A 56,395-nucleotide genomic window follows, 5' to 3' on the forward strand; every position below is an offset into this window, starting at 1 on the left:
GCCATGAGAGGACCCTGCAGTATTCAGATATAAAGAAGAGGCACCCTGAATAGGGTGCCCCGAAGTAGATATGCGCGGAGGATGTTGCTGTGGAAGAGTGTTACTGTGGCGGTAGCACCAGGTTCAGGCCATTTGCTTCTGCGATTTTCTTAGCTTGGAGCTCAACGCATCCGGGCACGTCATACTCGTATTTCCACTGTTGATGACGCATGGCATTGATTTTCTCGTAGAGCATTGCTGCTTTACCGGAAGTAATTGAGACCGTTGGGAGCTCTGGATTACCGGTATAAATTGTCAGCCTGTTACCCTCAAGTTCGACTGATTTCCAGTCATACATTCCAAACCCCATTACACGAACGTCGCGTGGGAAAAAGAAGTTCAGAATGGACGTCTCCGGGTGGCTGATGTAGAGAATAGTCCCTTTTTGCGTATCAAGCCCCAGGTAACCCCAGCCAGTGCGATTCATGGCAATATTTTGTGGCGAGGGGTTATTTAATCCTGATTCGCGGAAGAAATTGGAGAACGCTTTGAGATTTTTTCTTTGCTTATATATACAGTAACACGTCAGGCAAATGGCAATAGCTAATGAAATCCATACAAATACTGCCTGCGAATAATCTTGCGGGCGTAAGCCATATCTCGGGCTGTCTAGCATTGAAAACAGCCAGAAGCCATAAGCGAAATGGAAGGGTAAAACAACAAACAGATAGCCAATGGATAAAACTCCAGTCACAGCTACGGGCCAATTTTTGCTGTAAGTGTCAAAGTGTTTAACTGACATATTTATCTTCCTGATATCTATCTGAGCCGTTTGCTGGCCAGATTGTAAACTTGACTATGCTCCCGTTTTCCAACTGCAACGACAGCAATGATTAATTCATCATTGATAACCTGATAAACAAGCCGGAAGCCTGAGGCACGCAATTTTATTTTGTAGCAGTCAGGCATTCCCCTCAGTTTTGCCGAAGGTATATGAGGATTTTCTGCACATGCCTTTAGCTTTTTAGCAAATTGTTGCTGGATAGATTTATCAAGATGATTCCACTCTTTGAGTGCGTCAGTCCTGAACTTAATCTTATAGGTCATAGATACTGATCCAGCTCAACGTCATGCAGGGCTTGATTGCTCCGCTTTTCAACCAGCGCAGCGAGTTCCTGATCGTCGATATATTCCAGCATCTTTTCATAGAGTTCAGCAGGTACACAGTAGAAAGCAGGCTGGTTGTGGTTCATTATCGCCACCGGATAACCCGCGCCGGCTTTGACTGTGGCCATGGGATTTTTCTTCAGTTCGCTGACACTTGCCGTTGTGTCGCTATGAATAGTGTTTGGCATGCTTACCTCAGGTATCAGATGAAGGTGCTGATCTAAATGTAGCACAAAAAAGACCTAAATATAGGTCTTTTTTGCGGCGGTAATCGCATTATTTAAACCCGTTGGCATCATCCCCTGGTTTAACCGAGTCGATTCTTTTCAGGCCTGGTGCTTGTCCAGCTTTACCGCCAAATCCTGCAAACATACTGCGGGTTGATTCAACGGCACCTTTCATCATTTGAGCAGCTTCCCGTCCTCCAAGCCAGGCTATCACGTAATCGGGTAAGTAAACCTGAAGGCTAAATGCTGACGAAACCAACGTGGTACACAGACGAGCATAGATCATCAAAATCCCGATGATACTTGCCAGACCGGTTACTGAATCAGCCTGCACGTTTGCGAGTGCTGGGGTAATTAGCATGTTCAGAAGCGTACCTATGGCGACAACTACGAGGCTTGCAAAGAAGAACCCAAACACCATAAGGGATGGACGAATAGCAGCATCTATGAGGAAGATATAGCCATAATTAGCGCGACTACCTTTATCCTCTTCCGTCCCAATATGGGTCGCGGCCCACAAAGACCCTGCAGTTGTACCGATTAACACGCTACCAAGCCAGGACGTGCAGGCTGTGATCCAATATATCAACGGTATGAATGGCAGAAATATCGAAAGAGAAAACCCGATGCTCAGTAGTATGAAGAGAATGAAGTACACCACCGGGGAAACAGAACTCATTATGCTTTTAGCTATATAACCAACACCAGAAACTGTGTTAATTATCTTCGCAATTCCGTTCCCGTCAGCTGAGGCCCAATCAACTGCCGCTTTTGCTGCAGTAAAGGCGGTGAAGGTGAGTTGAGCAGATACTAAGGTGTAATCGCCTATTGCTTTCATTTTTAGCATAGGATTAATTTGCTCAGAGTTATCACTATTTTTATCAGTCATAACTGAGTTAATAATCCAGCTGGTTAATTTTTGAGAGCTGGGCATTATTTTTAGTATTGCATCATTAGCCGTTTGTACATCCTCAAAATTCTCATTCCCTGCGGCATTAACCGAACCAAGAGGAGGGGTGTAGCTGGAATTTTTCCTTTGTGCGGCTAGGGCTGAACGTATTTCTTGATGAAGCTTTCCTACTCCAACCTCACCTAAATTTGACTGACCGGTTACTACAGGACTTTTGTTGGCAATAGAATTTACTTTCTGATTTGCTGTTGCAAAAGACTGGTACCAGGCACCGAGAGCGATCCAACCGCTTTGCTTGAGGTAGTTTGCAAGTTCATTGCGAATCGTTCCTTCATTATTCACGCTTGCTGCTGCCGCTGTTATGGTGTCTTCATAGCGCCGTGCTGCTTGTTGGATTTCCGCTTCCACATCAGGGAGTCTGGACTGACCTCCCTCCTGGTAACTTTTCCACGCACTAACAAAGTTTTCGGCACTGCTGGAGAGAGTGTTATTGATCTCCGAAAAGGCGCTCATCTGTGCATTTTCAAGTGGCCCGGAGTTTATCGGCACGCTAAAAGAGAACCATGAGTCACTGTCTTTGGTTTGCGGAAGTTCTGCGCTCCCACATATAGCGCTGCCGTTCGTAATACGAATCTCGCGCCCATCGGAGGAGTGCTGCTCAGACATTGCGGGCGTATTGCTGCTCCCAACCTGGTGCATTTCAGCCTGTTCAGTGTTAAGCGCCACTTTGCACAGATACATGTCAAATATTCCGCGTGCAGCAGTGATGGTCTCACCGGCGACGGGTTGCATTATCAGAGACTGACCATCCATGATTGCATCAGCAGCCTTGTCGGTAAGAAGGTTGGCGCTGCCAACACCCATAATCGAGGCCATCCACAAGAATGCCAGATTGGATATGGACCATCCGGAAGGCGTTGGTACTAGGGCCATGAAGCCAGCCAGTGAGGACACCGGCGCCATCATTGTATTCCCCTGTCCAAATACTCTCCCGCGATTGCCGGTCAGTACGGTGGCACGCAGTGTGATCGCCATAAACCAGATAAATGCGAGACCAGCGATAATGGCGTTAAAGACACCATATAACAGGCCTATAAAACTGACGTTTTGCGGTTGCAGAGGATTATTTACAACATCGCCAAACACCATGATAAGCAACTGACGAGACAGGTCAGAGTTGCGTGTCGCGGCGCCGGTAATGGTGTCGTAATTGATACTGTCTGCAAAAGCTGGCAACGACAAACTGACCGCTCCGAGAGCGGCCAGTAACAGAAGCAGTCTTTTCATAGAGTTTTTCCAAAACGAGCAGAATGCGCGTCCGAAGGACGGCATAGATGAAATCAGGCAGGGGAACGCCAGGTGAATACGTCTTTAATCCATGCTTGCGAGGTTCGCCACTGGATAAACGGGCCTAACTCCTTGTTAAGCAGTTGCCATATTCGAAACTGATTTTTCATCGCATTTACGAACAGCATGCCGGCAAACGCGGCCAGCATGAACATCATGCTCAGTAACCGAAACAGGAATACCCCATACACAGGGAGACCGGATGCCAGGGTCACGATCGGGAGTAGCATCAAAATCCCGACCGTCATGAAGAACATCATCAACCAGATCCGTTTAGCCAGCAGGTATCGCCGTATCAACGACTCACGGCTCTGGCCGCTGGCGGCTACGGCCTCATCAAAACTGAGCGTCTCGGTTTCTTTTTTGGTTGCTTCCGGTTTTAGGCGGCGAAATCGCTCTGCATTTTTCTCTGCTGCGTATCGGGCAGCGTGAACCATGCGACCTGCCTCCCATAGCGGGAGGACGAGGTTGGCGGTGAACCATGCTTTTTTTCCAATTTTCTTCATTGACGAGTTGCCCCTGCAGTAGCCTGTTGCAGTTTCTGCGCCAGACGTGGTTCATAGTATTGAGCGCCCTGTAAGCTGAGCTGTTGCCCGATCAGGATAGCGTTCTCATGCAGCTGCTGTTTAATACCCAGAAGAAGAGCGTTCTGAAGACTCTGGACACGGATGGATTCGCGTACCAGGTTATCACCATCCATCCCCTGCAGGTCGGTCTGGTAATCGGTATTGGCATAGCGACGGTTTACTTCGAAGGACTCAAATTCACGCAGAGACATCATGCCGGTACGCTTTGCCTCTTCAGAGGCGTTCGCGTCATACCATGCTTTGCTGGATGGTGTTTGCAGGGTTTCTGCCAGTACATCTTTCGTCGCTTCGTTGGGCTGGCTGGCCGCAACCATGGCCAGCTGAGGCTGTTCAGCAGCACTTTGGATTGAATCGTGTTCTGTCATCATTCCTATGTACTGTCGGCCGCTGTCGGTTTTGACTTCACCTTTTTTCAGCGCTCTTCCCACACTACGGCGCGATGAGTTTTTCAGGTACATCATTGCAGCGTCGGTTTGCTCCTGACTAAATGTGAGCTCCGGGGCTTTATCCTCCGGGCCGGCGCCAGCCAGTAATGAGCGGATTTGTTTATCGCCTCCGGGCAGATCGGATACGCCGTTACAGAGGTCTCCCCAGGCATCAGCGTCCTCTTTGGTGCAGTAGTTACGGTGGATGTCAGCGGTGGCAAACAGGTCCTTCTCTGGCGCATCAGATTTTGATGAAAGGGCTTTTTTGACTGAGGAACTGTTAACGCCCCCACCGCGGGACAAACTTGCCTGTTTAGCCCCGGCCTGACGGGAAATTTGTGTTGCCTGGCCCGACGAAGATTCGCTGCAGATCGAGTCAGGAACGGTGTAACTGCGCCTGGCGTCCTCCAGATTCTTAATCTGTTGGGCATACGTCGCATACTGTTGCATGTTCTCGGTAGATTGCTGAATCATTGCGGCAATCTTGTCATTACCTGAGCTAATCGCCCCTCCTATTTGTTGGTTGGTGGTGAGAATAGTGCCCAACGTCGCGTTAGCCGTTGAGAGTTGAGGCACAACCTGTGTAGTGATCGGTATGCTGCTGTTAACGTTGACCGTATAAGCGGATGCCGTGAAGCTGGATAGCATCAGGCTGCCTGTTACGGCCGCCAAAAGTTTTATCTTCATAGAGTTTCCTGAATCAGATTTGCAGGCTGCGGGCGGCGATCAGCTCGCTGGCCAGTCTGTTAATCACGTTGCCGTGGTCTGTCTCTTTCGCTTCTTTCTGGCGTAATTCGATCAATTTAACCGCGCTACCCGTAGGGAAGGCGTCGGCAAGAATTGAGCGAGCGGTGCGGCCATCAAGCATTTCGTACAGCTGATCGCGTAGCGCAGCATCTTTCGGCGTGGAGTTCAGCGCCCAGAGTTCTTTAGGGCCAAGGGTATTTTTGAGTATCTGTACCACACGCCCTGTTTTGAGCCGGAATACTGCGAGGAAGTGGGTTCCGCTGCCGTCAGGAGATGCACCCGAGCCGATATACCGGAAAGCCTGAGCCGTATGCGCCGGCACACCAAAATGCTCAGTCAGGAGCGGTAAATCTTCATGACTGACCTGCATCAGGTACAGGCTGTTCGCAGACTTCAGTATTTCGTGCGGGAAGTGGTTCAGGTATTGAGAGCTTAAAACGGTGCGGATAAAGAATTTGCGGTTTTCAAGATCCTGAGTAACCAGCTTGTTCATAATGAATGGGATATCCTTCGCATTATGCAGCTCGTCGTAGATTTTGGTTTTTACCTCCTGCGCCAGTTGAACAAGACGTTCGTGATGGAAAGGACGGTATGCTTCAGGCAAATGACTCATGAGCTCGTTGCGGTACTGGGGCAGCTCAAAGTGCCCGGCGGCCAGCTGGCCAGCATAGAGATACATGAGACCAGTTTTAACTTGCCCGGCACGGGTTTTACCACCTACGACATTGTTCAGGTCGATTGCGATAACACGGGTATCCGGATTAAGTTCAAATACCGTTCTGCCGGCAAGCATTTTATAGGAACTTAATGCGTCACCCAGGCAGCGACCAATGTAAGACAGCAGTTTTTCACCACTACCTTGGCGCGTGATCTCTCCATACTGGGATTTGACGTCTTCGTCATTGAGATAAAGCTGCAGGTCGCTCAACTCAGGCATTGCCTGGTAATGTGCTCTCGTCGCAGCTTTGATCTCTCCTTTCTTAAAAAGCAAATCGCGAACTTCGTACCATGTAGCTTTACTCCACCACGTCTCATCGAATTCGTGACGTATCCCCGTCTTATCCAGGGCTTCGTCTACTTCCGGTTCGAGTGTCTGCGCATAAAATACCGGTTGTTTATCAGCATTAAATTCATAGGCTTTATCAATGACCTTACTGAGAATCTGGCGACAATCCTGAGCATTAGGTGGGATACCACTCTCCGGATTGACACAGAGCGTTTCGCAAATATTGACCAGATATTCTTTCTCAGGAGTCAGTGGGTATTTCATTCCCAGCTGGACATCAAAAGGGTTTTTGCAATATTCACGGCTGTTTTCCAGAATCAGACCAACCACTTCATGCTTCCGGTGAGATGGAAGGGCGTCACGAATCAGCCTGACCAGCCCCTGCGCCGAGAACCCTTTATCTATGTAAGATAAAAACGGCAGGCTATTTTGGCCGGAAAACAGTATTGCCTCACTCAACGAACCCAGCGCGACAGATTTACCGGTTCCCGGTTCCCCGGCCACGATCTCAGTAAATTTGGTCTGAAGGTTACTCGCAAGTTTGACCGGGAAAGGTTTGCCGTCAGGTGTGCCAAAAATAATGCTGGCATCATCAGCCCAGGGTGTTGCCGGTCGCTGTAATGGCAGAAGCGCCAGTGCTTCTGAAAGTGGAGGAAACATTAATGATGGAATACTCAGCGCATTGGCACCGACCATCGTTGATACCCAGGCGCGAACAGGATCGCCAAATGTATCTGTAACCTCACAAATACCCCATGACTGAAGACCCTTCTTCAGAAGAGTTCTGTTTCGTTTAACAATCTCTTTTGTGCGCCCCCAGGTTGATGCGCAGATAGTCATTACGCATACAGGCTCTGATTTGCCGGCATTTTCGAGCCACTGAACTGAGTTATAGATCGGTCGAATAGGCGGCAGGAGGGCTGCCATACTCAGCACCAGTTTTTTCCCACCCAGGACGTTGAGGCCATTAGGCATCAAATCCATTCGTATACGCCAGGGAAGGGTGCGACTCATTTTGCTGAAAAGCTGGCTGAACGTTTCAGGCTGCTGCGGTCCGAGCGATACGGCTAAAGTTGAGTGCCATAAACCGTCGAGACGGATGAAATCACCTTCAACTTCAGGCTTACTGTTAAACAGCTGGTAATTAAGATGAGGGGCAAGCAGGGAAGAATGATCATCACCTTTCGGCAATCCGTGAGGCCATTTAATGTCTCCGGGCAGAAAAGGTCGCCATGTCGATGAGGTGCTATTTCTCTCTGCTTCCTCACGTAGATGAAAGCCAAGCTCACGGGCATTCATTAACCGAATACGCGTGCCGAAATCACCCTTACCAAACTGGTTTTCCAGGGTGCTGACGAACGTATCGTGGCGGATTTTTAAACCTTCCAGTTCCTGGAATGCCGGATTTTGGCCATAACGGGCACCCGGAGTGTTTTTAAGTATCGTCTCTCTTCTTTTTTCCTCATCTTTTATTTCCGTCGGGGCTAACGCCTCACGCGCGGTGTATACCACCAAAAATGCGCGCTCACGGGCCACAAACGGCACCATTTTTTCAATTCGCTCGTCAAGTATATCGGTTAAATCAAGCCCCATACGTTTGAGTGAGCGATACTGGTGAGCCAGTAGTTTACGCAACTCTTCTTCGGCTTTATCAGGGTCCTTTTCAAAGACAAAGCTCAGCTTATGGCCAACATTCTTGAATTCACTGTTCAGGAGGTTCTGAAGGCGGTCGATGTAATTACTGAACAGGGAGGGATCTCGCTTTTCTTCCTCTGTTAAAGCCTCCTGCTCATTAAACTGGCAGTAGGTCCCCTCTACCTCAAAGACACTGGCGTAATGCCCTTGCTCAGTCAGGAAGATATAGGGGGCGTTCATCTCCGGCCGGCGTTTTTTGTCATCGTCGGTCAGTCCTATGGTCGTGCGTAAGTCGCAGTAGCGGGTGAAGTCATGTCCCAATGCATATCGAGAGGCGTAGGCCAACGCCTCTTCAACGCATTTAAGCGCAGAGACTAAAGGATTTTTCATGGAGTTACTCTCAGGTGGGCGGTCAGGGATGACTGCGATATTCTTTTAGCAGAGATTGCCATGCTGTTGGCTTAACTGCCGGATTTTCAATGTGATCGTTAAAGATGTCGGGGTTTGGAATAAGAGCGATGTGTCTTAATCGCTGTTGTAGCTCTTCTCTTTTCTCCTCGGGAACCTGTATAAGCGCCTGCCCAAACTCTCCTGGGTGACTCGTACCCCAGAAAGACTCTGCTTCTTTTCGATGCTCGATTAGCCAGTGTAGAACTGCTGTGGCTCCCTTTTTCTGGCGATCATCTCCATGCTTTCGCGCAATGATTACCGTTCTTAACAAGAGACTGAGATCTTCTGGTTTTAGTTCAGGCAGATAAACCATCACACCGTCATTCGCCCCCAAACTGTTAAGACGGCGACTGCACGCACAAATCGGGCAAACAACGCCAAGATTTGCATCATCTTGATTATCCGGATTGCCGTCTCTGAAAAAGAGTGTGTTATGCCTGCTGTGATACTCGCAGATGACACATTTTCCGCCTGCGAGTCGGTGTGCGCGCTGCGTTAAAACAGGTGAGGGGGCCGCAATATCATGGCCCCAGATTTGTTGACCCACATCGAACGTTTCCTGTTTAACCGGGAACGTTAAACGCAGATATTCCAGATCCATACGCAGCCATCGCCGGCAGCGCTTAAGTAAAAGCTCTATAAGCTCGTTATCAGCTGCTGAAGAACGTAGTTCCATCAGCTGTTCGGAAAGGCGATTTATTGGCAGAAGATAAATTTCATTATCGTTACCGTATGCATCGCGCGTGATCCCGCAGAAATGAAATTCCTCACTAATGGGTTCGACGATTGAACAAAACGCCACATTTTCAGGCGGCTTAATAAGCAGGGAATCCGGCTTATTATCTTTTTCTTCGTCTAAACATGCCTCAATTTCAATAGGGAACAGGGGATATAACCTTTCAGAAAGTTTTAGCATTCAGGCTGCTCCGGCAGGAACATTCCTATTTCAACTACGATTTTCCCCTGACTCTGAACCGGGATTTTATAACCTATACCGCCAATTTTACCCATGATGGCTCTGACAACTTGCTCTGTTACGTCTGTCTCTTGTTTTGTTCCTATTTCAGCTGCGTAAATACGGTCATGGGCTTCTGAATAATAAATTTCGATGTTCATGGGTAAGGGTATTCCTCCGGATTAGTGAGTGAAGCTCCGGCGCGCGGCCGGAGCGATAGTTTCAGGATTTAGCCGACGTCTACTGGATTCAGCTTGATAGTCGTTTGGCCTTTTTTGATGAACTGGTCGAGGGCAATCATGACGAAGCCTGCACCCATGAAGGTCAGTACCCATCCCCAACCAATTTGAGGGTTTTTCTTTTTAGCAACCCAGAGACAAATCCCAATTGCCACGCACCCAATCCCACCGAACTTGGCAAGTTTGAGGATACTTTTACCCGAGTTATCCGCGCTGTCCGCCACACCGTCAAACATGCCGAAAATGTCATCGTCTGCATACGCGGGTAAAGTTAGCGGCCCAAGTAATAAAGCAAGGACCGCTCCTAAACGTGCGCGCAGTGAAGAGAGCGCCATCAGGATGCGAACGGAAAGGAACAGTGTGAAATTACGCATTTTTACTACCTCTTTGTTGTTGAATTAATTCCAGGTTAAACCCAGAGTTTTTTGCAGTGCATCAAGCAGTTGGGGATTACACGCCAGCAGGATGCCGACAATTGTGATTACTGCGCCGGTGGACACATCTTCCCGGGCAGACAGACCGGTATGGCCATCAACCAGAGACCTTTTCATGCGTTGAAGACCCATGTAGAAAAACAAGAACCCGACGGCACGGAGCAGTGTTAACACGGCATCGATGGCCAGCTTTGCCTGCCCCATGGATTCCGGTGCATAGGCAATCGCATCCAATGACACATCCCCAAAACTCAGGGTATGTGCCGCTTTATTCATCATTTGCTGTAAGGCGATGAGAGCGCCGCCCAGGCAGAATGACGCCAGGGCTTTCATGCCATTTGCCGGTTTGCCACTGCGGGAGCGTTTGATGACCGATATCAATGTGGCCAGACAGCCCAAAGCACCAAAAAATACCCCCAGCGCCAGAATGAGACGTATGCCGCTGGTCTTCAGGTTGTCAGCTACATGGACCAGGATTTGGATGGCGTCCATCAATCCCCCTGGCGAATCACGCCTTTACTGGTTACGACAATTCGGCGCTCAGCATCAATACTGCGAATTGTCAGGCCATTTACCTTATCCCCGGGTTGGACGGACCATGTACTGCCGTTGTGAGTTATCCAGGCCATGCCCGGATAAACGGTGTTAATGCGCCAGCCTTTGAGGCCGCTACTGCCGGCTGTTGATACGTTTTTCACCCGGTGAGCGGTCGTTGAGGTGGGGGCCTTCTGAGGCGCTAACGCCTGCTTTGTACTGAGGGTATTTAACTTCGCCTCGATATCAGCCAGGCGTTTTTCGCTATCCTTTACCCTGTCATTCAGAAGCGTTATTGCCTGCCGGTTGGCTTCGCCATATTCCTTAAGCTCACTGACCTCCTTGTTATCAACGGAACCTGTCAGACCAATAAGTTCCCGGTCAGGGTCTTCAGCCAGTGACCGGGATGGCATAGGCTCCGGTATGCCATCTGGGCTGGCTGAATTCAGTTCTTCGTCCTGTTTGCCGGATGTGTGCAGGTCTTGCTCTGTTTTCGCCTCCTGCTGAGCAGATGCGGGTGAATCAGGAATAAGCGCCCGGGCTGGCGGTTCATCTGGCCAAAATGCATACGCCAGAAGTGCAATCACGGCAGCGCCGGCAAGCAATAGCGTTTTAAGGTCATAACCCCACAGCCCCCATTTAGCTGCTGCAGGTACTTCCTTTGCCGCCGCCGTGTCTGATGGGGTATCCAGCTCATTTGCGGGTATTGCATTAACTTCAGGTAATGCGGAATCCTCCGGCTCCAGGTCCGGATCAAAATAACTTTCTTTCATGATGGCCCCTTAGGGTTGTGCTGCAGGTAGTAAAGTCCCGGCCGAAGGCTGGCGAGTACCTGTGTTTGTGCTGGTTGGAGTGGAGTTAGTGATTCGGTCGTTTTCTGTCACAGCAGACATGAAGAGAAGCGCTACAGGTTGGCCCCGGTCGACAATCACCTGCTTCACGGGTAACTTCTGAGCATCGTTTGCGATCACCTGGCCTGCCTGTTGAGCTGCACCACCTAAAATGGTACCGGCGACAGCTTCACCATTTGGCATACCAACACGGCCCTCAATCTGATTGTAACCATTACTCAGTATCTGAGTATTGGCACTGGCATAGAGCTGGCCACCAAGCCCTAGGCCGTGAGCGATTGCCGGCAATATAACGCGGCTGCCGTATCGATTATTCACGCTCGAGGCAACGGAAGAGCGAAGCGTATCAGGCATAGCTGCCGAAACATCGACTCGCCATGTGTCTCCATTCCAGGTCATCTGGTTGAAATGGATCTTAACCCCGTCTCCTGCAAGCTGAATTCCTCTGGCCATCAACTGAGCCCCTTGATAAGGACCGGCGGGGATATGAGCCAGTACATCCGAATTGGTATTGTCGGAGTCAATCTCAGTATCAATCACCGCCCCGGGGCGGCTTCCCGCGGGGATTAAAACGCGATTAGCATTCTGGCCAGAGTTATAAGATGCCGGTTGTACAGTTACTGGTGCCAGACTTTCCGTCCATCCTGAATAGGCGTTAACGCTTCTGCTTTCTCCGGCATTTCCTGCCTGTGCTCCGGCGGTTACGGTCATATTGCCGGCGACGCCTGCCAGTTCACCAGTGGGAGCTTCACGATACGCAACAAGTTTTTTTAATAAGTCTTCCAGTGCCTTTTTACGATCAGGGTCCAGGCCTTGCTGGGGCATATGTTGCTGCGGAGCAAGCTGAACTTCCTGAACTTGCTTAGGCGCAGGTGGTGGCGCTGGGGTCGCATCTATTGGGGGAACCTGACGAACGGTGCCGGAGCTTATTGAAGCAATAAAGCTTGAGTTTTCGGCCTGGGCCTGTTTTGCACCAGCTTCATTGTTTTCGCGAAGTATTTTATGGTACTGCGGCGTTTCCGGCGCCGTTTTTCCTGAACCTCCTGCAGCTTTGTCCACATTGATTCTGGATACCGCCTGCGGTGCGCTCATCCAGGAAACCAGTAAAAATCCAACCGCAAGTATCAGAAAAATGACAGTCACGATAATTATGCCGGTTTTTTTGACGTCCCGGCCGACGTCTTTATCTGCTCCCATAGTTACTCCAGAGAAATTGATAAATAGACAGTTTTGCCGGCGCGGGAAAAGGCAACCTCAGGCGTAAGAGGTAATTTATAGAGCCAGGTTCCATCACCGGAGGCCTGTGTCAGCTCAAATTCGTCACGAATTTCGCTGCGCGTGCGGATATAGAGATCGTCACCCATCTGCCATACCTGCGTGTCAGGTAACTCACCCTGTGTTTTTAACCGGCGCGCTTCTTTCGGAGGTACGCCGTCGAGAAATGCCTGAAGTGTTGGGTTATTCAGGCCAATTTTCGTCTGTCCCGTAGGTAGTTTTTTAGCCTGCGGCCCGCGCTGAGGAATACGAAGATCCAGACGGCTGTCAATGACGCGAGATTTCGCCTGGCTACTGGCCTCACCGCTGTTCAGGTCGATAATTATCGGTACCGCCAGTCCTTTCAGATAGACCGTTACATTTCCACGATCATATAAGCGTCTGGCCTGTACGGTCATCACACTACTTTCTGGAATGAAATTGACCGCAAAACCAGTTGAATTCCCGTTGTAAGGCGGGGCAGCCAGTGGCCAGGGCGCGCCAGTGTTGTCAGTGAACATGACTGTACTGGCCTGAAATGTTGTGGTTCTTAACACAGGTAAAGAAGCCCCCGGTGACAGGTTAATGGTCAGTGTGGAGATCCGGGGAACGATATCTGCAGCCTGCCAGGCACGACCACGGCTGGCGCCATCCATGACTTCACCGACCATTTCAATCCCCTGCTGATCCCCTAATGGGTTAGCCTGGCTCATTGCCCAGGCTTGAGCTGAGGTTGGGGGGGCTGGCGGTGCGGATTGTCGAAGAGGTGCTGTGATATCTGTCTGTACGTTTTCTGGCGGTGGCTGGTTGTTGGCCTGGGGTGTTGGCGATGCTGGAGAAGGCGCAGCTGGTAATTCGGTTGTTGGGGTATTTCCTGTTTGTGCTGGAGCCCAGTCAGCGGCAAGCGCAGGCGCAGCTGATAGCGCGATCGCTATAGCCGGGATCATCATATATTTCATTTTTCTACCTGAATAAAGTTAGCCAGCGTCTCGGGTGATAATTGACACTGCTTCAATACCTTCTGGTTTTAGCGTGACATCCGTGCGCTGAATGCGAACGGTGAAGATAAAGTTTTGTGAAGGTAAGCTTCGGGTTTGACCGTCAAGACTCAGAGTAACCGGATACTGAATATCCCAAATATACAGTCCGTTTTTTTCCAGGCCACGCCGGTAAATCATCCCTTTGCGGGTGACGTTTGCTGACATCAGCATTTTTTCAGTCTTCACCTTGGAGAAAAGATTCGAGTTCGTCAGCGCGTTGTAGTAGCTGACAAAACCTTCCTCAGAGAATTTCTGTTGCTGATCGCTTATTTGTGTCCGGTAATTCTTAAAGTCGAGCTGGAACGCTGAACGTATAAGCTTATCGCCGAAGTCTATTACATCGTCATCGGTGTAGGCAGGTTCATTAGTGGGGACCTGCTTCAGAACACTGCCCTTGTTGGTCGCAAAATATTTGGTGGGCGGGTTAGCCACCTTGTAGACCAGCCAGGCGTTAACAGGGAACTGGAGAGCGCTTACTGTACAGGCGATAAGCGCAACCTGGAGCGCTTTCCGGGCGAAGCCTGCGTTAAGCATGTTCTTTTTATGTAATTCCAGCGCATCCATAAATGGAATCATCGGATCATCGGTTTTGCGCGGGGCTTCATCTACCACAGGAGAAGCCTCCTTTGCGGAGGCTGTTTTCTTTTTCATTTCAGCGAGTCTTCCATCAGTTCAGTGATATGAAGGATGATGAGCCTGTCCCGGAATCACCTGCAGCTGGCTGCGGTGTTACCTGCAGCTGAGCTGCTGAACGGGACTGAGTGGCCGGTATGTATGAGCTGTAAGACGACAAGCTTGCTGTTGAAGGCAAATCACCCCATGGGTCGATAGTTGGGGGAACATAGTCATTAATCTTATCGCGCGCTGCAGCACAAATTTTCTGGCCGATCTGGTTTAAGGCATCCGCCAGGTTTGGGAATGTTGGCGCGGTAATCGTCGTTGAAATGTTTCCCAGACAATCACCGAGAGATGCTGAGACATTATTCTGCCGCTGTGACCATGCATCAGCTGCTTCTTTAGCCCGGTTGTAACCTGCCTGACTTCCTGCCTGCGCGGCAGTACCAGCCCTGCAGGACGCTGCATCTGCAAAAGGGATGCACGCCAGACAGAGCAATGTAGTGTAAAGGGTACGACGTATATTGTGCATGATGACCTCACATCGGTTGTGGTTGAATAGCCGGCTTAGCCTGTACATGAGGTGTCTGAACCGGCTCCTCGGATTTAGGTGGCGTATATGCCTGCGAGAAACCCAGTTTGCTGTGCAGTGCCGGCGGGATCTTTTCGGGAGATATCAGGGGAACCGCAAATTTGTGCTCGTCCTTGCCCTTCATCTGAAATGCAAAGGTGTCGTAGTTCACTTCCGCGTTCCTGAGCGTGTTAACTGCTGAAGCGTGGCCAATCAGCTGGAGTTTGCCGTTGTCCTGTACGCTGTTTAAGGCAAGATACGTATTGCCTTTCTCTGTCGTGCAGATACGGGCAAGGACATTTTTCATTTCTCCTTGATGACGAATAACGCCCTGCAGATAATCCCCGTGGCCTTTCACCAGATGCGCCAGCAGTTCACCCTTATCATCCAGCGCCGCCATCACTACAGAACCTGCAGCTTTAGAATGATTCGGAACGGGGGCGTTTACTGGCGGTACCTCAGGCGCAATCTGACCCTTTCCGTCTGGGCCGGTGTAGAGCAACCCGTGTCCGCTGGGTGCGGGAGAGGAAAGTGGCAGATTGTTATTCTGAATAATCTGCTGCTGCAGTTTCCAGAACGCATTGCCGTCGTAAGCCGCCAGTTCCGCCGGTGCCACTGCATGCTTGTCAGCTACCAGCAGCTGGTTGTCGAGAGCAGGGGTTACTGTCCAGTGGTTACGATGCGTATCAAGCCGTTCAAAACCTGTAATATTGCCCTCGGCATCTTTCACCGGCACATTGACGGTGACAGCCTTCTTCCCGAGATACTGTAGTTTGACCATATCGCCAGTCTGATTACCGCTGTCCTTTAACGCCTGCTCCAGCTCGACGCCCCAGTAGGTTTTGTTGCCGCTTTTGGTCCGCAGCTGTACATAAAAGCTTTCGGAGTTTGATTTATCAAACTTGTACGGTGCCTTTCCGGCATCGAGTAGTTTGCCAGTCAGGCCGGTGCGCAGGGTTTCTTTATCCAGGACGCTTAATTCTGGTGTGACTGTCTTCTCCGTTGCTTCTATTGGCCTGGTGGTACTCTCAGATAGTGCTGGTTCCGCTACACCAGGAGCAGGTATCGACGATACCGGGGCCGGGGTTTCAGGGCCTGATTCGGGACCGATATTCAGGCCATTTTGCTGAACGGTATTCTCAGCCCGGGACTTCAGCAGAGCCTCAAATTGCTCACGCTGTTGAGGGTTTTTGAAATGAACATCGATGTTGTGATCGGCAATCAGCACCATGGTTCGCTGAATAAACTCGTCACTACCCGTAATTTCAACTGCACCACGTTGATTCGCTTTAGCTGAAAGCAGCGCCGCCAGGATCATTCGATCATTCTCGCTGGCTTCTGGAGTGGCCATCACAATGCGGTCGCCGTAATCGCGAAACGCATCCTGCCCATCGAGAGAATAAATCCAGGTTCTGCCTTCCTGACGGCTTGTCAGCCCCTGGAGCAGTTCATCAAGATTTACAAGAGGTTTAGGGTCATCGCCCGGGCTGATATCACCCGCATGGCGCCCAAAGGTAAAGCTAAACCCATTTTCGGCTGCAGCTGGTTCACTGTCGCCGGCGGGCGCCATACTCTCAGGTTCAGCGGTACCAGAATTAACAGGCTCGTCAGTTACCGGTGCGTTCGGTTTAATGACTGACTCTTTTTCTGAAGTTTCAACCACACCTGGTGTGGGCACCTCTTCAGGCTGTTCTGGCACAGGCTCCGGATCGACAGGCCGAAGTTTTTCAACAACCTCTTCAGGTTGCACTGGCTTATTAATCGATTCGACTTCTGGTTTGGGCTGTTCGGCATCAGGAACAGGAATATGGCCGTGATGCTCAGAGAGCTGCGCTGTTGATTCTGGCGAGGTCTCTGCTGCCGGTGATACCGTAACAGTATCCGCGGTCAGGCCTGGTTCAATAACTGGTTCTGCGTGGGTGTTACCAGGAATGCTGCCTTCTGGTGCTGGACTGGCAGGCACATGGCTCATGAAGTCTGCATATTCTGAAAGATCTACCTCTTCTTGTGCAGGGCCAGCGTCATGCTCTGCTGGTAGCTCCGGTAAGATTTGATTGTCTGGCATAGAGTTATTCTCGCTAAAGGCCTGACGCCAGTCAGGAAGCAACGGGGCGAGCACTGGCGCAAGTTGATCACGAACGGCATCGATACCGCGGGAGGTGTGAATGTCATTAAAATCACTGAATGAACCTGCGCCGGCAAAAGCAAGAGCACGTTCGCTTTCGGTGAACTGCGGAATGATGTAAGTACCACCGATAGCTTCTGCGGCCTCGCGGGCTTTATTGAGGCCTTTGTTATCATCTTTTGTGAAGTCATCTTCACCTAAAATGATGTGTGCAGAGTCGGGGTACAATTCACTAAGTTTGCGTGACACTGTCACCATGTTGCCGGCGTCAACAGTCATTATTACCGGCATACCGGTGGCCTGATGGAGGCTTGCCGCGGTGGCATATCCTTCAGCGTAAAGAAGAGGCACTTGCGGATTCAGCTCCCCCCCAACGACAAAGAAATTTCCAGTCTTCTCAGCACCCTTCTTCAGGTTTTTGGTGCCGTCCGGTTTGATGTACTGAAGCGACCGCAGCTCGCCATCAGTGTTACGCAGAGGAATGACAAGGTTATCGTACTTATCCAGTTTTACTCCTGCACTGGCGGTAACACCTTTGCGGGCAAGATACGCGTGCGTGTCTGGCGCATCCGGCATTTTCAACCACTGGTTTGAGAGTGTTTTAGCGATGCGGGCATAATCATCATGCGCTTTAATCTCTCTGTCCCAGCGTTTCTGTGCAGCGAGTGCCCGCTGTTTAATGGCTTCTACCGGGTCATACTGGTATGTACCAGTCGAGGTCCAGTTTACCTTCCCCTCACTGGAACGATGATTCTGGTACCAGCCAGCAGGGCGGCCATCCAGAAAACCCTGGTAGACGCCAGATTTGGTCCCGGCTTTATCTCCCTCTGTTGAGACCCTGTGCCGTTTTCCATCCATTTCAGGCAAACCGTTATCCGGAAGAATAAAACCGGCATCCTCCAGTTTCTGGGCAAACTCTTCTACAGGCGATAAATTTTCTCTGGCAGTATTGGATTGGCCTGAAACGATATTTTCAGGTAGCCAGGCCTTAACTTTTTCAAGATCGGCCCCGGCTTTCGCAAACCAGACTTTTTGCGATCTGTCATATTCGAGCGCGTAATCTCCGTCAGGAAGCCGGCCTGCAGCGCGCAGGGCTTCCTTTTTCGCTTCCTTGGTAATGGCCAGGTAAGTGCGTTTTTGCATTGTTTTGTTCCTCGTTACTCAAAGAACTTGCGGTACCACCATGGACGACCCGTCAGTCGCAGGCCCCGCAGCAGGCGGAGAAGGCGTTGCCACAAAATGGTGATGGTGAAACCGAAGAAGGAGAGGATGCGGAAAAAAAGAATGATGCCGGTAACGGTGTAGAACGTTGTTGCTTCTGGCCACTGAAACCAGGCGGCATACAATGTGAAGAGGACGACCGGCACACCCGCGATTTCAAGCCGTCGCCCTGCGTCACGCCATTGGCTTATTTTCACATCGCTGCCCTCCTGTCTAATTCACGCCGTGAAATGACTGTGAGTAACTCTTTTTCGCTGATACGCCCATTCTGAAAAAGAGCCCAGGCTTTATCACTCATTCGCTCACCGCGCTCACTCAGATGGTTGTCGATCCACGTACGCCAATGGGTATGTTTCAGCTTACCGAGTTCGATTTTTACCTCATCATCGAAAACGAGATATTCCCTGATCGACTGGCGTTTGCCATCAGTGGTGCGGAGCAGACGTTGGGTTACGACATATCGCAGATTACTGAGTAAGTTCCATGCCATCGCTTCACGCTGATTTTCAGGTACCAGCATCAGTGCGCGGGGAATGGTCTCGCCAGGGGAGTTAGTGTGCATGGTGGATAAACAGAAGTGCCCGGACTGACCATTCACGATAGCGCCGCTCAGTGTCTCAAGATCACGAATCTCACCTACGCCAATCACGCCAGGCGCGCGGCGCAATGTCAGACGAAGATGTTCCGCAAATGACGCCACGTCGCGACCGATTTGTGACTGCTCAGGCATCAGTATCGCGTTAGGGAAGTTCAACAGGAACTCGATTGGGTCTTCTGCTGTGACTATCTTGCGGTCGGGATCGTTAAGCGCGATATACTGATAAATCGACGCCATAAGGGTGGATTTACCTGACCCGGTTTCGCCGGTGATCAACCCAAGCCCATTGTGAGGCATCAGGCAAGGCAGCAAATCATCCTCAAGCCCCAACGTTTCGAGCTCCGGTATGACCGTTGGGATGGTCCTTAGTGTCAGTGCCGGTACTGTGTCGTAATCGCCGATCGTGGCCTGGACAAAGTTACAGCGAAAGCGCTGGCTTTCACCGCGCCCAAGCCCGTAGCGGTTATACATATCGCCTGTCAGCTGCAGTGCTCTATCTACCCCTTTTCCCGCCTTCAGGTCGCCTTTGATCTGCTCCGAAAAGACGTCATCCATTAACCGGGTTAACTGCGGTGGCTCAATGCGAAACTCGCTGGCGCGAATTTTGCGGCCGTGCAAATCCACAACCAGCGGTCCTCCCCCCTGCAGAAAAATATCTGACACGTTGTTTCTGGCGCAATGGACGAGAAATGATCTCAAACCATCTCCCGTAATGCCGCCATGAGCATGAAAGTCGAATGAAGGGAATGTCATTGTGGTTCCTTACGAACTGAGGGCTTCCAGCGGTTCTTATCAACAACAAAACCAGCCGGGTCCTGAATGCGTTTCACTTTGTCACCGATCATCAACTCATCCCTGGTGCCGGTTACACTTTGCTGGGTTTCTTTGATGTCAGGTGCCTGGATAATCCCTTGCTGCAGAAGCGTGGAGTAACGGAGCATGCCGGTATAATCGCGAGTAAGACGATTAAAATTTGATTCAAGCGCCCGGTCTGCACTTTGACGTCCTTCTTCCCATCCCTTACGAATTGCTTCCTCCCAGACAGCTTTTTCTTTGCTGTTTTTGGGGCGAACAGCAGCATCCGGGGCCTCGATGCGTTTACCTGAAAGACCGAGTAAAAGGTATGAACGCCAGCCCGGAGGGTTGCTAACGAACCGTGCCGGGACAATGATGTTGTAGGTTCTGTAAGCCGTACGGATTTGATCTGCAGTGATATGAGCAAGGTCGGTTGATGTTGCGATGACCGGTGGTAAGTATCCCTGGCGACTTATCAGAGGACGAAAGTCATAAGTTTTGCTCAGGATATCGTCCCTGGTAATAAGCGCCTGCCTGAGTTCATATGAACGCTGTGCCTTTCCCCCCTGGTATCCGATCGTTCGGCCGGCATCATTAAGCATCTGCCATACGGTTTCGCTGAGGCCATTGAAATCTTTTATCTCAGGATTCAAATAAGAGGAAATATCTCCCGGGGGAGTATCCACCTCATCTGCATAAGCCGAGAAAGCACAGAACAGCATGAGGCCTGCCAGTGCGAATTGTTTCATGCGAGGCGGCCCCCTTTATCCGGGAGACTAAAGTAAAGCCGCAACTCAACGCCTTCCTGAACTAATTTCGCTCGCCAGCCAGTCTGGACCCGAACAAGGTCGAGAACCTGTTCAAACGTCATGTTATTCACATGAACATTGACCGGAAGCGGCAGGCGAGTACCGGTATAGACAAATCGATAGCCACGTTGCCTGGCGAGAGTATTTAATAACTCAACTGCATCGCCATCCCATTCAATGCTGATCCTTTGGCTATTGGCCGTAATTCCATTTCCCAGCCGGAAGGCTTTCTGGTTAATGGCGCCAGACTTCAATAATGCTGTCATGCCCGCCTGACTGGCGCTGGCATTGGCTTGTAAATTACTGTTTGAGGTGGCTGGTTTGCAATCAACCTCAGAGGCTGTTTGACAACCAGCAAGCAGCAGGGGCAGCAGCGCCGCGAGTACGTGTCGTTTCATAGGTCATTCTCGAGAAAAGATGAATAGAGCCGAACAAACCGGCCGGGTTGAATTTAAAGGGGCTGAGTTTGGACTGATGTATGAAGAAGCCGGCTAACCAGACGAACGGTCATTTCTAATTGAGGCAAACTGCGTCGCAACGATAGTTGGAGTAATGAGCTGGGGTACTGGTCAGTATCCAGTTACTACCCGACTTTGAAATCTCGCAGCTTGAAGTATCGTCGTCGTATCCAATTTTAATGACCCGAACGTAGCTGAGCGCGCACATAGCATGTTGACCCATGTCGATCTTGTTCTTTGGAAACGTTGAGCTGTAGGTCGTCACTTTCTCATCAGCACCCAGGCTACCCCAAATACCTGATTTACAGAAAAGCGCGCCGCCTAATGAGTCACGGGCCTGAAGCCCGTTTTGCGGACAGGCCGTGCCGGCAACTTCCACTTTTTGGTGTAAGGAATACTCACCGATTGTCAGTCTGCCTTCCGATGTCATTGAACCGCCACGAATCTCCCCTCCGGTGTACACGCTCTTGTTGTTAAGGCTGCGCATCCAGTCGTTATCGGACATATACCATCCCCCGCCATGGGTTGCATTCATCCAGCCTTTGGAGTTCTGCGTTATCACCCAGCCGTCATTAGAACGAATATCTGATCCTGCTGTTACCCCCTGCGAGAACATGCCATTCTTCGCGTTAAGCGTTTCAGTAATGGTTCCGTTCTGGGCTTTAATGTTTTCTGAAAACGTACCATTTTTGGCTGTTACCCCTTCACTGAAACCGCCATTTTTGGCCGTGATGTTTTCAGTGAACGCCCCTGTTTTTGCATTAATCGTGCTCACATTGTTCAGATTATTGCTGTTCATATCTATCGCGGTGTGCATGCGATTCAGTTCGGGCCGGCTTGCTAATGCATAACGGTAAAGACGATCGCTTTCCTGGTCATCTGCGCCGAGAACATCCGATGACAGCCACACGGCCAGGCGTCCTGATTCACCGGATAAGCCGTAACTTGATAAATTCATTTTCCAGGAGCCATAGGCACCTTCGGCCTGATTTGCAGTCTGGATATACCCACCTGCATCTTTAACTGACTGGGCGATATACCTCAGGCCTTTATAAGGAATAGCTTTTCCCCCCTGAGTAAGAACAAAACCAACCAGTTTTGTACTGTCTGAAGGGTTGCGGACTATTGCCACCTGGAAAGTCTGAGCACTGGTATTGGTCAGCGTAAAACCCTGAGGTAAATAGCCTGCCTGCTGCAGCTGTGCGCCGGTAAGTTTTACACTTCCACCCGCGCCAACCTGAGCCAGGAGGGGCTCACGGTTATCGCGAATGTAGCTTTTAGCGGCCGCGGTTACAGCATCCATATGGCGCGCTTCAACGGACCATTCAAGCTCAGTTACATACTGGCTGTACCTGGTCATGCCGTATATACCGGCGAACATGACGATAACCAGGGCAATGGCAACCTCAATGTTCACCATGCCACGGTGAATTTTCTTCTTCATATGATTATGTCCAGTGTGGTGAACGCCGGGATGACGGCGAACAGGCAGAGAAACGGGCCAAATGGCAGGTAGCGCTGCTTGGTCATGGCACCCGTACAAATTGCTGCGGATAATGCGATTAGCGTGACAGCAAGTACATCGAATGCCGGATACCAGCAAACGAGCGCTGTAATTAACCAAACATCTCCCTTACCAAATACCTCATCTTTTTGAATGTAATTTGCCAACAGGCGAACTAACTCAAGGGGAATAAAAATGAAACTGATTTCAGCCAGCAATTGCGCGGGATTACGCTCCGGGAGGACCCAAATCGAATACATAACGCCAGTTATGGCCAGCGATGCGGTAAAACGGAATGGGAGCCAGAAGCGCGCTAAATCCAGGGCGGCAAGAATAAGGCACCATGCCCCCACAAGAAGGCCTCTGATGATTTGTTCCGGTCCCAGAAAACCAACCAGACCTACCGCTATCAGGACAACACACAGTATGAGCCAAACCTTAAACAGCTCATGGTGCATTTGATTTTCCGGCTTTCGTACCGTATCCATACGCTCAATGTAGGATTCGGATATGCGCAGTAATGCTTTTCCCGCGGGGTAAATCATTGGCAGGGTACATAAGTACAATGCTGTCAGGTTCATTCAGGGATGCCCCGCCAGCTGGATGTTATAACGCCGATATATTTTTCTGGCGTAATTTAAACGTTTTGTTTCCTGCACGTCATTCTCAGAAAAGCCAGCATTGTATGAGCCCAGACAGGACCAGTTCACACCGCATTTCTGTAAATGTGTCGCCAGTATCCATGCTCCGATCTGAACGTTCAGGCAGGGATTATTCAGCAGGTCGTCTTTAGATTTTATTATCCCCATTCCCATTAATTTCGGCACATGGTTTGAATTGACCTGCATGACGCCATAATCGTAGCTCACCGCTTTTCCCGACTTATTTCGGTTGGTATTAACAGCTGTTGGGTTCATTCCACTTTCCTGCTGCGCTATGGCCATCAATAAACGCGGGTCAATCTGGTATCGGGCGCCGGCCTCCTTAAAACAAAAGGCCTCCGCCGATAATGAAAAAGCGCCAGCAATCACTAGGGCCAGCAGTCCAGTTATAACTTTCATCGGATGCCTCCTTGAACGGGCAGGTGTGGCCTGCCCGGATTAGGTTGATTAGGTCATGCTGGTAAATTTCAGGATATTGGTGCCTGTGGAACCGTTATCTTTCGTACACTGACTTCCTGCAGTTGCGGAGCTGACGGTTCCTACCGTTTTGCTGCCGTTAATTGACGTTTCACCGTACGAAGAGGACATTTGAGAGGCCATAACAGTGCAGGCTGCCAAAGGTACTTTGTTGTACGTCAAAGTGAACCCTGTTTTGCCTCCGGTGGATGCGGTAGGCTCGATGGTTACCCCGCCCCCCCAGACGTTAATCAGCGTTGCAGTTCCGCTTGAGGCATCACCGACGACCGACATAGCTTTCGGAGCGCCATCAAATTTGATTAACAATCCGGTCATATCTGCGGCACCGTTGAAATTATAAATCCCACCGGTTTTAAGCAACGAACGGGTATTAACGGTAATTTGCTGGGCATTGCCCATTTCGGTAGATGTTTCGTTTTTACTGAAAAGGCCACTGGAATTAAGAAAGATAGTTATGGCTGCGATTGCGAGTACAGCCAGGATAATTACCATCTCAATACCCAGAACACCACGATGTACCTGTGTGGCAGGCGATGTGCATTGTTTACTCATTGATATTTCCTTGTGTAACAGACAGGTCTAGCGACCAGCGATGAACCGGGCGCTCCAGAGGGGCTCCCGAGGGATGTAAAACTCAGTAAAGTAATTTATCTGCCTATATGATCTGCAAGGTCATTTAGCTGCTGTATTACTGCCAGCAACATACCCATATAAGCGCCAATTAGACCGAAGCATGCGAGGGATACACGAATAACTCTGCGCTTCATTGATTTAATAGTGGTTTTGAGCATGTACATTGCGTATCGCTCAATCAGTATCTGACTGTTATCACTATTTTGCCCTGCAGTCAGAAGCACTAATTTGTTAATAGTTTCACGCGACGGGAAATTATATCCGGAATTTCGCATGGCCAGCCCCAGATGATCACCGGCATTCACTCTTCGCCGTATAGCGTTAAGCCTCTCCAGCATGTAGGGTGACGCATGGGTTGCAAGTTTATTTAGGGCATCAAGTGTTTTTACGTTTGCCCCCAGCAGTGCAGCGACATTCAGTAAAAATACGACGCCCTGGAAGTCCCGATACAGTGACCAGGGAATCAGATAGTCCAGAATGCGTCGCGGCCGTCCTCCTACGTTTGGCAGAGACCACACTGTCCAGCCACAGAACAACAGGAAGAAAAGTCCCAGCCAGATCCCCTGTTTGGCTACAACGTCAGCGCTTAACCCGAGCCACCACATTGCGCCGCTCCAGTCTTCCCTAGGAAACATACGGGTCATCGGTGGCATAAAATAATCATGGATCATCTTCAGCAGGCCGATGACGACTGCCAGCTGAAAGAAGGGATACGCCAGAACACTGAAGACACTCGACTTCATTTCGGCTATTCCACGCACAACCGTAGAGGCTCGCTCCAGTGCCTGCGGAAGATTACCGTCCTGCAAACCTGAACTGATTATTGCGCATTCCCCCCGCGGAACCCATTCGGACAATGCCTGATCGAGGGGAAGACCGTTATTAAGGCTTTCGAGAATATCTTCAAGCCAGACCGCAGCGCGTGCAGCTGAGGGGCCACCACTCAATGCAGTTGATAACATATTTTCCAGCGCCACATTCAGACGCTGATTATTACTCAGGAGGAAGGCCAGTTCTTCGTAGAGTTTCAGGCGGTCGGCGGTCGAAAACGTTTTGCTGTAAATCCAGCGGTTGCAGGCTTTACGCCGCGCATTCAAATTACTAATCACCGGGCTTGAAGACAGGTCTGATAAACCGGCCATAAAGGAGTTCAGCCTAGCTTTCATTCTGTGCTCCTTCTGTCAGTAATCGCCGATCTTCATCAAGAGGGCAAATACGCTGCGCTGCCCTTGGGTCTACCAGCCCCTGATTAACCAATTTCAGGACATGGGCATTACGGGTTATGCCACCCATTTTCTTTATCCAGTATTCGCGCGCTGCCAGTTTTCCTCGTTCGCGGAAATTGAGCATAAATTGCGCATCCGGATGTATCACTTCGGCCACGACCTGACGGCCGATAATCCCTTCTTCACAGCAATTGCATCCCGTCTGATTCCTGAAGCGAGTGGTACCGGTATCGCAGGTTTCAGAAATCAGTTGTTGCTGAATATCGCTCAGATCGTTCACCACATCATTCCAGCTCAGCCTGCAATGTTCGCAGAGAACGGGTACCAGCCGCTGGCTGACAAGCCCAATGAACAGTTGCGGGTCAGTTAATAATTCAGGTCTGATATCAAGCGTCATCAGGCGTTCAAGAATGTTGAAAGGATCATTCGCGTGTGTCGTTGACATGACGAGGTGACCTGTCATTGCGTTTGTGACACATGCCTGCGCAGAGAAAGGGTCCCTCATTTCACCCACCAGGATCGCATCTGGATCAATACGAAGGGTATTCGCAAGATACAGGCGCCATGCGCGCAGTACGTCGTCCGGGTTATTTTTGTTGGCAACAATAGGACACTGAATGGCTCCCTTAATACGCCCTTCCGGGGGATCTTCATACGTCACAAGATTCAGAGCGTAATCATGGAAATTCAGATACATGTTGGCCATCGTTCGCAGGGTCGCGCTTTTCCCTGAACCTGTGGGACCGCTTAGTATGACCATTCCTTCTGGAGTGACTAACATCTTCTCGAGCAATTTCTGTTGTTCCGGTAGAAACCCCAGTTTGCTGAGTGTTGGAGGATTTTCACTGTCATCAGGTATTAAGCGCATCACGGCATGAATGCCGTGAACCGTCGGTGTGTGTGAATAGCGAGCTCCAAATAAATTGAGTCCTTCAAGATACTTGGACTCAATTCGTCCGTCCTGAGGACGGCGGCTGTTGAACTGAGACTCCGTCACATCGCACATGGAAAGGATAATTGTCGAGGCAAGAGTGATCCCGTCCTCTTCTGGGATCGTATCAACACGAATAAGGCTGCCGTGTATTCGCAAACTAATAAATGCCAGGCCTTCCTCGCCAATAGCAATATGAATATCAGATGCCTTGCGCTGTACCGCAAGTCTGAATAATTCCACAACCTTTTTCTGCGGTCCAGTAAGCTGCAGATCAGTGACAATCTTGTCACCTTTGTTCAGGGCGTGTATTTCATCAAGCGGGAGGAACTTGATAAAAGCGTCCGGCTTTTTGTCAGTGATAGTTCTTACAAAAGCCTGAATCTGTACATCGTAACGATCGTTTTCAGAAATAAACAGGGATGGTTGCTCTGCTTCTTTATAATGAATGCGATGCGCTATTTTTGAAGGAATTAGAATTTCGTCATGCTGAGCAACCGGAAGAGTAATATCTGTCATGGTTTTACTCCGTAAAAGATGGAGAAACTAATTTCCCATCATCTGTTTTTAACTGAACACCCTGGGAACTTATCTTTGCAACTGTATAAGCAGAACCTGGAAGCCGTTGACCACTCCTTGCCTCAACCACAGTCCCATCCGGCATAAGCATTCTGCAGGTTAGCTGACCTCCACTGCCGGCAATTTCCAGGATTCGTGGAATACTTTCAGAACGATCAATCCTGGCCTGCTCTCTTGCCTTCTCTGCTGAGGCTGTCGCACTCAATTCGGGAACTGGTGCATCAAGCCCATTCCCGTTAGTTTTCCAGTTGAGTATTGCTTTCGCGCGATTTGCTCGAGCCTCATAAAGCACTGTCTCAGCCTGTATTCTTTCAAGTTCACTAATAGTCAGATTCTGAACTGGCGTAGCTGAAGGCGCTGAGATTATTTTCCCGGTATCGTCTTCCGCTGCGCTTGCGCAAAACCCAATGCTCTGAATAATCAGAGCGGTAAGCAAATATTTAGCGAGTCGCATAGAGTGTTCCTTCCAGGGTATAATGCAGCCTGGCGTTGCTTAAAGTCATTGTAATTGTATTTAAACGAATGCCTGATTTATTTATGTCTGAACCAAACAGATTTTCAGGTGGGATGTCTGTGTCGAGCTGAAATGAATAAGTACGCCAGGGTAAATCGACAATGTTTCCATCCACAATTACATTGCTTTTATTGTCCTCCCTCAGTACCAGTTTTGCCTGTATTTGCTGTGCATAATTTGTTAAACGCTGAGTGATTTCATCACCATCTCCAATTTTTTCTTGAGAAGTTGCGCCAATAGCCGCGACTAGCGGTTTTTTAACCCCACCGGTATCGGCTTCTCCGGGTATATTAAAAAATGGCTTCAGATCGGGATAAAAATACGCCAGGCGTTGACGGAATGGTGCCAGTGTGCCGCCTTCGGGTTTTCCCCACGCTAACCTGACGAATAAACCATTTTCATCTTTGCCGCACATCGCAGCCTTAAATGGCCATCCTGCCATACTCAACTGAACGTTCCAGCCCTCACTGCAGGTCTGTATAAAAGCCTTTGCATCAGGTAGGTTTTCCCAGGGCTTTGGGGGATCTTTCTTCACAATGCGCTGAGCGTTCTCTATAGCGATGCGCTTTAACTCCAGGTCTTTCAGCTCCTGGTTATGTTGCCAGGTTGAGTATCCGTACCATCCTGCGATGGCCAGCAACAGAGTGAGTGACCAGACAGCCATTGGCCGCCGTGTGGATATCTGTTTTAGGCGAAAGGCGCGTTCGCGAGTGAGGGATGCCAGTAACTGATGTATATCTCCTTTCGGCGCGCTCAGGCCAGGCATAAACCCTACGGGGCAAAATGCGACGGTGGTTGCTTCAGCGCCGGTATAACTAAGATAACGTTCGACTGCCTTTCTGATTTCTTCGAGGTCGCCAGTAATATCAGACAGGAGGGACAGAGAACCGCCGGTCGTGGCCACAAAATAATAGCCACCATCGTCGAGCTCAAAGACCGCCCACGCATTGTCACCTAATAACGGGAGTAAGCCTGGTGCCAGGGCATATGCATTGCCTGCTTGCCGTGGCGTTAGCCCCGTGAGGCTGAGGTTGGCCGTTCCAATAAGGACACCAGAAGGCTGAACAAATGAAATGAAGTGATCTGCATCTTCTTTTCGTGCCTGTCGGCGGTGATCCAGTTTCCTGGCCACTTCAGCCACTTTCCAGAGCAGTCCAGCGACCCAGACGTTACGGCCAGAATGGATGATTGTATTGTGCTGCATTGTTTACCCCAGCAGAGTCGGCGTAATGACGATCACGAGAATGGTGTCTCCTTTCTCAGCGTTATAGCCGCCGCCAAGTCCAAAGAAGCCTGGAGAACCCACACCCTGCTTATTTGATGCGTTGTTAGCCTGCAGATAACCACTGAGCAGTAATGCCTGACCGGATTTCAGAATGACGTTCTGAGCGAAATTGTGCATTTTCGTCTTTGGCAGCTTTAACGTTACGTCACCGACTTTTTCTGGCTGCATTTCCGGATCGTCGCTCATCGATATGGAATACTGCAGTTCCATACGGTCAGATGCCGGCATGATGTACGGCAGCATGGTCATGTTAAAGCCGGTGGAGATGGTTGCTTTCTCTACAGAAGTGCTGGAGCCCACGTTCGCGGTATTTTCGGTACTGACACGACTGATGTAGTCCTGCTGAGTAATGACCTGTACACGAACAGGGTTAAGGTTCGTTGTCGCACTGGTATTTTGTGTGACAACCGAGACATTGGCCTGCTGAGAAAGGGCATGAATAAAGGCATTTGAGTTAGCAAACTTGCCGTCCAGAATGGATAACCCGCCGGTCATCGCTGTGTTAGCCACACCGGACATCGTATTACCCAGTGACAGGCCCACGCTTCCGGAGCGGAAAACAGCATCCCAGTCGATACCCAGCTGATCCTGCCTTTTCTTGGTTACCGACCACACTTTCACGCTCAGTACAACCTGACGGGTGAGTTCAGTATTACGGCCTTCAATATAACGCTGTACTGCATTAAGAACCCGCGGAGTGTCAGTTACGGTTAGCATTCCACCGGCGATGGACATTCTTCCTGTTTCCGGCGTCAGCATCGACTTAACGGTCGCTTCAAGCTCCTTATAGCGGTTTGTGTTCATATCAGTCGTGGTTGTCTGAGATGTATTACCTTCCCCAGAAGACCCCTCCCCGGAGGATGAGGTCGTACCGTAGACTGATTTGGAGGAGAACGAGTTCTGTGAATCCTGGAACGTGATAGGAAACGAGCGGGTGTCCAGGTAGAAAATCGCGATTCGACCCTGTTCGTAGCGCCAGGAAAGCCCCAAACGGGTGGTAACGTGATCCAGCAGCCCGGATAGTGCGCCCTGCCAGTGAACCCCCTTCAGAACATCCGTACCGGTTACAGCCCTGGGCAGTGTTGTTGCCCCCATCTGATTAAGCGGAATCATTCCCGTTGCATCAGGTGCAGGTACTGGCGCCGGTATTGGTCCTGATATCTTTTCCGTCGCGCCTCCGGACATTGCAGCCGAACGAGCATCCGGAGTAATGACTACCGGAACCCGGCATGTGCGGGTGATAAACGCGCTGACATCAGCAAGGCTGATCTCGCCCGGACGCATGAGCGTGACAGAGCATCCAGGGAGTAACTCCTGCCCGCCTTTTGAATTAAGTGGGACTGGGTTTATCCATTGCGTTGAGATCTCGCTTACCGGCTGTGTTCCCGGAGGAACGGCCATTTTGCGGCTGGCCGTATCGAAATCGGCAGCTGCGGTATTTTGCGTTTCGTCGATTCGCTGAAGGCTGGAGCAACCTGCCAGCAGCCCGAGGGCGGCAACTGCGATTGCCACCCGGGTCATGGAGTGTTGTTTCATGAGAATTTCTCGTCGTGTCGGAAGCCAGGAGAACCTGGAGGTAAAGGGCTTTAGTTGAGGTAAACGATATAGCCGTCTGGAATTTGTGATGGTACAGCGACCTGCATATCGAGACCGCTTAGGTCAACCAGCCGGCGGGATTTCACTGTTCCGATGAAAGCCGACTGAGACGAGGCTGTGGCCAGTGCGCGAAGAAGCCCGTGCTGTCCTGGCTGATAGACCCATAAACGACCACTTTGAATGATATTTTTTACACCAGAGGGAACGAATCCCAGCTGCGCGTCCGGAACCGAGCCATCGCTGATGGGGTGTTTGTAAAGGTAGTCAACAAGGGAGTTCAGGTACCGCATGGTATCTGTGGCTTGCTGGTTAACGGTACCCTGTGTGTAGGTTTCCGCAGAAGAAGTGTTATCACGCTGTAGGGAGCCAGAAGCAAGCAGGAGTATCGATGTGAATAACGCCAATATCAGGTAGCCCATGTGGCCTCCTTAATGCACAGTTTTATCATCCACAACCGGCTTATCATCAACTTTAAGTACGCACTGGGCAGAATTAGTGCCGGCATAAAGAGGCACTGAGGCTTTTAAATAAAGCGTGAATACCTGATTAAGCGCGTCTCGCCATGTACCGTTAAACTGCAGCGGGGCATCGATACGATAGTTTGTGGTCGTTACCCATGCGACGGTCCATTTTTTGTCTGGGTTAGAATCACAGGTGGTTTCTGCCGCCCAGGTAAAGATGGCGTCTTTAAGGGTGGTCCCGGTCTCTGCACGCCAGATTTTTTTGGTCGGTTGAGGTGGTGGTAATGACGCCTTTTGGATACTGCCTTTCTGTGTGGCCATAAGCGAAGGCTTGGATTTATCTGGAGCGGCAGGTTTGGTCGGCATAGTCGGCATAGCCGGCTTGGTCAGTAATTTAGGTTGTGCCCACGGATTTGATTTTACAGTTTTAGTTCCCTGCTGAGTGTCAGCCAGATCAATCAGGACCTGACGCGAAGCCCACTGAATCGTCACCTGGAGTTTATTTTCGCGTGCCAGCTTACTCAACGTATGCGGCCACTGATCGCCTGCGGTCCAGCTAACCAGAGTTTTGAAGCCCGATTTTAAACGGGTCGATTTCACCGTTGTCCAGCCTGACGGGATGATTACTCCCAGAGCATTATCAAGAGATTGTTTGTTCCCTGCTTTTGACACCAGGCCCGGAAGGGGGTCGGCCTCCCCGGTGAAACTGACGTTGGGGATGTTGGCTGGTTGAGGGTTAGCAGTAACCGGTTTAGGTAGCAGGCTTTTTGGCGTCGGCAGGCTTTTAACTGAAGGCGTAAGCTGTGCTTTCTGTACCGTAACTGGCTGACTCGTCTTTAAGGGGTGGAAATTAAGGCCGCTTGCAAGCGCAAGGCTCTTCTGTTCGACCTGAATTTTTACCAGTTGAGCATCCAGCAACTGGTCAACAAGACTCAATGCATCGGGTTGGGTGCTGACGTGGGTGGTTTGACACGCAGTCAGACAAAATGGGATTAAACAGGAAATATGTTTATTCATGGCTTTGTCCCTGTTACACGCCGGCCAGGCGCGGATTTGGGTTTGTCAAAGTTGACCAGGATCTGTTTAGTAAGATCATCGCGATTTACAGCACCCGTTACGCACATATCAATTAGCGCATTAAGAACATCACTGACGGTAATAGGCTGCCGTTCTTTATATCCAAGATCGACAGCAACGCCATTTAATTTATCTTTGCGTTCTGGAGTAACGCGGTGCATTAGATATTTATTTTTCATGATGGGCCTAAAGATGAGCCTTCAAAAGAAGGTCTGTTTAGAAAAAAAAGGGGCGTTGAAATAAAAGAGGCCAGCATAAGCTGGCCAAGAGTAGCAAGGGTACTAAAGGGAATTAGTGAAAGTGTTTTTGTAGTTTTTCAGATGCGGCCTGGCAATAGACGCAAAGTTGAGTTCCGGGAACCAGTTCCCGTCGGGTTTCTGGTATTTCAGCGTCACATCGCTGGCAATGAGTAGCAGATGGTATAACCGGTTTAACGCGACGAGATTCAATTTTAAGATTCAATAAAAACTCTTCTTCATCCTGAAGATGATCAATTATATCCATTAACGGTCCTCCTTTGCTCAGCCAGGCTTTCAGCAAATGCCACGAACATAGCTGTACGTAAAGGTTCCTCGTCGATTTCCACAATCTCTCTGATTTTGCTATAGAGGCTGTTTTGGACCTTCTGAGGATTGTTCATTCGTCGTCTGGTTTTTTTGGGTGGCCTTTTAGGGCGTGTTTTTGCCGGTGAAGACGTAAAGCGATATCTGTCGAGTTCATCGGTACAAAATGGAAGGTCCATCAGACTTTCAATAACATGAGGCGGTAAGCTTTTAATTTCATTTCCATAGCGTACAAATTTACTAACGCCGGGACATTCCGTTTCGATTTTGGCCGGGTGAATTACCTCCGGGTCGAATGCAACAAATATGTATCCATTGAATAGCGGCTCAACGCTCATTCTGAAACTGTTGCAGTCCTTGCGTTCCCGGTAGGTTCGTAACATTGGGCAAAAGAAATTGATGTTTTTTCTGTCGAGGCTTAATTGCGCCTTGTACAAATTTCCCTTGCCCGGTTGGTAGCAAAGCAGATACCACGCTTCCATGATAAGTGTCTCGCATTAGAGGTATGGATAATTTTGCAAGCTCCGCCATTTCTTGACCGTGGGAGAAGTGGTCAAGAAAGTAAGGCGTTCACAGTGAACATTACTGTACTGATATTTATACCTGCAGTTTAATTAGAAGAGGCGTGCTCACTCTTCCCCGAAGGAACAAAGTTCAGTAAGGCCTGACTGGTTGGTTGCCGTATTGGCTCAGTCATATTGTGTTGCTTTATAACCTCAATATTTAACGCTGTAAACATCCTGTAAAACAGTGTAATAACACTGCCCTGTGGATAACATGCAGAGCAATCAGAATAAATGATCGTTGTTTTTGCTCACTTCGATCATATCTCCTGCGTTAGATCCAATGGGCAGAATAAAAGATCGTGATGGTGTTTGTTTTTTGATCAGGTGACGTTTACAAAAAAAGTGATTAAGTGAGTGTTTTTTGAACGTATAAGGGAGCGATTAGGATTAATACGCATTGACAGCATGAGGTGGACAGTAAGCGTTGTGCTAAAAATTGGTGTGAAGGAGATCACATCGCGTTGACAGGAAAACGAGATCTTAGAAGATCTTAGGATTTGCAACTTAGAAAAGATGGGGTAATATCTGCGGCAGAAGAGGTGAACGAAGCCTCTGAAAGTGAAAACCCTCTGTTCTACTGGTGCTTTGACCGGCCGCCGTAGAACGAGAGGGTATCGATAGGTATAACCTAGGAAGAATTATATCTTATGTATTGCCCATTTCAACTCATTTTAACCGCGCCAGTCATAAGTGCAGGGTGCGGTGGCTAACTCTCCAGCTCTGGTCTCGCAATATCTGCAGGTCCGGAACCCTAATCCAGAATTTACGCCCCGTGAAGGCAAAAAAACTTTGCCTTTCTGCCGCAAGCTGATGGAAAAATCTGCAGGCTTCACGTCCAGATTCGATTTTTCCATGCACGTCGCATTTATGCGCTCATTAGGCCTTCGTCGCAGAATGCCGCCATTGCTTCGCCGACGGGCTATTGATGCCTTACTCCAGGCCCTATGTTTCCACTATGATCCGCTGGCCAACCGTGTACAGAGGTCAATTACAAACCTTGCTATCGAGTGCGGTCTGGCCACTGAATCTAAAAACGGTAATCTCTCCATCACCAGGGCTACCCGGGCGCTGCGCTTCATGGCAGAACTGGGGCTTATCACGTATCAGACTGAATATGATCCGCAGATCGGTTGCAATATTCCAACGGATATCACGTTCACCCCGGCGCTGTTCTCTGCTCTTGATGTCTCCGACGTTGCTGTTGCAGCTGCGCGGCGCAGTCGCGTTGAATGGGAAAATAAGCAGCGTGAAAAACAGAATGAGCCGCGCCTGGAAATGGATGAGTTAATAGCAAGAGCCTGGCGTTATGTACGCGAACGTTTCCGCAGTTACCAGTCGGAACGTAAGCTACACGGCCTGAAACGTGCGCGTGCTCGCAAGGACGTTACCCGCACCCGCCGTGATATTGAATCGATCGTGAAGCAACAGCTGACGCGTGAAATCGCCGAGGGACGGTTCACCGGTAATCATGAAGCAGTGCGCAGAGAAGTATCGCGACGTGTCAAAGAGCGAATGCTAATGTCCCGCGGTAATAATTACACCCGGCTGGCCACCGGCACCACTTAAGCCTTACCTGTATATAATCCGGCTGGCGCCGGAGGATTACTCACGTCAGTCAAAAACCATCGTACATTTAATGTACATTCCGATATGCAAGGCGCCGGAACCAGGCCATTCCTTATCATCAAAACCGACAAATTTTGCACCCAGGATGACGTCACAGCACGGCAAAATGAATTGTCCCCACATAACTGCAAGGGACCGTTCTGTTAAGTTAAACTCGATATGGTTATAAAGCGCTAAACGTTACTGTTTTAAAGTGCGTGGATCCTTTTAAACCCCTGCTCTGTACTCTCTGTTAAAGACATATAAATACTTCATATAAAAACATAACCTGTTCGTCGTCTGCCCTGTGGTCAGACTCAAGAATGACTTCACTTGCAGCGACCTACGGTCGCGCCGCTCAGATTTCAAAGCTACCTCCCACCGCAAGCGGCGGGCCCCGGACTACCCAGTTACAACATACTATTTGTATTTTTGAACTGCGTGGGTGCAAATCTGTAATTTCCGAGCCGGGACCCACCACTGAAAAGCGAGGCCGCCCCGGGCCGAAGGCCCGGAACAACGTCGCTTTTAATAATGGATGTTGTAACTAGTCATCAGCGCCGCTGGAGGTTATATATCGCGAGAGGTAAAAAAGTAGTGCGCTCGTAAGCGCCTAACGGCGCTAACGCGGAGATACAGCCCGTCAGCGGGTAAACCCTTGACGTGCTCACTCCGACCGCTTACAGCAGCTTCTGCGTAGCTTTTAGCGGGTATGGCTTTGCAGGGTGAAGGGACAGATTGGCGGAATCTATCAAAACAGTAGCCGGCTGCGCCGGGTATCGGCGCCTCTGACTGTTGTTTATTATGAAACTCTTCCTGGCGCCTTACATGCGCTAACGCGCATCATAGAGTCCGCTCCCCTTCTTGAAGATTTCGTACTTCCTCCATGAGGCAGGTAATAAACAGGTAACTGTCGATTGCCAGCTTGCGTGCGCATTCTATATTCTGAATCAACCTGAAGGTCACCAGCTGGCGACACTTTGAGAGTTCCAGGGTAGGAGGGGTCGGCCCGCGCCAGTCATGCTGGTTTATCAGTTTTTTCAGCTGCTTTTCTGCGTATGCGGTTATGCATGGCCCGAACAGTGGGTGGCAAACGACTTCATGATTTTTATGTTCAAGATGTTCCCAAGAACATACGACATCAAATCTTCTGTAACTTACTGAACGCCATATGGTAATGCTGGGCACATTATTGCTGCGACAATAGAAGTTATAATCATCAATGTCTTCTTTGAGCAACGTGGTCACTTCCAGATAGTACCGAGTTTCGTGATTCAGGAGCGTCATTTTCCGGTTCTTATGTTGGCTGATGCACAGAATTTTTGCCGCCGTTTCCGGCACTGCGCAAAAGAATATTCCTAATATTGTAAACCCTCGAGCAACCTTTTAAGTAGCTGATATTGCTAATAAAATGTGAGCATATTTTTGCTTGATTTTCAGCCCAGGGCATAGTTAACCCTTTGAAAATAGACTATAATTTGAGTAGTTGTTGTCTTTTAACCGGTACTTAATCCTTCTGTACTTGCCCGTGCAGAATTATCCCAGCAGAGGTAAAGCCATGGCCGATACCACCATCATCATTAAAAAACGTCGGCGCATTATTATTGAGCCGAAAGAGCTTAAGGTTAAAGCTCCGGCCGAACCTGTTGAGGTAGGAAAAGTGGACGTTCAAAAACTACATTGTCCCCCAGGAATGCGCGAGGATATTCCGGCAAAATTGCGCGGCAGCGCAAGGCGGAATTACAAGAAAAATACCAGGACCCAGGAAAGGCTCAGCCAATTCTGGCCATTGTTGTTTTCTGAGTACAAGCCGCTGGCCCTCAAGATATCCGAAGCAATGGTGAACGATGCCAGAGAACGTGATTTGCCCATCTCAGAGGTGCAGATTAAGCAATATCTGGTCAGATATACCCAGAGTGCGCGCTATGTCATGTCGGTTGTGGAAGGAACTCACCGTTTCAACCTTAACGGTGAGCCGGTGGATCTTATCAGCGATGAGCACAGGGAGCGCGCCAGGGAAAAGATACTAAAGCTGAGAAAAGCAATGAACTCGAAGTAACATTTCGCTCTAGTTTATGGCCGCTTAGCTCGAGTTTCTTCCCCTGCCCTGACGTATTTCATTAAGTTTAAATCTGTGCTGAAACATGGATATGCCGAATGAACAGCTGATGAATGGCTGGTAACTAACCGTAGCGGTCTAGTTTACAGTGAGGTTCTCGGGTGGATTGATTTCGGTAACGCCAGAGGGGAAGACATATTACTCTTCTGGTCGATAAATGTTATTTCGTCCTGATGACAGATAAGGAATGTGTAATGGATATCGCGCTTTTTCCCGGGCAGAGCCGGCGTCAGTGGGCTGATACAATGATCAATCTGGAAGCCCGTAAGCTTGTGAATACCGCAAATACCGTCGCGGCCATGCACCTCAGTGATTCACTGACCCGTCTGAAATTCGTGGATGAAATAAGACAGGTTGTCATGCAACAGTTTGACGCGGCGAGAAGAGCAAGGAGCGATGAAGAATGCATTGCCTGCCTGAAGAACCTCAGGGCTGAGAATGAGTTCCTGCTTGAACAGTCGCGCATGCTGAAAACCGGTTATGCCCGAATCTACGCTGAAATTCAGTATGTAACAGAGCAGAATAAAATTATCGGATACTTCATATCCGGGATTAAGGTCGTTCTCGCCGGCGTTCAGGCTGTGTTTGGCGGTGTGATGATCGCAACGATGACGCCTGCTGGTATGCTTGCCGGTGCCGTTCTGGTCGGTGATGCCCTTAATACGGTATCACGGGAGGCTGCCCGTCAGTTCCTGAATGAACCTGCTTCAGAGGGGATCCTTGCGGACGGTGCCATGTCCGTAGCGGAGTTTATGGGCTTCAGCCGCGATGTAGGCCTGGGGATCTTTAATGCAACCACGCTTGCAGCCAGCGTTTATGGTGTGTTTGGTCTGACCGGGAAAGCTGAGGCCTGGCGTCTTTTCCGTTATCTTCCCGGAGACTATTACCGCAAGGTGGAAACCATGTCTCCGGGCAAACTGACGATGAAGGTTCTGGGATGGGGGGTCAGTGCAAAGGTGGTACTGGAACTCCTTACCCGTGATGACCGGAATCGCTGATATGTGATCTCATCAGCTTCCATGATTTATAGCCAAGTCTGACCGGCATCACCAGAAGCAGCACAATCAGCAGAAAGACGACGGCAACCACACAGGAGATAAGATGGCTGGCGCTGCCAAAGAACGCGGTGAGCAGGGTTATGATGGCCATCCCGCCGGTGATCCAGGCTACCGACAGGAAATAACCGGCCAGATCCTTCAGAACCTTTTCCTGCGAGTCCCCCGTCGCCTGGTGACGTTTGATTCGCTCGATATCCTTACTGGTGAATCCTGCCGCGATAAGTTCCTGGTTTTTCACTGTCATTCACGTCTCCTTTAACCTGATAAAAAGAATACACTATTTAGACGTCCCGTACCTTCCTGCTTTTGCCCCCTGTCCGGATCGTTGTGCCGTTGCCGTTAAACAATCCATGCTTCCCATTTTTCCTATACTTACCCTTTAACGGCAGGAAACGCTTATGTGTGGACGTTTTTCTCAGTCACAGACCCGCGCTAAATACCTGGCTTATCTGGCCGGTGAGGTTGATGCCGGGTTTTCAGCAGTACCGGAGCCTATCGGACGCTACAACGTGGCGCCGGGGACCCGGGTGCTGTTGATCAGTGAAAGCAATGACCAGCTGCAGCTCGATCCTGTTCTGTGGGGATATTCCCCGCCGTGGTGGCACAAAGCGCCACTGATTAATGCCCGTGCTGAAACAGCAGCTGAGGGACGTATGTTTCGTCCGCTGTGGGAACGCGGCCGCGCCGTTGTGTTTGCTGACGGGTGGTACGAGTGGGAGCGCCAGGGGAACACAAAACAGCCGTATTTTATTTACCGCAGGGACGGTCAGCCCGTGTTCATGGCTGCCATTGGTGCGCGGCCGTTTGGGCTGAGGGATGAAGGGGAAGGGTTTGTTATTGTCACGGCAGCTGCGAACAAAGGGCTTCTCGATATCCACGATCGTCGTCCTCTGGTGCTGACGCCGGATGCCGCCCGGGACTGGCTGCGCGAGAGTCTCAGTGGTGACGAGGCGGGCAGGACAGCCAAACAGGGGGCGGTGCCTGCTGAGGCATTCACCTGGCATCCGGTTTCCCCGGCGGTCGGCAACGTGCGGAATCAGGGAGCGTCTCTGACAGAACCTCTCTCCTGATGCTGGCTCCGCCAGCGCCAGGGTTCTGTCTGACCCGGAACTGACCTGAGCCCGATACCCTGCCGGCGGGCTTCGGCTTCCAGCTGAGCGTAGTCAGTCCGGGCTGGTTTTTCGTGGTACCGGTATACCCAGGCCAGCCCTTTGCGGATCTGCGCGGCATTCACATCCATCGCGCCAAGCCACACGGTGCCCAGCCGCCGCCCGTAGCGATCCGTTTCTTCACCCGTGATGGTTACGTTACGCTGCGCCACCATTGATGTGAGTTCCTGCCTGGACCGCTGGCCAAAGGGCTGGTTCTTTTCCGGCGCATCGATGCCGGCAAGACGAACGCGCGTCAGGCGGTTCCCCGTTTCGCTTCCAGATATGTGGAAGGTCGTCAAAATTGGTCAAAAACCAGGTTAGACCACGGTATGCGACAACGATTGTCCAGATGAAGTGGCCGATGCCGATTAGGGTAAAGATTACAGCAAATACTGCAACTAAAAATGTAGACATAATGTTCTCCTTAATGTCTTGGTTGATGTGCAGGTATTTACTGTTCGCGGGGCGGCCTTTAAGGCCGGTTAGTGAAAAAATAACCGAAAAAAATTCCCTTTCGCCAATTATTGCCATTACAAGCAAGCTCTGTCGTAAATTTTGCCTCTCACGCAATAATCTATTCACCGCAACAATCCGTCGCTTTTTGTGCCATTCATACAATAATCCCTCTTCTCTCTTTATGAGATCCGAAAACTCATTAAACTGGATCTCTCAAAACGAATCGGTTGAGGCCGTAAAGAAATATTGGATACGTGTACGGGGGGAAACTGATACACAGGGTCAACTGGATACTTAGAATTCCTTTATGCCCGGAAGGCTTAATCTGACTGCATAAAGTTGTTTGAACAACCCGTATGGGGCGCTGTGCATTGATTGTGCTGTATTTTCGTTTATAGTAATAAGACTCTGTACCATGCAGAGTATGTGGTCAGCACTAAATATCACGCTGGCTTATTCTGTTCACTAAGGGCTGAGTGCCTGATTTCGAGGATTTACCTGCTGACCATGCGCATTACGCCACCCTGAGTTTTTCCTTCCTCCGCCGTACTGAGCGAGCCTCAGCACGCACGCAATAACATCCCGTCTGCGGATGTGTTTTATCGTATTTAAAACTTATGTCCTCCGGGGCTAACTACATCTGAAAACTGAGAAATTACTATGTTGCTGTCCTCGACGCGTAAGGACTGGCTGGGTAACGTCCGTGGTGACGTGCTGGCTGGTATCGTTGTCGCGCTCGCACTCATTCCAGAAGCGATCGCCTTTTCCATCATTGCCGGTGTTGACCCTCAGGTGGGGCTTTACTCCGCCTTCTGTATCCCGCTGGTTATGGCCTTCTTTGGTGGTCGCCCGGCGATGATATCTTCCTCAACGGGGGCAATGGCGCTCCTGATGGTGACCCTGGTGAAGGATCATGGACTGCAGTACTTACTGGCTGCCTCCGTGCTTACCGGCATATTCCAGCTGATAGCTGGCTATCTTAAGCTCGGCGGCCTCATGCGCTTCGTCTCACGCTCCGTGGTCACCGGCTTCGTTAATGCACTCGCGATCCTGATTTTCATGGCGCAGTTACCTGAGCTCACCAATGTGACCTGGCATGTTTATGCCATGACGGCAGGGGGGCTCGCCATTATTTACCTCTTCCCGTATCTGAATAAAACAATCCCTTCCCCCCTTGTCTGTATCGTGGTACTGACGGCTATTGCCATGTGGCTGCATCTGGATGTGCGTACTGTCGGGGATATGGGGAAACTGCCTGACAGCCTTCCGGTCTTCCTGGTGCCGGACATCCCGCTGAATCTTGATACACTCCTGATTATTCTCCCGTACTCCGCTGGGCTCGCCGTTGTAGGACTCCTGGAATCAATGATGACGGCCACGATCGTGGACGATATGACAGATACCCCCAGTGATAAAAACAGGGAATGCAAGGCACAGGGCATCGCCAATATCTGCACCTCCTTTATCGGGGGGATGGCGGGCTGTGCAATGATTGGTCAGTCCGTTATCAACGTCAAGTCCGGCGGCCGGGGCCGTCTGTCCACCCTCACTGCCGGGGTGGTCCTGCTGTGTATGGTGGTCTTCCTCAGGGACCTGGTCTCGCAAATCCCTATGGCCGCGCTGGTCGCCGTGATGATCATGGTTTCAATTGGTACCTTTTCATGGCGTTCAGTTGTGGATCTTAAAAGCCATCCTGTTTCAACCAGCGTGGTGATGCTGGCAACGGTGGTGGTGGTGGTGGCCACTCATAATCTGGCATTCGGGGTACTCACCGGTGTGCTGATCGCCTCCCTGAATTTCGCCACTAAAGTGGCGCGTTTTCTGGCTGTCTCTTCAGAACTCAGGGAAGAAACCCGGATCTATAAGGTCACCGGGCAGGTGTTCTTTGCCTCTGCCGACCGCTTTATGGCGTATTTTGATTTTCGCGAGGCCGTAGAGAAAGTGGTCATTGATGTGACGCATGCTCATTTCTGGGACATCACGTCAGTCAGCGCTCTGGATAAGGTGGTTATTAAATTCCGCAGAGAAGGAACAGACGTTGAGATCCGAGGGATGAACGAAGCAACCCGTACAATCGTTGATCGCTTTGGTGTTCACGATAAACCCGAAGAAGTCGAAAAACTGATGGGAGGTCATTAATGTCAGAAATTAATGATATGGAAAACACCGTTATTGCCTGCGTGGATGGTTCGTCATCAACACGCTCCGTGTGTGAGTATGCGGCCTGGGTTGCAGGGAAGCTTGACGCGCCTCTTGCCCTGCTGCATGTGCTTGAAAAAAATGAACAACCGGCAGTTTCTGACCTGACGGGGGCTATCGGTATTGACAGCCGGGAGCAACTGACGCAGGAACTTGTCCGGATAGAGGGGGAGCGTAACCGTCTGCTGATGACGCAGGGACGCGCCATTCTTGCCGGATGCGCAGAACTGCTCAGTCAGACTGGTATCCCGGATGTTCAGCAGCTTCAGAAGCATGGCGCACTGGATATCATCCTGGCTGACCTGAAGGGTATTCGTCTGATGGTGCTCGGCCGCCGGGGAGCACAGCACCCGGTTGGCAGCAATCTGGAGAGCATCATCCGCCTGCAGAAAAAGCCGGTAATGATTGTACCTGAAGCTTTTTCTGTCCCTTCCAGAGCCATGTTTGCGTTTGATGGCAGTGAGGAAAGCCGGAGAAACCTGCGTCGACTGACGCTAAGCCCTCTGCTGCAGGGCATGGAGTGTCATATCGTGATGGTTAACGGGGATGCTCATACCCTCGAAGAGGCGAAGCGTAGTCTGCAGAGCGCTGGCATCAGCGCGATATCCCGGTTAGCGGAAGGACGTTCGGTCACGGAGGCACTCTGCGAGTATGCCTCGGACAACGATATGGATCTGATTGTGATGGGGGCATATGGCCATTCTTCCCTGAGACGCTTTTTCATCGGCAGTAACACCACTGCGATGCTCGAACAAACGCGTGTTCCCCTGTTAATGCTCAGATAACTCAGTTCCCGGAGAAAACTCCGGGAACGCCTGGTGCCTGACTGGCACTCCCCCTGAATCTGCAAGAGAAGGCGGAAAGATGCATAACCCCCTTATGATTGATGAAATTCTGGCACTTGCCCGGCTTGCCACCCTGGCATTTGAGAAGCCCTTAAAATATATGGATGACACAGATGCTGAAGTCATTGCCCGTTTTAAAAAAACGATGACCCCTGAGCTTATTGAGCAGATGTGCATCCGGATCCTTGAGCTTGAAGCGAAACGTCAGAGCGCGAACGAATAAATTTTTCAGCCGTCTCATAAGGAGTGAACAAAGGCGGCATAAAGCCTGTCCGTATCCGGAGAGTAAAACACTGTCCTTAACCGGCCCTGAAAAGTGAAGAATCAGCGTCTGTATGTTACCTGCGCTGGGGAGCGCCCGGAGGTGAAGTCATCATCTCCGGGCCAGACCTTTACGCCTCTCACGGCTCCCCTCTGCAGGGTAGATCAGAGCCAGCTTTCGATCAGATCTCTTGACGGTATTCCTCCGGCATGTACAACGATGTCATCTATGACGACTGCCGGTGTCGACATCACTTTGTATTTCATTATTTCAGGTAATGAATCCACTTTTTCAAGCTGAACAGCGACGCCACGCTCATCAGCGACCTGCCGGATAAGCCGGAGGGTTGTTTTGCAACCGGAACACCCTGTACCCAGGATTTTTACATGCTTCATTTTATCATCCTCTTCAGGAAACCAGTGGGAATACCACGTTAAAAACCCAGCCAACCAGTGTGAATGCGGTCAGCAACATCAGCAGCAGGATACAAAGTAATTGCCACTTCATTACTTGTTTAAGCAGAACGAACTCAGGGAAGCTGACGGCCACAGTGCTCATGCAAAAAGCCAGTGCTGTACCCACTGGCAGGCCGTTGGTTATCAGGCTTTCCATTACGGGGATGACACCGGTCGCATTGGAATAGAGTGGAATGCCAGCCAGTACGGCGACAGGAACGGTCCACCACTGACCGGCACCAAGATGCAACGCGATCCATCCGTCCGGCACAAATCCATGGAGCGCCGCACCAATCCCGACCCCGAGAATGACCCAGAACCAGACTCGTTTAAAAATGGTGAGCGTTTCATCTTTAGCAAAGGCATGTCGCCTTGAGAGAGACATGTGCTGTGTCCCGGCGGAGAGGCGGATCCCATCAGTTGGATGTTGCTGCCCGTCCCTGAGGGCGTCAGCAGCAAAGTCGGCTAACCATCGTTCTCCCTTAATATGATCAAGAAAAGCCCCGCCAGCTATACCAACAGCCATTCCGACAACAATATAAACAAGTGTGAACTTCCATCCGAGCAGGCTGACCAGAAGCAGGACGGCGACTTCATTGATCAGCGGGGAAGTGATAAGAAAGGCCATGGTGATCCCGAGCGGTATACCCGCTGATGTAAATCCCAGAAATACAGGGATACTCGAGCAGGAGCAGAACGGGGTAATGGCACCAAAGCAGGAGCCCAGAAAATATCCTGCCCCCCGGTGCTTACCCGCGAGATAATCTCTGACCCTACCGACGTCCAGCGAGGCCCGCAATATAGCCACGAAGTAGATTAAGACCAGCAACAGAACGAAAATCTTGCTCACGTCTTCGACAAAAAAATGGAGAGCGTCCCCGAGTTTGGTTGACGGAATGAGATTAAGCCTTTCATAGACCAGCCAGGTGGCAAAATCACTGAAAATCTGGAACATAACGGACAGGCCTCACGATGGTTGTTTCCACGGAAGACGCTGTTTGACAGAAAAGGATGCTGATTTTTACGATTTCGCGGGAAAGATTTACCTGAGCAGCGGCTCGCCTCATTCTCTGTTCTGATAACGTCATCACCACAGCAATCAACGGATGAAATGCCGCAGAAACAGGTTCCCTGCATGTCCTGAGGTCTTCACCGGGGAGTAAAACAACATACCCGACCGGACTCGTCCAGTCTGACCTGGCATTCAGTGGAGAGTTTCTGATGCAATCTTGCTCTGGCCCGTAATAATCGCGATTTGGTTGCAGCAAGCGTGAGACCCTTTCGGTCAGCAAAATCAGCCTGTTTCATCCCTTCCAGATCGCAGAGTATAAGGATATTCCGATCCGCTTCTGTCATTTTATTGAGTATCCGGGGCAGACATTCGGCGAGTGAGTCGACTGTTTCTGTGACGTTATCCGGTATACATATACCCTCATGGAGCGGCTGGTATGCGCGCCGCCGGCGGTTTTTATCAATGACAAGATGGCGGGCAACTTCAAACAGCCAGGCTCTGGTATTCACGATGGCACAGAATTTCCGCTGTTGCCGTACTGCCCTGAGAAAGATCTCCTGTATCAGATCATCGGTATCAGCCTGATTACGCGTTTGTCTGAGTAACCAGCAATAAAGTTCGTGTTCGTGCAGCTTCCATGCCTTCATCAGGCAAGGCAGTGAGTCTGTCTGTTGCACCATTAAAGCGTTCCCCTGATATCTCCGTAATTGCTGTCGGGTCGCCGACGGGCCTCACGGCAGAGTGAGGTGGACCCGGGGCCCTGACGATGTGACAGGCTGACAGCATCCGGCCAGACCTTTCATTTTCGCCGCATCTGTCCTGTTGCGGGGCGTGTGGCCTTCCGCTCTGTCTCTTCCGGCAGAGGATCATGCACAATACCATCCATTTCTGCGCATACGATCCCGGATAACGCGTCAAAAACGCGTTCCGGGATCAGCCTGAATAACCAGCCTGTGACGTTTTCGATACGCATGGTAACCTCCACTGCTCTGTCTCATGATTATAGTCTTTCATATTCATAAAATCGAATATGTTATTGACATCAATCCCATGAAGTCTAAGATGAAACCGAACGACACCACGGAGTATTTATGCCCCCGATTACCGCGCTTCAGCTTTTCAAGAATCTCTCGGACGAAACTCGCCTGAAAATTGTTCTGTTACTCAGGGCATCAGGAGAACTCTGTGTTTGTGAGCTCTGCGGAACGCTTGAGGAATCTCAGCCCAAAATATCCCGCCATCTCTCCATGCTGCGGGAAAGTGGACTGCTTGTTGACCGCCGGGAGGGGAAATGGATCCACTACCGGCTTTCTGCGCATATGCCAGCCTGGGCGGCAGCCGTCATTGAGCAGGCTTATTTAAGCCAGAAGGAGGACATTTCGCTTCTGGCCGGGCGGATAGCCCGTAACAGCGCGACAACCGGTGGCAGAGCGGTTTGTCTTTAACACATTCTAAAAATTTACCCATACATATATGTTTTTACGAATTTATATGGTGATGTTATGAACATTCTTTTTCTGTGTACCGGTAATTCCTGCCGATCCATCCTGGCCGAAGCGACATTTAACGCGCTTTCACCAGCAGCACATCATGCCTACAGCGCTGGCAGCCAGCCAAAAGGAGAAATCCATCCCCGCTCTCTTGCCCTGCTCAGGAAGAAAGGGATACCTGCGGAGGGGTATTACAGCAAATCGTGGGACAACGTCCCGGTAACCCCGGATGTGGTGATCACGGTGTGCGGGAATGCGGCGGGTGAAGCCTGTCCTGCGTATCTCGCTCCGGCGGTCAGGGCACACTGGGGAGTCGAGGACCCCGATAAGGCGACCGGAAGTGAAGAAGAGATAGATGCTGCGTTCGAACAGGCCTGGCATATTCTTCGTCGCCGGATTGAAGCCTTTCTGTTGCTTGCGCCATCGGTCCTGTCCGGTCCTGAAGAGCGTCTTCAGGCTGAGCTGAACCGGATCGGTGAAACCATTTTTTAACTGAAACCTGAGGGAATAGAGAATGAAAACACTGTCAGTGTACGACCCGGCACTTTGCTGCAGTTCTGGCGTGTGTGGGACGGAAGTGGACCAGGCTTTAGTGTCATTTTCCGCAGACGTCACATGGCTGAAACAGCAGGGTGTGCCGGTGGAACGCTTTAACCTGTCGCAGCAGCCTCTGGCATTTGCCGAGAATCCGTCAGTCAAAGCCTTTCTTGAGCGCTCCGGGGCTGAAAGCCTGCCGTTAATTCTGCTGGATGGTGAATTTGTCCTGTCCGGTCGCTACCCGACACGGCAGGATCTGGCTCGCTGGTTTGAGATTAATCAGGAGAAAACAGGCGTGGCACCGGAGAAAAGCTGCTGTGGTGGCAAAACGTCATGTTGCTGAACCAGCCGGACAGGAGATTATGATGAATTATCTCAACGCGATCCCGAAATTTCTCTTTTTTACAGGGAAAGGGGGGGTCGGGAAAACCTCGCTTTCCTGCGCAACGGCTATTCACCTTGCTGATGACGGTAAACGCATTCTGCTGGTCAGTACCGACCCCGCGTCCAATGTAGGCCAGGTTTTCGGGCAGCAGATTGGTAATACCCTGACGTCCATCACGGCTGTCCCCGGACTCACCGCACTGGAAATCGATCCGCAGGCGGCAGCGCAACAGTATCGTGCCCGTATTGTTGATCCGGTTAAGGGAGTCTTGCCTGACGAGGTGGTCCGCAGCATTGAAGAACAGTTATCCGGTGCCTGCACAACAGAAATTGCCGCTTTTGATGAGTTTACCGGTCTGCTGACCGATGACGTGTTACTGAATGATTTTGACCATGTGATTTTTGATACTGCCCCTACAGGACACACCATTCGCCTGCTACAGCTGCCGGGTGCCTGGAGCAGTTTTATCGAGACAAATCCTGATGGTGCATCCTGCCTTGGTCCGCTGGCCGGGCTGGAAAAACAACGGGAGCGCTACGCGCATGCCCTGTCGGTACTGGCAGACGGGGAAAAGACGCGGTTAATCCTGGTGGCCCGCGCGCAACAGTCAACGCTGGCTGAGGTTGCCCGCACGCATGATGAACTGTTGCATGTCGGTCTGAAGCACCAGTACCTGGTCATAAACGGGCTCATGCCTGCCGGAGAAGCCTCACAGGACAGTCTGGCCAGCGCACTGTATCAGCGTGAACAACGTATTCTTTCCCGCATGCCGCAGGTGCTGGCATCGCTTCCGACGGACAGGTTAAGTCTTCAGCAGGAAAATCTGGTTGGCGTGACGGCGCTTCGCCGCCTGCTGACGGGAAAAAATAAGCCATGCTCACTGCCTGCAGTGAAATCCGTGTCAGAGCCTCTCTCTGTACCGTCCCTGGAAATGCTGATTGAGGATATTGCCCGTGACGGACATGGTCTGGTGATGTTGATGGGAAAGGGGGGCGTGGGTAAAACAACGCTAGCCGCCGCGGTAGCCGTAGCCCTCGCAGACAAAGGATTTGATGTCCATCTCACCACATCGGATCCCGCTGCGCACCTTGAAAGCACGCTTAACGGACAATTGCCTCATCTCCAGGTCAGCCGTATCGATCCGCATACCGAGACAGCCCGCTACCGGGAACATGTTCTTGCCACCAAAGGAAAGGATCTGGACCCACAGGGACGGGCGCTGCTGGAGGAAGATTTACGCTCCCCCTGCACGGAGGAAATCGCCGTATTCCAGGCATTTTCCCGGGTGATCCGGGAAGCCGGGAAGCGTTTTGTGGTCATGGATACCGCCCCTACCGGCCACACCCTGTTACTGCTGGATGCCACGGGAGCCTACCATCGGGAAGTGGTTAAACGAATGGGTGAAAAAGGGCATTATCTGACGCCAATGATGCAGTTACAGGATCCTGAGCGAACAAAAATATTGCTCGTAACGCTGCCTGAAACCACCCCTGTTCTCGAGGCTGCCGGCTTACAGGAGGATTTACGCAGGGCCGGTATTGAACCCTGGGCATGGCTCATCAATAACAGCCTGGTTGCGACAGAAACAACATCCCCCCTGTTGCTCACGAGAGCCGCACACGAAGCTGCTCAGATCGATAAGGTCAGGACGGAGCTGGCATCACGCATGGCGCTGATCCCTCTCCAGCAGGAAGAGCCAACAGGTACTGAACAGCTCAAACGTCTTACCCGTCAGGCTGGAAAATAATAAATACGGGCAGGAAGGGTCCTGCCCGACAGGAGGCTTTATGTGGCTGGCTGCAGCTATTTTTATTCTGACCATTGTACTGGTCATCTGGCAACCCCGGGGACTGGGAATAGGCTGGAGCGCGATGCTCGGGGCCTTACTTGCACTGATTACTGGTGTGGTTCACCCCGGTGATATTCCGACCGTCTGGCATATCGTCTGGAATGCGACAGCTGCATTCATTGCGGTCATCATTATCAGTCTGTTACTCGACGAATCAGGGTTCTTTGAATGGGCAGCCCTGCACGTCGCACGCTGGGGAAATGGCCGTGGACGATGGCTGTTTACCTGGATTATTTTACTGGGTGCTGCGGTCGCGGCGCTGTTTGCCAACGACGGTGCAGCGCTCATCCTGACGCCTATCGTTATCGCCATGTTGCTCGCACTGGGGTTCAGTAAAGGCACCACGCTGGCGTTCGTCATGGCGGCAGGATTTATCGCGGACTCCGCCAGCCTGCCGCTCATCGTTTCGAACCTGGTGAACATTGTCTCTGCAGATTTCTTTAAGCTCGGGTTCAATGAATATGCATCTGTTATGGTGCCGGTTGATATCGCAGCCATTATTGCCACCCTGGTGATGCTGCATCTGTATTTCCGGAAAGATATTCCCGCAACCTATGAAATTTCGCGCCTCAAAACGCCGGAAGAGGCTATCCGTGATCGGAGTACCTTCCGGACAGGCTGGGGGGTTCTGGCTCTTTTGCTGCTTGGATTCTTTGGCCTGGAACCCCTGGGGATCCCCGTCAGTGCGGTTGCCGCCGTCGGTGCTCTCGTCCTGTTTCTGGTCGCCAAAAAAGGACATGCGATTAATACCGGAAAGGTGCTTCGCGGAGCCCCCTGGCAGATTGTGATTTTCTCCCTGGGTATGTATCTGGTGGTCTACGGGCTGCGTAATGCCGGACTGACTGACTACCTGTCAGCTGTGCTTAATCAGTTTGCCAGCCAGGGGTTGTGGGTGGCCACGCTGGGCACGGGCTTCCTGACCGCCTTCCTCTCCTCGATCATGAATAACATGCCAACCGTCCTGGTGGGGGCACTGTCTATTGATGGCAGTACCGCGACCGGGGTGATTAAAGAGGCCATGATTTACGCCAATGTTATTGGCAGCGACCTGGGGCCCAAAATCACCCCGATAGGCAGTCTGGCCACCCTGCTGTGGCTACATGTGCTGGCGCAGAAAGATATCCGGATCTCCTGGGGATATTACTTCCGGGTCGGCATTGTAATGACCCTGCCCGTGCTGTTTGTAACGCTGGTAGCCCTGGTATTACGTTTATCCATTTCGTTGTGATTAACCTGGCACCGGTCGTCACGGACCTGTGCCTGTCAAACCTGAAGAGAGTGATTTATGAGCGCAATTACGATTTATCATAACCCGGCCTGCGGTACGTCCCGTAATACCCTCGAGTTGATCCGCAACAGTGGTGTGGAGCCCACGGTCATTTTATACCTGGAGACGCCGCCAGCGCGTGCTGAGCTGGTCAGGCTCATTGCTGATATGGGGATCAGCGTGCGTGCCCTGCTGCGAAAAAATGTGGAGCCTTATGAGCAACTGGGTCTGGCAGAGGACAAATGGAGCGACGATGAGCTGATTGATTTTATGCTGCAGCATCCCATCCTGATCAATCGTCCTGTTGTGGTCACCCCTCTGGGTACCCGGCTGTGCCGCCCGTCTGAAGTGGTGCTGGATATTCTGCCGGACGCACAAAAGGGAGCGTTCAGCAAAGAGGACGGCGAACAGGTGATTGATGCCCAGGGACAGCGTGTCGTGAAGTAACCCAGCGGTCGGGCTGTCAGTACCTGAGCGGCCCGATCATACCTTTCCGGCCTGACAGAAGGTAAGCCACGATGATAAGTAAAACATACAATGTCCTGTTCCTGTGCTCCGGGAATTCGGCACGAAGCCTGTTTGCAGAAGTGCTGATGAACCAGCTCGGCGGGGGAACATTCCGGGCATTCAGCGCCGGTACTCAACCAGCCAGTTCACCTCACCCGCTGACGCTCAGGGTGCTTAATGATCAGGGATTCAGTACTGAATCCCTGAAAAGCAAACACCTGCAAAACTTTCAGCATCCGGATGCACCGCAAATGGATTTCATTTTTACGCTCTGTGACCAGATGGCGGGAGAAGGATGTCCGGTGTTCCCGGGTGGCCCCATAACGGCTCACTGGGGGTTCAGGGATCCGGCTTCCGCAGAGGGTACCGATAAGGAGAAGTACCACGCCTTTGTGGAGGTTGAAAAACAGATAGCCACGCGCATCCGGCTTTTTCTGAGCCTTCCCCTGGATAAAATCGACCGGCTTTCATTACAGCATCAGCTGCAGGCAATGGGTAATACCGGATCTGACGAACATTAATCCGGTACCGCCCGGCCCCCTTTCTTACAAATCCTGACTGTGCCCTGAAAACGTTATCCCGGCTGATACAGACAGCACGGATAAGGTAACGGCATAACGTTGAAGATTAATAAACTAATAGCACGGAGTCTGTATTGATGTTTCACCCGTTTGATATTCTCACCCTGGACAATGGCGCCAGGCTGATATTTACTCCCTGCCCGGGAACCAGAGGGGTGTCCCTTGCTGATTCATTAAAATCCTTAAAAGAAGCCGGCGCACAGGCTGTAATCACCATGATGACGCTGGCTGAACTCAGTGAAAATGAGGCTGATGCCCTCCCTTCACTGTGCGCTAACCTTTATATGGACTGGTTTCACCTCCCCGTAGAAGACAGCTGTGCACCTGAAGCCCCATTTGAACAGGCATTTGCCCGGGAAAAAACGAATCTGCTGGCGATCGTCAGGTCCGGCGGAACGATGGTTATCCATTGTCATGGTGGTTCTGGCCGGACAGGGATGATGGCCGCTATCCTGATGCTCGAGTCAGGGTATCTGCCTGCTCAGGTGAAAAAACAGGTTCAGCAAATCAGGCCAAAATCACTGACTTCGCCGGTGCAGGTCAGTTATCTTAACAGGCGATACGGCTACCAGTAACAACGCTGTAATGGTCAGACTGTTCTGCCAGTCGAAACGTATCCGTCAGGGGCAAACCTGTCCCCTGATGGTCCGGTGGTGTGATATGTGTCTTTCAGATGCCCGGGAAGCCGGACACTGCGCTTTGTTCCGGCGTCAAGATCCCTGGCGGTACGCCAGTGCCCCCTCTCTTTTCCTGATTAATATTTCCATAATTCCAGAAATATAGTTTACAGTCATGATTGTTTGTATTACTCTTTCTGAATATTCGATATATCCGGAAGTACAGGAGGGTTATATGTCCGCAGAACTGCAGGATGTCGCCAGCATGTTTGCCTTGCTCGCCGTCGAACTGTCGGCTTTATTTTTACTTATCAGTTTGCTGGTTGGTGTACTGCAAAGGCATGTTCCGCCGGCTCGTATCGAGGCATTGCTCAGTGCCGGCCGCTTCAGAAGTTATTTTCTGGCGGCGGGCCTGGGGGCCATCACGCCGTTTTGCAGTTGCTCAACCATTCCGGTGCTGAAGGGACTCATCCGCGCCCGCGCCGGATTTGGCCCGATGATGGTGTTTCTCTTTGCATCTCCTCTACTGAACCCGGTCATTATTGCCCTGATGGCTGCGACATTTGGGTTAAGCCTGACGCTGATTTATGCCGGCGCCGCGCTTCTGGTATCACTTATCGCGGGATGGTTACTGCAGATTATGGGGTTTGATAAATACATACGCAGCGGGGTGTATGAGGGGGAGGCTCCCTGCCAGACGGTTGAACGCGGCAGTCATGTGGGCAGTGAACTCCCCTGCTGTGGCGAACGCCTGTCCGTAATCCGTTCCCGTCAGGCTGACATGACGGCAACTGTACCGGAGAATTGTTGTAAACCGCAGTCTGACGTTAATGCCTTCCCCCGCCGTTACGGCGGCTTATGGCGTGATACCTGGGCTGACTTCAGAGGTGTTTTACCCTACCTGATCGCCGGGATAGCTATCGGAAGTATAATTTATGGTTACCTGCCCACGACGTTACTTGAACGGTATGCCGGACCGGCAAATCCTTTTGCCATTCCTGTTGCGGCAATTATTGGTGTGCCCCTTTATATCCGGGCTGAAGCGGTTATTCCTCTGGCGGCTGCATTACTGGCCAAAGGGGTGGGGGCCGGTACGGTTCTGGCCCTTATCATCGGCAGTGCAGGTGCCAGCCTGACAGAACTGATCCTGTTGCGCGCCCTTTTCAGGTTCAGGCTAGTGGCAGCATTCGTGCTGGTCATTATTTCGATGGCGATAATGGCAGGCTACACAGCTTATCTCTTTTTCTGAACAGCCGATAAATATGTCCCCTGGACATTACTGCTGTCAGATTCGCAGGTTTGCTATATCTAAAAATTCCATTATTCTGGAAATACAGATTTCAGGAGGTGTTATGGATATTGTTAAGGCGGCAGATGCGCTGAAGGAGCTGGGTCATCCGACCCGGCTCGGCATCTTCAAGGAACTGGTTAAATTTGGATATACAGGCTTGCCTGTCGGGGAGTTACAGAAGCGTCTCGATATCCCGGCGTCGACGCTAAGCCATCACCTGTCGGCGCTGTTGTCTGTGGGGCTTATACGCCAGGAAAGGCAGGGACGCACCCTGTACTGCCAGCCACAGTATGAGCAACTGAGCCAGATCGTCGGATTTTTGCTGGATGAGTGTTGCATGGGCAGCGCAGCCAGTGTTTCAACAGTTACATCAACCCGTGAGTAAAGCCTGCAATGAACAAACTGAATGACAGCCTGCCAAATATTATCCCTGACATTTTCAGCGTGCCGGACTTCACAGATTACCCCGTATCCGGGATGCCAGGGCATGCACCGCGTATTTTGATGCTGTATGGATCTGTACGTGAACGTTCTTACAGCCGCCTGGCTACGGAGGAAGGCGCACGCCTGCTCACCGCCATGGGGGCTGAAGTCCGTATTTTTAATCCGTCAGGGCTTCCCCTGCCAGATGATGCTCCGGATACTCACCCGAAAGTTGCCGAGCTCCGTGAACTGGTGCGATGGTCGGAAGGAATGGTGTGGTGTTCCCCTGAACGTCATGGGGCAATGACCGGGATTATGAAAACACAGATAGACTGGATCCCACTGAGCGAAGGTGCTGTTCGCCCTTCTCAGGGGAAAACACTGGCAGTGATGCAGGTCAGCGGTGGCTCCCAGTCCTTTAATGCGGTAAACCAGATGCGTATTCTTGGCCGCTGGATGCGAATGATCACCATCCCGAATCAGTCATCAGTCGCCAAAGCCTGGCAGGAATTTGATGAAGAAGGCAGGATGAAGCCCTCAGCCTATTACGACAGGATCGTGGATGTGATGGAAGAGCTGATGAAGTTTACGTTGCTTACCCGGGGAAGAACAGCCTGCCTGGTGGACCGCTACAGTGAACGTAAGGAAAGTGCAGAGGCACTTTCTGCGAGAGTTAATCAGCGCAGTATTTAGTATCTCAGGGTACCTGCGGTGTCAGCGTCAGGAGCCCACTGAGGAGGGTTTCTGTAAACCCACCTCTGTCTGAGTAGCTGAATGTCTGCCCAGGTAAATGTCACGGGCTGCGATTGTCTTTAGCCGGATTACCGGCATTGCCTCCGGAGCCCTTCACCGGCGCAGCTGTTCTCAGGGTACACCATTAATTAAGTGCCTGATTCTGCCTGGTACCTGAGAATCATATAAGACACGTTATCAGATAAAAACCCGCCGCGGTCATCAGCAGCGATCCCATCACGTGCACCAGTACGGAGGTGAAAGCCCACGTGTAATTTCCTGCCTGCAGCAGGGTGAAAACCTCGACAGAGAATGTTGAAAAGGTAGTCAGCCCCCCACACAGACCGGTGACGATCAGCAGTTTCCAGGCCGGATCCACGTGAGGATGACGAATGAAATATGCCATTGCGCCACCAATAATAAATGCTCCCATCAAATTCACTACCAGGGTTCCGGGTGGAAGAGACGGGAAAAAACTGTTGAGTTTCATCCCCAAAAACCAACGGATAATACATCCCGCGGCCCCACCAATCATAATTGCTGCCAGCTGACTCAATGCTGCGTTCCCCACCTAAGGAAAAGAAAATAAGGCGTATACCGGGCTCATCCGGTATACGCTGCTCTGATGCCCGTGATATGCCCGTCAGAGATGACGAACAAAGGCGCTTATACCTGCATACCGGGCTTCGTTGCCCAGTTCCTGCTCGATGCGCATAAGCTGATTGTATTTTTCAATTCGTTCTCCGCGGCAGGGGGCGCCGGTTTTAAGGTGTCCCGCACGCAGCGCCACCGTCATATCGGCGATAAACGTGTCCATGGTTTCACCGCTGCGGTGCGAAATAAAAGCCCCCCATCCGTTTTCATGACACAGTGAAACTGCGTCAAATGTCTCGCTGAGCGTGCCTATCTGATTCAGTTTTATGAGGGCTGCGCTGGCAAGGTTTTCTTCAATGCCACGGCGGATATACTTCACATTGGTCACGAACAGGTCGTCGCCGACCAGTTCAGCACGCCCGCCCAGTTTGTCATGCAGATATTTCCAGCCAGCCCAGTCATCCTCTGCGAGTCCGTCTTCAAGCAGAATTACGGGAAACTGGTTCATCAGTTCCCTGTAATAATCCGTCATCTCTTCAGCACTCAGGGCGCTGTGTTCGGTGCGAAGATGATATTTCCCGTCACGATAAAATTCGCTGGAAGCCGGGTCCATACAGATACTGATGTCTTCCCCCGGACGGTAACCGGCTTTTTCAATGGCCTGAACGATGAATTCCAGAGGCTCTCTGTTTGAGGAGACGGCCGGGGCAAATCCGCCTTCATCCCCCACCGCGGCGGAGAGATCCCTCGACACAAGGATCTGACGCAGGGCCTGATAGACTTCACTGCCCTGACGAACCGCCTCAGTGAGCGTTGATGCACCGTGCGGTGCTATCATGAACTCCTGAAAGTCAGCGCCCTGACCCCGGGCATGAACGCCACCGTTAATAATATTCATGCACGGAACAGGCAGAAGACTGGCATTAAGTCCCCCAAGATAGCGGTACAGCGGCTGACGGGTGACCTGTGCAGCCAGTCTGGCTACTGCCAGCGATACACCCAGAATGGCATTGGCACCGAGCCGGCTTTTGTTCTCCGTGCCGTCAAGCTCCCGCATACTATTATCCAGCCGCCGCTGCTCCCGCACATCAGTTCCCCTGATGGCATCACAGATTTCTGTATTGACGGCCTTAACAGCATCAAGCACCCCTTTGCCACCAAAACGTTCCGGGTCACCATCGCGGCGCTCAGTTGCCTCCCGCGAACCGGTACTGGCCCCGGAGGGCACTGATGCACGAGCCATCAACCCGTCAGAAGTCCAGGCATCCACCTCCACAGTGGGGTTACCGCGGGAATCAAGTATTTCGCGAGCGGTGACTTTTTCCAGTATAAAATTCATGGCAATCTCCTGTAACTCAGTCGTAAATGTGTTTAATCAGAACATCCACGTTCAGGTGGTTAACGTATTCAGCTGAACGTGAGGTCAGCGTGCCCATAAACCGGTTACGGTGTCCTGCAATCACAAGATCGACACCGGTGTCGGTGATGCATTTCTGTATATCCTCGAAACGCCGCATGGTAACCAGCTCACGGGCATCAACGTGCTCATCCACCGAGGATGTCAGCTCACTGAGCAGCGCCTTCGCCTGGACAACATCCCTGGAGACGGCATCGTCCATCAGGCTGTCCGAGACATAGTTCATCTCCCGGTAGTCGTTACAGATGTGGGCAAGCGTGATTTTCATCTCAAGCAGACGGGACAGAGTCGCCGCCAGTGCGAGAAGGGGAACGCCATCCTCTTTCCCCTGAACCAGAACAAGTGCGTGAGTATAGATTTTCATGGCTGTCTACGGCGTTGCCTGAGGAAATGCTCGAGCCAGGGCAGAAGCTGTTTCTTGCGGCTGACCATGCCCGGTAAGGAGCATGAAGTGGCATTACTGCTCTCCGGTCCGGCGAAATAGAGTGTT

61 protein-coding genes (1 of these 61 cut by a window edge) are annotated in these 56,395 nt (G+C 51.0%); 18 read left to right on the forward strand and 43 right to left on the reverse strand.

Annotated elements, in window-relative coordinates:
• Positions 1–100: 100 nt before the first annotated feature.
• The 34 genes from excA to INF86_RS10620 all read right to left on the reverse strand — a co-directional run bounded on the left by excA (position 101) and on the right by INF86_RS10620 (position 32,969).
• Complete coding sequence (gene excA / locus INF86_RS10455; protein WP_043139535.1) at positions 101–781, reverse strand: plasmid IncI1-type surface exclusion protein ExcA; 681 nt, start codon at positions 779–781, stop codon at positions 101–103.
• Positions 782–798: 17 nt separating this feature from the next.
• Positions 799–1,086, reverse strand: coding sequence for a type II toxin-antitoxin system RelE/ParE family toxin (locus tag INF86_RS10460; protein WP_043139530.1), 288 nt, complete (start codon positions 1,084–1,086; stop codon positions 799–801).
• Positions 1,083–1,334: a type II toxin-antitoxin system Phd/YefM family antitoxin gene (locus INF86_RS10465; protein WP_043139525.1), complete on the reverse strand. Its 252-nt coding sequence runs from the start codon at positions 1,332–1,334 to the stop codon at positions 1,083–1,085. Before INF86_RS10465 ends, INF86_RS10460 begins: the two co-directional genes overlap by 4 nt.
• A gap of 88 nt (positions 1,335–1,422) precedes the next feature.
• Positions 1,423–3,570: a DotA/TraY family protein gene (locus INF86_RS10470; protein ID WP_193543488.1), complete on the reverse strand. Its 2,148-nt coding sequence runs from the start codon at positions 3,568–3,570 to the stop codon at positions 1,423–1,425.
• 53 nt (positions 3,571–3,623) lie between these two features.
• Positions 3,624–4,136 (reverse strand): conjugal transfer protein TraX, encoded by a 513-nt coding sequence (gene traX, locus INF86_RS10475; protein ID WP_043139516.1) that lies wholly within the window; start codon positions 4,134–4,136, stop codon positions 3,624–3,626.
• Positions 4,133–5,329, reverse strand: coding sequence for a conjugal transfer protein TraW (gene traW / locus INF86_RS10480; RefSeq protein WP_193543489.1), 1,197 nt, complete (start codon positions 5,327–5,329; stop codon positions 4,133–4,135). The genes traX and traW overlap by 4 nt, the downstream gene beginning before the upstream one ends.
• A 13-nt stretch (positions 5,330–5,342) precedes the next feature.
• Positions 5,343–8,420 (reverse strand): ATP-binding protein, encoded by a 3,078-nt coding sequence (locus INF86_RS10485; protein ID WP_193543490.1) that lies wholly within the window; start codon positions 8,418–8,420, stop codon positions 5,343–5,345.
• A gap of 22 nt (positions 8,421–8,442) precedes the next feature.
• Positions 8,443–9,396, reverse strand: coding sequence for a hypothetical protein (locus INF86_RS10490; RefSeq protein WP_193543491.1), 954 nt, complete (start codon positions 9,394–9,396; stop codon positions 8,443–8,445).
• Positions 9,390–9,596: a hypothetical protein gene (locus INF86_RS10495; protein WP_193543492.1), complete on the reverse strand. Its 207-nt coding sequence runs from the start codon at positions 9,594–9,596 to the stop codon at positions 9,390–9,392. Before INF86_RS10495 ends, INF86_RS10490 begins: the two co-directional genes overlap by 7 nt.
• 68 nt (positions 9,597–9,664) lie before the next feature.
• Complete coding sequence (locus INF86_RS10500) at positions 9,665–10,048, reverse strand: DUF6750 family protein (protein ID WP_193543493.1); 384 nt, start codon at positions 10,046–10,048, stop codon at positions 9,665–9,667.
• A gap of 24 nt (positions 10,049–10,072) precedes the next feature.
• Complete coding sequence (traQ, locus tag INF86_RS10505) at positions 10,073–10,600, reverse strand: conjugal transfer protein TraQ (RefSeq protein ID WP_193543494.1); 528 nt, start codon at positions 10,598–10,600, stop codon at positions 10,073–10,075.
• Positions 10,600–11,415: a hypothetical protein gene (locus INF86_RS10510; protein ID WP_193543495.1), complete on the reverse strand. Its 816-nt coding sequence runs from the start codon at positions 11,413–11,415 to the stop codon at positions 10,600–10,602. Before INF86_RS10510 ends, traQ begins: the two co-directional genes overlap by 1 nt.
• A gap of 9 nt (positions 11,416–11,424) precedes the next feature.
• Positions 11,425–12,690, reverse strand: coding sequence for a conjugal transfer protein TraO (gene traO / locus INF86_RS10515; RefSeq protein ID WP_096989100.1), 1,266 nt, complete (start codon positions 12,688–12,690; stop codon positions 11,425–11,427).
• A 2-nt stretch (positions 12,691–12,692) separates the two neighbouring features.
• Positions 12,693–13,706 carry a DotH/IcmK family type IV secretion protein gene (locus tag INF86_RS10520; protein ID WP_227414769.1) on the reverse strand — a complete coding sequence of 338 codons (1,014 nt, stop codon included), beginning with the start codon at positions 13,704–13,706 and terminating at the stop codon, positions 12,693–12,695.
• Between the two features lie 18 nt (positions 13,707–13,724).
• Positions 13,725–14,438, reverse strand: a complete 714-nt coding sequence (locus tag INF86_RS10525) for a DotI/IcmL/TraM family protein (RefSeq protein WP_193543496.1) — start codon at positions 14,436–14,438, stop codon at positions 13,725–13,727.
• A gap of 503 nt (positions 14,439–14,941) precedes the next feature.
• Positions 14,942–18,241: an LPD7 domain-containing protein gene (locus INF86_RS10530; protein ID WP_193543497.1), complete on the reverse strand. Its 3,300-nt coding sequence runs from the start codon at positions 18,239–18,241 to the stop codon at positions 14,942–14,944.
• 14 nt (positions 18,242–18,255) lie between these two features.
• Positions 18,256–18,516, reverse strand: coding sequence for an IcmT/TraK family protein (gene icmT, locus INF86_RS10535; RefSeq protein WP_095453897.1), 261 nt, complete (start codon positions 18,514–18,516; stop codon positions 18,256–18,258).
• On the reverse strand, positions 18,513–19,670 hold the full coding sequence (gene traJ, locus INF86_RS10540; protein WP_193543498.1) for a plasmid transfer ATPase TraJ: 1,158 nt from the start codon (positions 19,668–19,670) through the stop codon (positions 18,513–18,515). The genes icmT and traJ overlap by 4 nt, the downstream gene beginning before the upstream one ends.
• Positions 19,667–20,461 (reverse strand): type IV secretory system conjugative DNA transfer family protein, encoded by a 795-nt coding sequence (locus INF86_RS10545; protein ID WP_193543499.1) that lies wholly within the window; start codon positions 20,459–20,461, stop codon positions 19,667–19,669. The genes traJ and INF86_RS10545 overlap by 4 nt, the downstream gene beginning before the upstream one ends.
• The gene (locus tag INF86_RS10550; protein WP_095453894.1) at positions 20,458–20,919 is read right to left on the reverse strand and encodes a DotD/TraH family lipoprotein; all 462 of its coding nucleotides are present in this window, start codon (positions 20,917–20,919) and stop codon (positions 20,458–20,460) included. The genes INF86_RS10545 and INF86_RS10550 overlap by 4 nt, the downstream gene beginning before the upstream one ends.
• Before the next feature lie 115 nt (positions 20,920–21,034).
• Entirely contained in the window at positions 21,035–22,423 is a 1,389-nt protein-coding gene (gene pilV, locus INF86_RS10555; RefSeq protein WP_193543500.1) for a shufflon system plasmid conjugative transfer pilus tip adhesin PilV, read from the reverse strand.
• Positions 22,420–23,064 (reverse strand): prepilin peptidase, encoded by a 645-nt coding sequence (locus INF86_RS10560; protein ID WP_193543501.1) that lies wholly within the window; start codon positions 23,062–23,064, stop codon positions 22,420–22,422. Before INF86_RS10560 ends, pilV begins: the two co-directional genes overlap by 4 nt.
• The gene (locus tag INF86_RS10565) at positions 23,065–23,544 is read right to left on the reverse strand and encodes a lytic transglycosylase domain-containing protein (protein ID WP_095453891.1); all 480 of its coding nucleotides are present in this window, start codon (positions 23,542–23,544) and stop codon (positions 23,065–23,067) included.
• 48 nt (positions 23,545–23,592) lie between these two features.
• Positions 23,593–24,174 carry a type 4 pilus major pilin gene (locus INF86_RS10570; RefSeq protein ID WP_095453890.1) on the reverse strand — a complete coding sequence of 194 codons (582 nt, stop codon included), beginning with the start codon at positions 24,172–24,174 and terminating at the stop codon, positions 23,593–23,595.
• A gap of 95 nt (positions 24,175–24,269) precedes the next feature.
• Complete coding sequence (locus INF86_RS10575) at positions 24,270–25,421, reverse strand: type II secretion system F family protein (protein ID WP_227414770.1); 1,152 nt, start codon at positions 25,419–25,421, stop codon at positions 24,270–24,272.
• On the reverse strand, positions 25,411–26,931 hold the full coding sequence (locus tag INF86_RS10580; RefSeq protein ID WP_193543502.1) for a GspE/PulE family protein: 1,521 nt from the start codon (positions 26,929–26,931) through the stop codon (positions 25,411–25,413). Before INF86_RS10580 ends, INF86_RS10575 begins: the two co-directional genes overlap by 11 nt.
• Before the next feature lie 4 nt (positions 26,932–26,935).
• Positions 26,936–27,445, reverse strand: coding sequence for a type IV pilus biogenesis protein PilP (gene pilP, locus INF86_RS10585; RefSeq protein ID WP_095453888.1), 510 nt, complete (start codon positions 27,443–27,445; stop codon positions 26,936–26,938).
• The gene (gene pilO2 / locus INF86_RS10590; RefSeq protein ID WP_095453887.1) at positions 27,432–28,709 is read right to left on the reverse strand and encodes a type 4b pilus protein PilO2; all 1,278 of its coding nucleotides are present in this window, start codon (positions 28,707–28,709) and stop codon (positions 27,432–27,434) included. Before pilO2 ends, pilP begins: the two co-directional genes overlap by 14 nt.
• Positions 28,710–28,712: 3 nt before the next feature.
• Positions 28,713–30,326, reverse strand: a complete 1,614-nt coding sequence (locus INF86_RS10595; protein ID WP_227414771.1) for a PilN family type IVB pilus formation outer membrane protein — start codon at positions 30,324–30,326, stop codon at positions 28,713–28,715.
• A gap of 50 nt (positions 30,327–30,376) precedes the next feature.
• Positions 30,377–30,805, reverse strand: a complete 429-nt coding sequence (gene pilM, locus INF86_RS10600) for a type IV pilus biogenesis protein PilM (protein WP_095453886.1) — start codon at positions 30,803–30,805, stop codon at positions 30,377–30,379.
• 9 nt (positions 30,806–30,814) lie between these two features.
• Positions 30,815–31,864, reverse strand: coding sequence for a TcpQ domain-containing protein (locus tag INF86_RS10605; RefSeq protein ID WP_193543503.1), 1,050 nt, complete (start codon positions 31,862–31,864; stop codon positions 30,815–30,817).
• Positions 31,861–32,103 carry a hypothetical protein gene (locus INF86_RS10610; protein ID WP_096989110.1) on the reverse strand — a complete coding sequence of 81 codons (243 nt, stop codon included), beginning with the start codon at positions 32,101–32,103 and terminating at the stop codon, positions 31,861–31,863. Before INF86_RS10610 ends, INF86_RS10605 begins: the two co-directional genes overlap by 4 nt.
• Before the next feature lie 112 nt (positions 32,104–32,215).
• Positions 32,216–32,428, reverse strand: a complete 213-nt coding sequence (locus INF86_RS10615; RefSeq protein ID WP_096989111.1) for a TraR/DksA family transcriptional regulator — start codon at positions 32,426–32,428, stop codon at positions 32,216–32,218.
• Positions 32,415–32,969 carry a transcription termination/antitermination NusG family protein gene (locus INF86_RS10620; RefSeq protein ID WP_096989112.1) on the reverse strand — a complete coding sequence of 185 codons (555 nt, stop codon included), beginning with the start codon at positions 32,967–32,969 and terminating at the stop codon, positions 32,415–32,417. The genes INF86_RS10615 and INF86_RS10620 overlap by 14 nt, the downstream gene beginning before the upstream one ends.
• Positions 32,970–33,755: 786 nt before the next feature.
• Between INF86_RS10620 and repA the strand changes: the two genes are divergently transcribed.
• The 3 genes from repA (at position 33,756) to INF86_RS10635 (ending at position 37,775) form a co-directional block, all read left to right on the forward strand.
• Positions 33,756–34,619, forward strand: coding sequence for an incFII family plasmid replication initiator RepA (gene repA, locus INF86_RS10625; protein ID WP_095453882.1), 864 nt, complete (start codon positions 33,756–33,758; stop codon positions 34,617–34,619).
• Positions 34,620–36,216: 1,597 nt separating this feature from the next.
• Complete coding sequence (locus INF86_RS10630; protein WP_095453880.1) at positions 36,217–36,717, forward strand: ProQ/FINO family protein; 501 nt, start codon at positions 36,217–36,219, stop codon at positions 36,715–36,717.
• Positions 36,718–36,971: 254 nt separating this feature from the next.
• Entirely contained in the window at positions 36,972–37,775 is an 804-nt protein-coding gene (locus INF86_RS10635) for a DUF4225 domain-containing protein (protein ID WP_193543504.1), read from the forward strand.
• Here the strand turns inward: INF86_RS10635 and INF86_RS10640 are convergent.
• Positions 37,750–38,079, reverse strand: a complete 330-nt coding sequence (locus INF86_RS10640) for a hypothetical protein (RefSeq protein WP_047361365.1) — start codon at positions 38,077–38,079, stop codon at positions 37,750–37,752. The two genes, INF86_RS10635 and INF86_RS10640, sit on opposite strands and share 26 nt — an antisense overlap.
• Positions 38,080–38,233: 154 nt before the next feature.
• Between INF86_RS10640 and INF86_RS10645 the strand changes: the two genes are divergently transcribed.
• Positions 38,234–38,905 carry an SOS response-associated peptidase family protein gene (locus INF86_RS10645; protein ID WP_193543505.1) on the forward strand — a complete coding sequence of 224 codons (672 nt, stop codon included), beginning with the start codon at positions 38,234–38,236 and terminating at the stop codon, positions 38,903–38,905.
• On the opposite strand, the gene INF86_RS10650 is transcribed toward INF86_RS10645, so the two are convergent.
• Positions 38,872–39,285: a thermonuclease family protein gene (locus INF86_RS10650; RefSeq protein ID WP_227414772.1), complete on the reverse strand. Its 414-nt coding sequence runs from the start codon at positions 39,283–39,285 to the stop codon at positions 38,872–38,874. The genes INF86_RS10645 and INF86_RS10650 overlap by 34 nt on opposite strands.
• An 817-nt stretch (positions 39,286–40,102) precedes the next feature.
• Between INF86_RS10650 and INF86_RS10655 the strand changes: the two genes are divergently transcribed.
• From INF86_RS10655 to INF86_RS10665, 3 genes are all read left to right on the forward strand, one after another.
• Positions 40,103–41,581, forward strand: a complete 1,479-nt coding sequence (locus INF86_RS10655; RefSeq protein ID WP_193543506.1) for a SulP family inorganic anion transporter — start codon at positions 40,103–40,105, stop codon at positions 41,579–41,581.
• Between the two features lie 17 nt (positions 41,582–41,598).
• Entirely contained in the window at positions 41,599–42,426 is an 828-nt protein-coding gene (locus tag INF86_RS10660) for a universal stress protein (protein ID WP_047343529.1), read from the forward strand.
• 94 nt (positions 42,427–42,520) lie between these two features.
• A complete protein-coding gene (locus tag INF86_RS10665; RefSeq protein WP_227414773.1) occupies positions 42,521–42,709 on the forward strand; it encodes a hypothetical protein in 189 nt (62 codons plus the stop codon).
• Between the two features lie 203 nt (positions 42,710–42,912).
• On the opposite strand, the gene INF86_RS10670 is transcribed toward INF86_RS10665, so the two are convergent.
• The 3 genes from INF86_RS10670 to INF86_RS10680 form a co-directional block, all read right to left on the reverse strand.
• Positions 42,913–43,143: a thioredoxin family protein gene (locus INF86_RS10670; protein WP_193543507.1), complete on the reverse strand. Its 231-nt coding sequence runs from the start codon at positions 43,141–43,143 to the stop codon at positions 42,913–42,915.
• 13 nt (positions 43,144–43,156) lie between these two features.
• A complete protein-coding gene (locus tag INF86_RS10675) occupies positions 43,157–44,158 on the reverse strand; it encodes a permease (protein ID WP_047343522.1) in 1,002 nt (333 codons plus the stop codon).
• A 194-nt stretch (positions 44,159–44,352) separates the two neighbouring features.
• Complete coding sequence (locus INF86_RS10680; RefSeq protein ID WP_023292082.1) at positions 44,353–44,895, reverse strand: sigma-70 family RNA polymerase sigma factor; 543 nt, start codon at positions 44,893–44,895, stop codon at positions 44,353–44,355.
• Positions 44,896–45,306: 411 nt separating this feature from the next.
• Here INF86_RS10680 and INF86_RS10685 point away from each other — a divergent pair, with 411 nt between their 5' ends.
• From INF86_RS10685 to arsH, 11 genes are all read left to right on the forward strand, one after another.
• Entirely contained in the window at positions 45,307–45,660 is a 354-nt protein-coding gene (locus INF86_RS10685; RefSeq protein WP_023292083.1) for a metalloregulator ArsR/SmtB family transcription factor, read from the forward strand.
• A 57-nt stretch (positions 45,661–45,717) separates the two neighbouring features.
• A complete protein-coding gene (locus INF86_RS10690) occupies positions 45,718–46,197 on the forward strand; it encodes an arsenate reductase ArsC (RefSeq protein WP_047343521.1) in 480 nt (159 codons plus the stop codon).
• 22 nt (positions 46,198–46,219) lie between these two features.
• On the forward strand, positions 46,220–46,585 hold the full coding sequence (gene arsD / locus INF86_RS10695) for an arsenite efflux transporter metallochaperone ArsD (RefSeq protein ID WP_023292085.1): 366 nt from the start codon (positions 46,220–46,222) through the stop codon (positions 46,583–46,585).
• Positions 46,586–46,607: 22 nt separating this feature from the next.
• Positions 46,608–48,374: an arsenical pump-driving ATPase gene (gene arsA / locus INF86_RS10700; RefSeq protein WP_227414774.1), complete on the forward strand. Its 1,767-nt coding sequence runs from the start codon at positions 46,608–46,610 to the stop codon at positions 48,372–48,374.
• Positions 48,375–48,414: 40 nt separating this feature from the next.
• Positions 48,415–49,704 carry an arsenic transporter gene (locus INF86_RS10705; protein ID WP_023292087.1) on the forward strand — a complete coding sequence of 430 codons (1,290 nt, stop codon included), beginning with the start codon at positions 48,415–48,417 and terminating at the stop codon, positions 49,702–49,704.
• 57 nt (positions 49,705–49,761) lie between these two features.
• Complete coding sequence (arsC, locus tag INF86_RS10710) at positions 49,762–50,190, forward strand: glutaredoxin-dependent arsenate reductase (protein ID WP_023292088.1); 429 nt, start codon at positions 49,762–49,764, stop codon at positions 50,188–50,190.
• Between the two features lie 71 nt (positions 50,191–50,261).
• Complete coding sequence (locus tag INF86_RS10715; protein ID WP_193543509.1) at positions 50,262–50,771, forward strand: arsenate reductase ArsC; 510 nt, start codon at positions 50,262–50,264, stop codon at positions 50,769–50,771.
• 137 nt (positions 50,772–50,908) lie between these two features.
• The gene (locus tag INF86_RS10720; RefSeq protein ID WP_047343518.1) at positions 50,909–51,406 is read left to right on the forward strand and encodes a tyrosine-protein phosphatase; all 498 of its coding nucleotides are present in this window, start codon (positions 50,909–50,911) and stop codon (positions 51,404–51,406) included.
• Between the two features lie 277 nt (positions 51,407–51,683).
• Positions 51,684–52,697 carry a permease gene (locus INF86_RS10725; protein WP_193543510.1) on the forward strand — a complete coding sequence of 338 codons (1,014 nt, stop codon included), beginning with the start codon at positions 51,684–51,686 and terminating at the stop codon, positions 52,695–52,697.
• Positions 52,698–52,800: 103 nt separating this feature from the next.
• On the forward strand, positions 52,801–53,124 hold the full coding sequence (locus INF86_RS10730) for a helix-turn-helix transcriptional regulator (RefSeq protein WP_032951265.1): 324 nt from the start codon (positions 52,801–52,803) through the stop codon (positions 53,122–53,124).
• 8 nt (positions 53,125–53,132) lie between these two features.
• Positions 53,133–53,855 (forward strand): arsenical resistance protein ArsH, encoded by a 723-nt coding sequence (gene arsH, locus INF86_RS10735; RefSeq protein ID WP_047343516.1) that lies wholly within the window; start codon positions 53,133–53,135, stop codon positions 53,853–53,855.
• Positions 53,856–54,075: 220 nt separating this feature from the next.
• Here arsH and crcB read toward each other — a convergent pair whose 3' ends face one another.
• The 4 genes from crcB to INF86_RS10755 form a co-directional block, all read right to left on the reverse strand.
• The gene (gene crcB / locus INF86_RS10740; RefSeq protein WP_072059535.1) at positions 54,076–54,450 is read right to left on the reverse strand and encodes a fluoride efflux transporter CrcB; all 375 of its coding nucleotides are present in this window, start codon (positions 54,448–54,450) and stop codon (positions 54,076–54,078) included.
• A gap of 87 nt (positions 54,451–54,537) precedes the next feature.
• Positions 54,538–55,827 carry a phosphopyruvate hydratase gene (eno, locus tag INF86_RS10745; RefSeq protein ID WP_047343514.1) on the reverse strand — a complete coding sequence of 430 codons (1,290 nt, stop codon included), beginning with the start codon at positions 55,825–55,827 and terminating at the stop codon, positions 54,538–54,540.
• Positions 55,828–55,843: 16 nt separating this feature from the next.
• Positions 55,844–56,269, reverse strand: coding sequence for a universal stress protein (locus INF86_RS10750; protein WP_047343513.1), 426 nt, complete (start codon positions 56,267–56,269; stop codon positions 55,844–55,846).
• Positions 56,266–56,395: the final stretch of a DHHA2 domain-containing protein gene (locus tag INF86_RS10755; RefSeq protein WP_047343512.1), read on the reverse strand. Its footprint extends 779 nt past the window's final position; only the last 130 of its 909 coding nucleotides appear in the window; its start codon lies off the right edge, out of view; the stop codon is at positions 56,266–56,268. The genes INF86_RS10750 and INF86_RS10755 overlap by 4 nt, the downstream gene beginning before the upstream one ends.

It is taken from the genome of Enterobacter cloacae complex sp. I1M (assembly GCF_014982425.1).
GTDB lineage: Bacteria > Pseudomonadota > Gammaproteobacteria > Enterobacterales > Enterobacteriaceae > Enterobacter > Enterobacter intestinihominis.

Bases quoted from the DNA above. Each gene is read 5' to 3' on its own strand.
- excA (WP_043139535.1), bottom strand. From the start codon at position 781: ATGTCAGTTAAACACTTTGACACTTACAGCAAAAATTGGCCCGTAGCT.
- INF86_RS10460 (WP_043139530.1), bottom strand. From the start codon at position 1,086: ATGACCTATAAGATTAAGTTCAGGACTGACGCACTCAAAGAGTGGAAT.
- INF86_RS10465 (WP_043139525.1), bottom strand. From the start codon at position 1,334: ATGCCAAACACTATTCATAGCGACACAACGGCAAGTGTCAGCGAACTG.
- INF86_RS10470 (WP_193543488.1), bottom strand. From the start codon at position 3,570: ATGAAAAGACTGCTTCTGTTACTGGCCGCTCTCGGAGCGGTCAGTTTG.
- traX (WP_043139516.1), bottom strand. From the start codon at position 4,136: ATGAAGAAAATTGGAAAAAAAGCATGGTTCACCGCCAACCTCGTCCTC.
- traW (WP_193543489.1), bottom strand. From the start codon at position 5,329: ATGAAGATAAAACTTTTGGCGGCCGTAACAGGCAGCCTGATGCTATCC.
- INF86_RS10485 (WP_193543490.1), bottom strand. From the start codon at position 8,420: ATGAAAAATCCTTTAGTCTCTGCGCTTAAATGCGTTGAAGAGGCGTTG.
- INF86_RS10490 (WP_193543491.1), bottom strand. From the start codon at position 9,396: ATGCTAAAACTTTCTGAAAGGTTATATCCCCTGTTCCCTATTGAAATT.
- INF86_RS10495 (WP_193543492.1), bottom strand. From the start codon at position 9,596: ATGAACATCGAAATTTATTATTCAGAAGCCCATGACCGTATTTACGCA.
- INF86_RS10500 (WP_193543493.1), bottom strand. From the start codon at position 10,048: ATGCGTAATTTCACACTGTTCCTTTCCGTTCGCATCCTGATGGCGCTC.
- traQ (WP_193543494.1), bottom strand. From the start codon at position 10,600: ATGGACGCCATCCAAATCCTGGTCCATGTAGCTGACAACCTGAAGACC.
- INF86_RS10510 (WP_193543495.1), bottom strand. From the start codon at position 11,415: ATGAAAGAAAGTTATTTTGATCCGGACCTGGAGCCGGAGGATTCCGCA.
- traO (WP_096989100.1), bottom strand. From the start codon at position 12,690: ATGGGAGCAGATAAAGACGTCGGCCGGGACGTCAAAAAAACCGGCATA.
- INF86_RS10520 (WP_227414769.1), bottom strand. From the start codon at position 13,706: ATGAAATATATGATGATCCCGGCTATAGCGATCGCGCTATCAGCTGCG.
- INF86_RS10525 (WP_193543496.1), bottom strand. From the start codon at position 14,438: ATGAAAAAGAAAACAGCCTCCGCAAAGGAGGCTTCTCCTGTGGTAGAT.
- INF86_RS10530 (WP_193543497.1), bottom strand. From the start codon at position 18,241: ATGCAAAAACGCACTTACCTGGCCATTACCAAGGAAGCGAAAAAGGAA.
- traJ (WP_193543498.1), bottom strand. From the start codon at position 19,670: ATGACATTCCCTTCATTCGACTTTCATGCTCATGGCGGCATTACGGGA.
- INF86_RS10545 (WP_193543499.1), bottom strand. From the start codon at position 20,461: ATGAAACAATTCGCACTGGCAGGCCTCATGCTGTTCTGTGCTTTCTCG.
- INF86_RS10550 (WP_095453894.1), bottom strand. From the start codon at position 20,919: ATGAAACGACACGTACTCGCGGCGCTGCTGCCCCTGCTGCTTGCTGGT.
- pilV (WP_193543500.1), bottom strand. From the start codon at position 22,423: ATGAAGAAGAAAATTCACCGTGGCATGGTGAACATTGAGGTTGCCATT.
- INF86_RS10560 (WP_193543501.1), bottom strand. From the start codon at position 23,064: ATGAACCTGACAGCATTGTACTTATGTACCCTGCCAATGATTTACCCC.
- INF86_RS10565 (WP_095453891.1), bottom strand. From the start codon at position 23,544: ATGAAAGTTATAACTGGACTGCTGGCCCTAGTGATTGCTGGCGCTTTT.
- INF86_RS10570 (WP_095453890.1), bottom strand. From the start codon at position 24,174: ATGAGTAAACAATGCACATCGCCTGCCACACAGGTACATCGTGGTGTT.
- INF86_RS10575 (WP_227414770.1), bottom strand. From the start codon at position 25,421: ATGAAAGCTAGGCTGAACTCCTTTATGGCCGGTTTATCAGACCTGTCT.
- INF86_RS10580 (WP_193543502.1), bottom strand. From the start codon at position 26,931: ATGACAGATATTACTCTTCCGGTTGCTCAGCATGACGAAATTCTAATT.
- pilP (WP_095453888.1), bottom strand. From the start codon at position 27,445: ATGCGACTCGCTAAATATTTGCTTACCGCTCTGATTATTCAGAGCATT.
- pilO2 (WP_095453887.1), bottom strand. From the start codon at position 28,709: ATGCAGCACAATACAATCATCCATTCTGGCCGTAACGTCTGGGTCGCT.
- INF86_RS10595 (WP_227414771.1), bottom strand. From the start codon at position 30,326: ATGAAACAACACTCCATGACCCGGGTGGCAATCGCAGTTGCCGCCCTC.
- pilM (WP_095453886.1), bottom strand. From the start codon at position 30,805: ATGGGCTACCTGATATTGGCGTTATTCACATCGATACTCCTGCTTGCT.
- INF86_RS10605 (WP_193543503.1), bottom strand. From the start codon at position 31,864: ATGAATAAACATATTTCCTGTTTAATCCCATTTTGTCTGACTGCGTGT.
- INF86_RS10610 (WP_096989110.1), bottom strand. From the start codon at position 32,103: ATGAAAAATAAATATCTAATGCACCGCGTTACTCCAGAACGCAAAGAT.
- INF86_RS10615 (WP_096989111.1), bottom strand. From the start codon at position 32,428: ATGGATATAATTGATCATCTTCAGGATGAAGAAGAGTTTTTATTGAAT.
- INF86_RS10620 (WP_096989112.1), bottom strand. From the start codon at position 32,969: ATGGAAGCGTGGTATCTGCTTTGCTACCAACCGGGCAAGGGAAATTTG.
- INF86_RS10630 (WP_095453880.1), top strand. From the start codon at position 36,217: ATGGCCGATACCACCATCATCATTAAAAAACGTCGGCGCATTATTATT.
- INF86_RS10635 (WP_193543504.1), top strand. From the start codon at position 36,972: ATGGATATCGCGCTTTTTCCCGGGCAGAGCCGGCGTCAGTGGGCTGAT.
- INF86_RS10640 (WP_047361365.1), bottom strand. From the start codon at position 38,079: ATGACAGTGAAAAACCAGGAACTTATCGCGGCAGGATTCACCAGTAAG.
- INF86_RS10645 (WP_193543505.1), top strand. From the start codon at position 38,234: ATGTGTGGACGTTTTTCTCAGTCACAGACCCGCGCTAAATACCTGGCT.
- INF86_RS10655 (WP_193543506.1), top strand. From the start codon at position 40,103: ATGTTGCTGTCCTCGACGCGTAAGGACTGGCTGGGTAACGTCCGTGGT.
- INF86_RS10660 (WP_047343529.1), top strand. From the start codon at position 41,599: ATGGAAAACACCGTTATTGCCTGCGTGGATGGTTCGTCATCAACACGC.
- INF86_RS10665 (WP_227414773.1), top strand. From the start codon at position 42,521: ATGATTGATGAAATTCTGGCACTTGCCCGGCTTGCCACCCTGGCATTT.
- INF86_RS10670 (WP_193543507.1), bottom strand. From the start codon at position 43,143: ATGAAGCATGTAAAAATCCTGGGTACAGGGTGTTCCGGTTGCAAAACA.
- INF86_RS10675 (WP_047343522.1), bottom strand. From the start codon at position 44,158: ATGTTCCAGATTTTCAGTGATTTTGCCACCTGGCTGGTCTATGAAAGG.
- INF86_RS10680 (WP_023292082.1), bottom strand. From the start codon at position 44,895: ATGGTGCAACAGACAGACTCACTGCCTTGCCTGATGAAGGCATGGAAG.
- INF86_RS10685 (WP_023292083.1), top strand. From the start codon at position 45,307: ATGCCCCCGATTACCGCGCTTCAGCTTTTCAAGAATCTCTCGGACGAA.
- INF86_RS10690 (WP_047343521.1), top strand. From the start codon at position 45,718: ATGAACATTCTTTTTCTGTGTACCGGTAATTCCTGCCGATCCATCCTG.
- arsD (WP_023292085.1), top strand. From the start codon at position 46,220: ATGAAAACACTGTCAGTGTACGACCCGGCACTTTGCTGCAGTTCTGGC.
- arsA (WP_227414774.1), top strand. From the start codon at position 46,608: ATGAATTATCTCAACGCGATCCCGAAATTTCTCTTTTTTACAGGGAAA.
- INF86_RS10705 (WP_023292087.1), top strand. From the start codon at position 48,415: ATGTGGCTGGCTGCAGCTATTTTTATTCTGACCATTGTACTGGTCATC.
- arsC (WP_023292088.1), top strand. From the start codon at position 49,762: ATGAGCGCAATTACGATTTATCATAACCCGGCCTGCGGTACGTCCCGT.
- INF86_RS10715 (WP_193543509.1), top strand. From the start codon at position 50,262: ATGATAAGTAAAACATACAATGTCCTGTTCCTGTGCTCCGGGAATTCG.
- INF86_RS10720 (WP_047343518.1), top strand. From the start codon at position 50,909: ATGTTTCACCCGTTTGATATTCTCACCCTGGACAATGGCGCCAGGCTG.
- INF86_RS10725 (WP_193543510.1), top strand. From the start codon at position 51,684: ATGTCCGCAGAACTGCAGGATGTCGCCAGCATGTTTGCCTTGCTCGCC.
- INF86_RS10730 (WP_032951265.1), top strand. From the start codon at position 52,801: ATGGATATTGTTAAGGCGGCAGATGCGCTGAAGGAGCTGGGTCATCCG.
- arsH (WP_047343516.1), top strand. From the start codon at position 53,133: ATGAACAAACTGAATGACAGCCTGCCAAATATTATCCCTGACATTTTC.
- eno (WP_047343514.1), bottom strand. From the start codon at position 55,827: ATGAATTTTATACTGGAAAAAGTCACCGCTCGCGAAATACTTGATTCC.
- INF86_RS10750 (WP_047343513.1), bottom strand. From the start codon at position 56,269: ATGAAAATCTATACTCACGCACTTGTTCTGGTTCAGGGGAAAGAGGAT.